The organism is Methanothermobacter sp. EMTCatA1, assembly GCF_002356395.1.
GTDB classification, from domain to species: Archaea; Methanobacteriota; Methanobacteria; order Methanobacteriales; family Methanothermobacteraceae; genus Methanothermobacter; species Methanothermobacter thermautotrophicus.
This window is the reverse complement of sequence record NZ_AP018336.1, coordinates 689,784-747,313: the sequence shown is the minus strand read 5'-3', so window position 1 is coordinate 747,313 and position 57,530 is coordinate 689,784. Positions and strand designations below refer to the sequence as shown.

61 protein-coding genes and 5 tRNA genes (2 of these 66 cut by a window edge) are annotated in these 57,530 nt (G+C 49.8%); 41 read left to right on the top strand and 25 right to left on the bottom strand.

The window, feature by feature from the left end; genetic code table 11:
• The 5 genes from tca_RS03955 to tca_RS03935 all read left to right on the top strand — a co-directional run.
• Positions 1–1,122: the 3' portion of a nucleotide sugar dehydrogenase gene (locus tca_RS03955; protein WP_286709171.1), read on the top strand. 174 nt of this gene lie to the left of the window's left edge; only the last 1,122 of its 1,296 coding nucleotides appear in the window; the start codon falls outside the window, past its left edge; its stop codon occupies positions 1,120–1,122.
• Entirely contained in the window at positions 1,119–1,481 is a 363-nt protein-coding gene (locus tag tca_RS03950; protein WP_286709170.1) for a hypothetical protein, read from the top strand. The genes tca_RS03955 and tca_RS03950 overlap by 4 nt, the downstream gene beginning before the upstream one ends.
• A gap of 24 nt (positions 1,482–1,505) precedes the next feature.
• The gene (locus tca_RS03945) at positions 1,506–2,093 is read left to right on the top strand and encodes an ATP-grasp domain-containing protein (RefSeq protein WP_353681346.1); all 588 of its coding nucleotides are present in this window, start codon (positions 1,506–1,508) and stop codon (positions 2,091–2,093) included.
• Between the two features lie 73 nt (positions 2,094–2,166).
• Positions 2,167–3,195 (top strand): hydantoinase/oxoprolinase family protein, encoded by a 1,029-nt coding sequence (locus tca_RS03940; RefSeq protein ID WP_048175514.1) that lies wholly within the window; start codon positions 2,167–2,169, stop codon positions 3,193–3,195.
• 33 nt (positions 3,196–3,228) lie between these two features.
• On the top strand, positions 3,229–3,894 hold the full coding sequence (locus tca_RS03935) for a hypothetical protein (RefSeq protein ID WP_286709169.1): 666 nt from the start codon (positions 3,229–3,231) through the stop codon (positions 3,892–3,894).
• Positions 3,895–4,118: 224 nt separating this feature from the next.
• Here the strand turns inward: tca_RS03935 and tca_RS03930 are convergent, their stop codons facing one another.
• Positions 4,119–4,634 (bottom strand): CDP-2,3-bis-(O-geranylgeranyl)-sn-glycerol synthase, encoded by a 516-nt coding sequence (locus tca_RS03930; protein WP_286709168.1) that lies wholly within the window; start codon positions 4,632–4,634, stop codon positions 4,119–4,121.
• 148 nt (positions 4,635–4,782) lie between these two features.
• Here tca_RS03930 and tes point away from each other — a divergent pair, with 148 nt between their 5' ends.
• The 6 genes from tes (at position 4,783) to tca_RS03900 (ending at position 10,440) form a co-directional block, all read left to right on the top strand.
• Positions 4,783–6,243, top strand: a complete 1,461-nt coding sequence (gene tes, locus tca_RS03925) for a tetraether lipid synthase Tes (RefSeq protein WP_286709167.1) — start codon at positions 4,783–4,785, stop codon at positions 6,241–6,243.
• A gap of 3 nt (positions 6,244–6,246) precedes the next feature.
• Entirely contained in the window at positions 6,247–7,236 is a 990-nt protein-coding gene (locus tca_RS03920; RefSeq protein ID WP_286709166.1) for a beta-ribofuranosylaminobenzene 5'-phosphate synthase, read from the top strand.
• A 63-nt stretch (positions 7,237–7,299) separates the two neighbouring features.
• Complete coding sequence (hacB, locus tag tca_RS03915; protein WP_048176587.1) at positions 7,300–7,812, top strand: homoaconitase small subunit; 513 nt, start codon at positions 7,300–7,302, stop codon at positions 7,810–7,812.
• Positions 7,813–7,814: 2 nt separating this feature from the next.
• Positions 7,815–8,423 carry an HVO_0476 family zinc finger protein gene (locus tca_RS03910; protein WP_048175510.1) on the top strand — a complete coding sequence of 203 codons (609 nt, stop codon included), beginning with the start codon at positions 7,815–7,817 and terminating at the stop codon, positions 8,421–8,423.
• A gap of 35 nt (positions 8,424–8,458) precedes the next feature.
• The gene (locus tca_RS03905) at positions 8,459–9,112 is read left to right on the top strand and encodes a protein-L-isoaspartate O-methyltransferase (RefSeq protein ID WP_286709165.1); all 654 of its coding nucleotides are present in this window, start codon (positions 8,459–8,461) and stop codon (positions 9,110–9,112) included.
• A gap of 53 nt (positions 9,113–9,165) precedes the next feature.
• Positions 9,166–10,440: a tRNA (N(6)-L-threonylcarbamoyladenosine(37)-C(2))-methylthiotransferase gene (locus tca_RS03900; protein WP_010876459.1), complete on the top strand. Its 1,275-nt coding sequence runs from the start codon at positions 9,166–9,168 to the stop codon at positions 10,438–10,440.
• A 255-nt stretch (positions 10,441–10,695) separates the two neighbouring features.
• Here tca_RS03900 and tca_RS03895 read toward each other — a convergent pair.
• Positions 10,696–10,768 (bottom strand) — tRNA-Phe (locus tag tca_RS03895).
• Between the two features lie 4 nt (positions 10,769–10,772).
• Positions 10,773–10,844 (bottom strand) — tRNA-Val (locus tag tca_RS03890).
• A gap of 349 nt (positions 10,845–11,193) precedes the next feature.
• On the opposite strand from tca_RS03890, the gene tca_RS03885 reads away from it, so the two are divergent.
• Positions 11,194–13,323, top strand: a complete 2,130-nt coding sequence (locus tca_RS03885) for a PAS domain S-box protein (RefSeq protein ID WP_286709164.1) — start codon at positions 11,194–11,196, stop codon at positions 13,321–13,323.
• A gap of 59 nt (positions 13,324–13,382) precedes the next feature.
• On the opposite strand, the gene tca_RS03880 is transcribed toward tca_RS03885, so the two are convergent.
• Entirely contained in the window at positions 13,383–13,874 is a 492-nt protein-coding gene (locus tag tca_RS03880) for a rubrerythrin family protein (protein WP_010876457.1), read from the bottom strand.
• 169 nt (positions 13,875–14,043) lie between these two features.
• Positions 14,044–14,250: a histone HmtA1 gene (hmtA1, locus tag tca_RS03875; RefSeq protein ID WP_010876456.1), complete on the bottom strand. Its 207-nt coding sequence runs from the start codon at positions 14,248–14,250 to the stop codon at positions 14,044–14,046.
• Positions 14,251–14,402: 152 nt separating this feature from the next.
• On the opposite strand from hmtA1, the gene cofH reads away from it, so the two are divergent.
• Positions 14,403–15,518: a 5-amino-6-(D-ribitylamino)uracil--L-tyrosine 4-hydroxyphenyl transferase CofH gene (gene cofH, locus tca_RS03870; RefSeq protein WP_286709163.1), complete on the top strand. Its 1,116-nt coding sequence runs from the start codon at positions 14,403–14,405 to the stop codon at positions 15,516–15,518.
• A gap of 109 nt (positions 15,519–15,627) precedes the next feature.
• On the opposite strand, the gene tca_RS03865 is transcribed toward cofH, so the two are convergent.
• From tca_RS03865 to tca_RS03850, 4 genes are all read right to left on the bottom strand, one after another.
• Entirely contained in the window at positions 15,628–15,981 is a 354-nt protein-coding gene (locus tca_RS03865) for a cyclophilin-like fold protein (protein ID WP_048061251.1), read from the bottom strand.
• 15 nt (positions 15,982–15,996) lie between these two features.
• Entirely contained in the window at positions 15,997–16,662 is a 666-nt protein-coding gene (gene deoC, locus tca_RS03860; RefSeq protein WP_048060904.1) for a deoxyribose-phosphate aldolase, read from the bottom strand.
• A 9-nt stretch (positions 16,663–16,671) separates the two neighbouring features.
• Positions 16,672–18,279 (bottom strand): tRNA uridine(34) 5-carboxymethylaminomethyl modification radical SAM/GNAT enzyme Elp3, encoded by a 1,608-nt coding sequence (locus tca_RS03855; RefSeq protein ID WP_286709162.1) that lies wholly within the window; start codon positions 18,277–18,279, stop codon positions 16,672–16,674.
• 86 nt (positions 18,280–18,365) lie between these two features.
• The gene (locus tca_RS03850) at positions 18,366–19,391 is read right to left on the bottom strand and encodes a CBS domain-containing protein (protein ID WP_010876451.1); all 1,026 of its coding nucleotides are present in this window, start codon (positions 19,389–19,391) and stop codon (positions 18,366–18,368) included.
• A gap of 73 nt (positions 19,392–19,464) precedes the next feature.
• Between tca_RS03850 and tca_RS03845 the strand changes: the two genes are divergently transcribed.
• From tca_RS03845 to tca_RS03835, 3 genes are all read left to right on the top strand, one after another.
• Positions 19,465–19,734: a PRC-barrel domain-containing protein gene (locus tag tca_RS03845; RefSeq protein ID WP_048060903.1), complete on the top strand. Its 270-nt coding sequence runs from the start codon at positions 19,465–19,467 to the stop codon at positions 19,732–19,734.
• Positions 19,735–19,746: 12 nt separating this feature from the next.
• Entirely contained in the window at positions 19,747–20,046 is a 300-nt protein-coding gene (locus tag tca_RS03840) for a DUF2098 domain-containing protein (protein ID WP_048060902.1), read from the top strand.
• Positions 20,047–20,153: 107 nt separating this feature from the next.
• Positions 20,154–20,633, top strand: coding sequence for a DUF308 domain-containing protein (locus tca_RS03835; protein ID WP_143485761.1), 480 nt, complete (start codon positions 20,154–20,156; stop codon positions 20,631–20,633).
• Positions 20,634–20,690: 57 nt separating this feature from the next.
• On the opposite strand, the gene tca_RS03830 is transcribed toward tca_RS03835, so the two are convergent.
• The 7 genes from tca_RS03830 to sppA form a co-directional block, all read right to left on the bottom strand.
• Entirely contained in the window at positions 20,691–21,215 is a 525-nt protein-coding gene (locus tca_RS03830) for a DUF2115 domain-containing protein (protein WP_048175508.1), read from the bottom strand.
• Between the two features lie 100 nt (positions 21,216–21,315).
• Positions 21,316–21,783: a DUF2115 domain-containing protein gene (locus tca_RS03825; RefSeq protein WP_010876446.1), complete on the bottom strand. Its 468-nt coding sequence runs from the start codon at positions 21,781–21,783 to the stop codon at positions 21,316–21,318.
• Positions 21,770–23,842, bottom strand: a complete 2,073-nt coding sequence (gene hel308 / locus tca_RS03820; protein ID WP_286709161.1) for an ATP-dependent DNA helicase Hel308 — start codon at positions 23,840–23,842, stop codon at positions 21,770–21,772. The genes tca_RS03825 and hel308 overlap by 14 nt, the downstream gene beginning before the upstream one ends.
• Before the next feature lie 11 nt (positions 23,843–23,853).
• Entirely contained in the window at positions 23,854–24,327 is a 474-nt protein-coding gene (moaC, locus tag tca_RS03815) for a cyclic pyranopterin monophosphate synthase MoaC (protein ID WP_202943324.1), read from the bottom strand.
• Between the two features lie 86 nt (positions 24,328–24,413).
• The gene (gene cbiD / locus tca_RS03810) at positions 24,414–25,508 is read right to left on the bottom strand and encodes a cobalt-precorrin-5B (C(1))-methyltransferase CbiD (RefSeq protein ID WP_010876443.1); all 1,095 of its coding nucleotides are present in this window, start codon (positions 25,506–25,508) and stop codon (positions 24,414–24,416) included.
• A 34-nt stretch (positions 25,509–25,542) separates the two neighbouring features.
• A complete protein-coding gene (locus tag tca_RS03805; protein WP_010876442.1) occupies positions 25,543–25,800 on the bottom strand; it encodes an MJ0307 family thioredoxin in 258 nt (85 codons plus the stop codon).
• 75 nt (positions 25,801–25,875) lie between these two features.
• On the bottom strand, positions 25,876–26,739 hold the full coding sequence (gene sppA / locus tca_RS03800; protein WP_010876441.1) for a signal peptide peptidase SppA: 864 nt from the start codon (positions 26,737–26,739) through the stop codon (positions 25,876–25,878).
• A 248-nt stretch (positions 26,740–26,987) separates the two neighbouring features.
• Here sppA and tca_RS03795 point away from each other — a divergent pair, with 248 nt between their 5' ends.
• The 9 genes from tca_RS03795 to tca_RS03755 all read left to right on the top strand — a co-directional run bounded on the left by tca_RS03795 (position 26,988) and on the right by tca_RS03755 (position 33,740).
• Positions 26,988–27,848: a shikimate kinase gene (locus tag tca_RS03795; RefSeq protein WP_269899738.1), complete on the top strand. Its 861-nt coding sequence runs from the start codon at positions 26,988–26,990 to the stop codon at positions 27,846–27,848.
• A gap of 40 nt (positions 27,849–27,888) precedes the next feature.
• Entirely contained in the window at positions 27,889–28,185 is a 297-nt protein-coding gene (locus tca_RS03790) for a chorismate mutase (protein WP_010876439.1), read from the top strand.
• 1 nt (position 28,186) lies between these two features.
• On the top strand, positions 28,187–28,375 hold the full coding sequence (locus tag tca_RS03785; RefSeq protein ID WP_010876438.1) for a 30S ribosomal protein S17e: 189 nt from the start codon (positions 28,187–28,189) through the stop codon (positions 28,373–28,375).
• A 49-nt stretch (positions 28,376–28,424) separates the two neighbouring features.
• On the top strand, positions 28,425–29,645 hold the full coding sequence (locus tag tca_RS03780; protein ID WP_010876437.1) for an aspartate kinase: 1,221 nt from the start codon (positions 28,425–28,427) through the stop codon (positions 29,643–29,645).
• Positions 29,642–30,532 carry a 4-hydroxy-tetrahydrodipicolinate synthase gene (gene dapA, locus tca_RS03775; RefSeq protein ID WP_048175504.1) on the top strand — a complete coding sequence of 297 codons (891 nt, stop codon included), beginning with the start codon at positions 29,642–29,644 and terminating at the stop codon, positions 30,530–30,532. The genes tca_RS03780 and dapA overlap by 4 nt, the downstream gene beginning before the upstream one ends.
• Positions 30,533–30,544: 12 nt before the next feature.
• Entirely contained in the window at positions 30,545–31,366 is an 822-nt protein-coding gene (gene dapB, locus tca_RS03770) for a 4-hydroxy-tetrahydrodipicolinate reductase (protein ID WP_010876435.1), read from the top strand.
• Between the two features lie 12 nt (positions 31,367–31,378).
• The gene (asd, locus tag tca_RS03765) at positions 31,379–32,422 is read left to right on the top strand and encodes an aspartate-semialdehyde dehydrogenase (RefSeq protein ID WP_010876434.1); all 1,044 of its coding nucleotides are present in this window, start codon (positions 31,379–31,381) and stop codon (positions 32,420–32,422) included.
• A gap of 90 nt (positions 32,423–32,512) precedes the next feature.
• The gene (locus tca_RS03760; RefSeq protein WP_286709160.1) at positions 32,513–32,989 is read left to right on the top strand and encodes a phosphatase PAP2 family protein; all 477 of its coding nucleotides are present in this window, start codon (positions 32,513–32,515) and stop codon (positions 32,987–32,989) included.
• A 214-nt stretch (positions 32,990–33,203) separates the two neighbouring features.
• Complete coding sequence (locus tca_RS03755) at positions 33,204–33,740, top strand: hypothetical protein (RefSeq protein WP_010876432.1); 537 nt, start codon at positions 33,204–33,206, stop codon at positions 33,738–33,740.
• 3 nt (positions 33,741–33,743) lie between these two features.
• Here the strand turns inward: tca_RS03755 and tca_RS03750 are convergent, their stop codons facing one another.
• Together tca_RS03750 and tca_RS03745 are read right to left on the bottom strand one after the other, a co-directional pair.
• Entirely contained in the window at positions 33,744–34,358 is a 615-nt protein-coding gene (locus tag tca_RS03750; protein ID WP_010876431.1) for a cyclase family protein, read from the bottom strand.
• Between the two features lie 62 nt (positions 34,359–34,420).
• Complete coding sequence (locus tag tca_RS03745) at positions 34,421–35,629, bottom strand: transglutaminase domain-containing protein (RefSeq protein WP_238374278.1); 1,209 nt, start codon at positions 35,627–35,629, stop codon at positions 34,421–34,423.
• Between the two features lie 130 nt (positions 35,630–35,759).
• Between tca_RS03745 and thsA the strand changes: the two genes are divergently transcribed.
• Positions 35,760–37,376, top strand: coding sequence for a thermosome subunit alpha (gene thsA / locus tca_RS03740; RefSeq protein WP_010876429.1), 1,617 nt, complete (start codon positions 35,760–35,762; stop codon positions 37,374–37,376).
• A gap of 322 nt (positions 37,377–37,698) precedes the next feature.
• Here thsA and tca_RS03735 read toward each other — a convergent pair whose 3' ends face one another.
• From tca_RS03735 to tca_RS03720, 4 genes are all read right to left on the bottom strand, one after another.
• Positions 37,699–38,850: a thiolase domain-containing protein gene (locus tca_RS03735; RefSeq protein WP_010876428.1), complete on the bottom strand. Its 1,152-nt coding sequence runs from the start codon at positions 38,848–38,850 to the stop codon at positions 37,699–37,701.
• A 12-nt stretch (positions 38,851–38,862) separates the two neighbouring features.
• Complete coding sequence (locus tag tca_RS03730) at positions 38,863–39,903, bottom strand: hydroxymethylglutaryl-CoA synthase (RefSeq protein ID WP_048060900.1); 1,041 nt, start codon at positions 39,901–39,903, stop codon at positions 38,863–38,865.
• Positions 39,904–40,225: 322 nt separating this feature from the next.
• Positions 40,226–40,299, bottom strand: a tRNA-Gly gene (locus tca_RS03725).
• 2 nt (positions 40,300–40,301) lie between these two features.
• A tRNA-Gly gene (locus tag tca_RS03720) sits at positions 40,302–40,375 on the bottom strand.
• Between the two features lie 128 nt (positions 40,376–40,503).
• On the opposite strand from tca_RS03720, the gene tca_RS03715 reads away from it, so the two are divergent.
• Both tca_RS03715 and tca_RS03710 read left to right on the top strand, forming a co-directional pair.
• Entirely contained in the window at positions 40,504–41,229 is a 726-nt protein-coding gene (locus tag tca_RS03715) for a heparan-alpha-glucosaminide N-acetyltransferase (protein ID WP_286709159.1), read from the top strand.
• Between the two features lie 155 nt (positions 41,230–41,384).
• Positions 41,385–42,815, top strand: coding sequence for a DASS family sodium-coupled anion symporter (locus tca_RS03710; protein WP_394339337.1), 1,431 nt, complete (start codon positions 41,385–41,387; stop codon positions 42,813–42,815).
• Positions 42,816–43,060: 245 nt separating this feature from the next.
• Here the strand turns inward: tca_RS03710 and cobQ are convergent, their stop codons facing one another.
• Positions 43,061–44,575, bottom strand: a complete 1,515-nt coding sequence (gene cobQ / locus tca_RS03705) for a cobyric acid synthase CobQ (protein ID WP_286709158.1) — start codon at positions 44,573–44,575, stop codon at positions 43,061–43,063.
• Between the two features lie 169 nt (positions 44,576–44,744).
• On the opposite strand from cobQ, the gene tca_RS03700 reads away from it, so the two are divergent.
• Both tca_RS03700 and lonB read left to right on the top strand, forming a co-directional pair.
• Positions 44,745–45,986, top strand: a complete 1,242-nt coding sequence (locus tag tca_RS03700) for a PAS domain S-box protein (RefSeq protein WP_010876423.1) — start codon at positions 44,745–44,747, stop codon at positions 45,984–45,986.
• Between the two features lie 150 nt (positions 45,987–46,136).
• Complete coding sequence (gene lonB / locus tca_RS03695; protein WP_010876422.1) at positions 46,137–48,071, top strand: ATP-dependent protease LonB; 1,935 nt, start codon at positions 46,137–46,139, stop codon at positions 48,069–48,071.
• A 202-nt stretch (positions 48,072–48,273) separates the two neighbouring features.
• Here the strand turns inward: lonB and tca_RS03690 are convergent, their stop codons facing one another.
• Entirely contained in the window at positions 48,274–49,131 is an 858-nt protein-coding gene (locus tca_RS03690; RefSeq protein ID WP_010876421.1) for a ribose-phosphate diphosphokinase, read from the bottom strand.
• 92 nt (positions 49,132–49,223) lie between these two features.
• Between tca_RS03690 and hypA the strand changes: the two genes are divergently transcribed.
• The 3 genes from hypA to tca_RS03675 are packed head-to-tail and all read left to right on the top strand — an operon-like array spanning position 49,224 to position 51,309.
• Positions 49,224–49,592 carry a hydrogenase maturation nickel metallochaperone HypA gene (hypA, locus tag tca_RS03685; protein ID WP_048060898.1) on the top strand — a complete coding sequence of 123 codons (369 nt, stop codon included), beginning with the start codon at positions 49,224–49,226 and terminating at the stop codon, positions 49,590–49,592.
• A gap of 12 nt (positions 49,593–49,604) precedes the next feature.
• Positions 49,605–50,258 carry a hydrogenase nickel incorporation protein HypB gene (gene hypB / locus tca_RS03680; RefSeq protein ID WP_010876419.1) on the top strand — a complete coding sequence of 218 codons (654 nt, stop codon included), beginning with the start codon at positions 49,605–49,607 and terminating at the stop codon, positions 50,256–50,258.
• Between the two features lie 22 nt (positions 50,259–50,280).
• Entirely contained in the window at positions 50,281–51,309 is a 1,029-nt protein-coding gene (locus tca_RS03675; protein ID WP_143485760.1) for a DUF354 domain-containing protein, read from the top strand.
• 157 nt (positions 51,310–51,466) lie between these two features.
• Here tca_RS03675 and tca_RS03670 read toward each other — a convergent pair.
• Positions 51,467–51,540, bottom strand: a tRNA-Ala gene (locus tag tca_RS03670).
• Between the two features lie 69 nt (positions 51,541–51,609).
• Between tca_RS03670 and tca_RS03665 the strand changes: the two genes are divergently transcribed.
• The 8 genes from tca_RS03665 to tca_RS03630 all read left to right on the top strand — a co-directional run.
• Positions 51,610–52,116, top strand: a complete 507-nt coding sequence (locus tca_RS03665; protein WP_286709157.1) for a GNAT family N-acetyltransferase — start codon at positions 51,610–51,612, stop codon at positions 52,114–52,116.
• A gap of 115 nt (positions 52,117–52,231) precedes the next feature.
• Complete coding sequence (locus tca_RS03660; protein WP_048060897.1) at positions 52,232–53,308, top strand: hypothetical protein; 1,077 nt, start codon at positions 52,232–52,234, stop codon at positions 53,306–53,308.
• Positions 53,309–53,356: 48 nt separating this feature from the next.
• Complete coding sequence (locus tca_RS03655) at positions 53,357–53,830, top strand: DUF1890 domain-containing protein (RefSeq protein WP_010876415.1); 474 nt, start codon at positions 53,357–53,359, stop codon at positions 53,828–53,830.
• Positions 53,827–54,132 (top strand): DUF1894 domain-containing protein, encoded by a 306-nt coding sequence (locus tag tca_RS03650; protein ID WP_010876414.1) that lies wholly within the window; start codon positions 53,827–53,829, stop codon positions 54,130–54,132. The genes tca_RS03655 and tca_RS03650 overlap by 4 nt, the downstream gene beginning before the upstream one ends.
• Positions 54,133–54,142: 10 nt before the next feature.
• Positions 54,143–55,069, top strand: a complete 927-nt coding sequence (locus tca_RS03645; protein WP_010876413.1) for a methionine synthase — start codon at positions 54,143–54,145, stop codon at positions 55,067–55,069.
• A gap of 11 nt (positions 55,070–55,080) precedes the next feature.
• Entirely contained in the window at positions 55,081–55,749 is a 669-nt protein-coding gene (locus tca_RS03640; RefSeq protein WP_048061245.1) for a thymidylate synthase, read from the top strand.
• The gene (gene mch, locus tca_RS03635) at positions 55,743–56,705 is read left to right on the top strand and encodes a methenyltetrahydromethanopterin cyclohydrolase (protein ID WP_286709156.1); all 963 of its coding nucleotides are present in this window, start codon (positions 55,743–55,745) and stop codon (positions 56,703–56,705) included. Before tca_RS03640 ends, mch begins: the two co-directional genes overlap by 7 nt.
• Positions 56,706–56,746: 41 nt before the next feature.
• A protein-coding gene (locus tca_RS03630; RefSeq protein WP_010876410.1) for a DUF362 domain-containing protein crosses the window boundary here: on the top strand, positions 56,747–57,530 show its 5' portion. Its footprint extends 344 nt past the window's final position; only the first 784 of its 1,128 coding nucleotides appear in the window; its start codon is at positions 56,747–56,749; the stop codon falls past the right edge of the window.

The window sequence follows — 57,530 nt, the reverse complement described above, 5'->3', positions numbered from 1 at the left end:
GCCGAGGTCGTTGGGACAGGTAATCTGGGGGCCACCATGGACGGTGAGAGGGCTGCAGCGGAATCAGAGGTCATGATAATTGTTGTGCCAACACCGGTCAACAGTGACAACACATCAGATCTATCTGCAGTGATATCTGCAGCCGAAACAATCTCCAGGGGCCTTAAAAAGGGGGACCTTGTGATAGTGGAGAGCACAGTACCCCCGGGGGCCTGTCAGAACGTGGTGCTCCCCATACTGGAGAAAACAGGTCTTAAGGTCTCAGAGGACTTTGGACTCGCCTACACCCCTGAGAGGGCACTGCCCAACAACACCCTCCATGAAATGCAGAACAATGCAAGGGTAATAGGGGGTGCTGACCCTGAAAGCGCCCGGAGGGCCGCTGAACTCTACAGGAGGATGACATCCGGTGAGGTAATAGTCGTGGATGACCTCATGACAGCCGAGATGGTTAAACTGATGGAGAACACCTACAGGGACACCAACATAGCCCTTGCCAATGAGCTTGCGGTTATATGTGAGGCCCTTGGCATAGACGCCATAAACGCCATCGAGGCAGCAAACCACCATCCACGGGTGAACATACACACACCGGGTCCGGGTGTCGGCGGCCACTGCCTCTCAATAGACCCCTACTTCATAGTGGAGATGGCGGAGAGTAAGGGTGTGCCTGCAAGGCTAATAAGGACGGCCAGGGAGGTAAATGAGTCCATGCCCCTGCACGTCCTTGAAATCGTGAGGGAAACTCTTGAATCCAGGGGTAAGACCCTCGAGGGTTCAAATGTGGGGATTCTCGGGGTTGCCTACAAGGGTGATGTGGCTGATGCAAGGGAGACACCGACAAGGCCGCTGGTCGCAGCCCTTCTCTCTGAGGGAGCCAGGGTCCTGGTGAACGACCCCCATGTCAGTCCTGAAATCATAAGGGGGATGGGTGTTGAACCGGTCTCCCTTGAGGAGGCCCTTAACTCTGATTGCGTGGTCCTCATGACAGACCACACAGAGTACCTTGAGATAACACCCGAGATGATCCCTGGCGGGATATTCATATGCACCAGGCCCGTCATGGACCCTGAGAGGTTCAGGGCCAGGGGTATAACATTCAGGGGTGTGGGCCGTCCTTGAAGCTCCTTATCTTTGAATATGCCACCGCCTCAGGTATAGACGACCCTGAAATATTCCTTGAAGGACGATCAATGCTGGAGGCCCTCCTTGCAGATTTCAGAGACTTTGATGTTGAGTTCCTCCTCTCTGAGAGGTTTGCAGATATGGACATCGGGGCGGGCTTCAGACCATCCAGCATAGGTGATCTGGATGAATGGCTCCAGGAGAATCTTAAGGGATTTGATGCATGCATGTTCATCGCAGCAGAGGAGGGTATGGAGCTCTACAGGCTCACCCGCATCATTGAGAAATCAGGGGTGCTGCTCCTTGGTTCATCAGGGGATGCCGTGATGACATGTTCAGATAAGAGGCTGACATAGAGGGCCCTTGATGGAAAGGTCCCCATCATCGGGACCTATGAACCTGAAGAGATCGTTGATGTCCCTTCAAGGCTCATAGTGAAACCTGCCGACGGGGTCGCCTGTCAGGGTATAAGGATCCTTGAACCAGGGGATGTGCCTGATTTATCAGGAGACCTGATCATACAGGACTTCATTGAGGGTGAGAGTGTGAGTGTGAGCCTCCTATCCGACGGTGAGAGGGCACTCCCCCTGAGCCTCAACAGGCAGGACATCATCATGGCTGGCAGTGAACTGGAATACAGTGGTGGTAGCGCACCGGTGGATCATGAGATGAGGGAGGATGCATTCACCGTCGCCAGGAGGGCCGTGGAGTCCATTCCAGGTTTAAGGGGATATGTCGGCGTTGACCTAATACTTGCAGATGAGCCCTACGTTGTTGAGATAAACTCCAGGATCACAACGCCATACATAGGGCTCAGGAGGGTTGCGGAGGCGAACCTTGGCCACCTCATACTCGAATCTGTCCTTGGAAGACTCCCTTCTGGTGTTAAATTCAATGGCACAGCATCCTTCAGGAAGGGCACCGATGGGATGGTTGTGGAGGTCAATGAAGGTTTCAGGGGATACTGATCTGTACTGTTGATTCGCTGCATATAATTCTCTATTTACTCTACTTGATTCAGGATTATGGAGATGAAGTTTCATGAAGATTGCAGGATTTGATATTGGAGGAGCAAACACCGACATGGCCATAATAGACTTTGGCTCTGACGGAGACATGAAGGAGGTGAGGGTTGATTTCAGGTACCTCCCGATGTGGCTCAGAAAGGACGAACTTGCAGAGACACTCCTCGAGATGGTGGGCGATGACCTTCATGAACTTGAGGGTGTGGGTGTATGCATGACAGCTGAACTGGTGGACGCATACCCCAGCAAGGCTGCCGGTGTTGCCGATATAATTGACAGGGTGGAGGGGGCCTTCGATGTTCCAGTTGCATACGTGAGTCTCTCAGGGATGGTCGATGCATCAGAGGCCCTCGGAGACCCCATGAACATAGCGGCAGCCAACTGGGTTGCAACATCCCAGATAGCATCTGCAATGAGCAGTGACTGCATAATGGTTGATGTTGGAAGTACCACAACAGATATAATACCTGTAAAGGATGGCTTCGAGGCTGCAAGGGGTAGGAATGACCTTGAAAGGCTTTCAACAGGGGAACTGGTATACACAGGGACACTCCGGACCAACGTGGCCACCATAGTTGACAGGGTGCCCCTCCAGGATAAATGGTTCAGGGTTTCATCTGAACTCTTCGCAGTCACCGCAGACGTCCACAGGGTACTGGGAAACATCAGGGAATCAGATTACACATGCAGCACACCCGATGGGGCCGGGAAATCGGTGGAGGAGTGCATGCTGAGGATAGCCAGGGTTCTATGCGCTGACCTTGAACTCCTCAGTCCAGGTGATGTGCTTGACGTTGCAGAGTACATCTACCACCAGCAGATCCTCAAGATAGCCGAGGGCATAGCCGAGGTTTCAGAACGTGAGGGCCTCGAGGAGGTTGTTACAACGGGTCTCGGGATGAAGATACTGGCAAAGAGGGCTGCAGAGGTCCTTGAACTGGAGTGCAGGACCATGGATGAATTCTTAACTGAGGAAGAGTGTGTGGTGGCACCTGCAGTGGGCACAGCACTCCTCATGGAGGACTATCTCCAGGCCCAGGGATGATGAAGACTTAAAATATGAGACGAAGCTGGTTCCATGAGGTTAAGGATTGTTCTTGCAGCCATTGTGGCGGTCCTTGTTACCACAGTCGTGGTACTGAACCTCTCTGAGCATTCAACCATAGGCTCGGATTCAAGGGGGTACGTGACGAGGGACATCTACGCCCACTATGGTGAGCAGAGTGTAAAGATAGCCATTGTAACTGGCATACATCCAAGGGAAGAGGTATCGATAGCCCCTGTTCAGTGGGCTGGACGTGTATTTGCCCTGCTCCCGGTGGAGGTTATAATCTACAGCATCAACGTTGAGGACAGTCCACAGGATTATTCAAGGGGAAGAGCCAATGGTGAGGGTCTTGCAGCCACCTACATCCTCCCTGATATAAAGAGGTCAGACTATGACCTCGTTGTAATTGCACACGCCCATAAACCTGGCTACGGTGAGGGATTCTATGTAGCAACCCCCCAGATGGACAGGGCATCCGTGGAGATCGCTGAAAGGGTTAAGGAGGATGGATTCAACTATTACCCGGTCTCGGGCAGGGCTAAATACAGAAGCTCATCAGGGAGGCTCTTCTCAAGGCCCCTGGCAGCTGCAGGGTACCAAACGCTCGTCTATGAGGTCCCTGAGTGGTCATCACCCCTTGAGGTGTTTTTCATGACCATCAAGCTCCTAAGGAGTAGCAGTTCCCTTCTCTCCTGATGCATGGAGGACCGTGGAACCGTCAAGATAAATTAGTGAGATGGTTTTATGTGTATTGAAGAGGTGGGCTGAAAACATGGTCCTCTTTACCCTGCTTCTGTGTGCATGATTCAAGAAAGAAATAAATCCTGAAATGGGCATTTTTTCCTGTCCCTGAAAAGATCACAGGACGCCCCTTCAGCACCCTCTCAGGAAACCCATTATTTTATCGGTTATTCATTCCATCAGTACCAGACGTCCTTCATACCTAGGAGGTAGGCGATTATGTTGGCTGAGAGATGAAGAACCAGTGTAATAAGCATTATGAGGATTATGTAATCAATGGGTGGCACAACAATGGGGGATACCAGTATCAGGGCTCCGAAGACGAAATCGAGCTGGTCAAGAATTGGTGCGGGCCTGCCCCTATCTATCTTAAGCCTTCTTTTGATGAAACTGCCCGCAGCATCACCCATAAGTGCTCCGAATCCGAGAAAAAGCCCTGTGATGGCGCCAGTCATTATTGAACCTGAAAGGAGGCCCTGAATTACTCCCACCACCAAACCGACGAAGGTACCAGCGGCGGTACCCCTCCAGGTCACACCATCACCTATGAGGCGCCGCCCATCAGCGAAGGTTGTCCCCATATCAAGGGGCTTACCCCCACCAAAGACGAGACCACTTATATTTGCCATATATGCGGGTAACATAAAGTATATTACATAGAGAACATCTATAATATTGATAATATCGGTATTCAACTGTACACCTCGCAAAGATTTTAAGACCCCACGAGAGTGGGTTAGATTTAAAGAAGAGGATACATGGATAATTTCAAGGATCAGATATATAACATTTGCCGATGAATTGATCAATGCATTTTAACATCCAGATTAACAGGTGACTGTTGTGGTAATAAAAAAAACTAGGAGTCTCTGCCCTGAATGCCTCAGACCGGTTGATGCGGAGGTCTTTGAGGACGAGGGCAGGGTTCTAATAAGGAAGGAATGCCCGGAACATGGAAAATTTGAAAATGTTTACTGGAGCAATTCCAAGGTCTACCATAAGGCGGAAGATTTTGATGAGGAAGGTGAGGGCCTCCTGAATCCACAGACAGACCCCATGAAGGGATGTCCACTGGACTGTGGGCTCTGCCCTGAACATGAAAGCCACACTGTTCTTGGTCTTATTGATGTCACCAATCGATGCAATCTTAAATGTCCCATCTGTTTTGCCAATGCAGCAGTGTCCAACTACCTCTATGAACCAACCTATGAAGAGATAAGGGAGATGCTGCGAAATCTCCGCAGAAACAGGCCGGTTCCAACACCTGCGATTCAGTATGCAGGGGGTGAGCCCACCGTCAGGAAGGACATAGTTGACCTGGTGAAACTTGCAAGGGAGGAGGGCTTCACCCATGTGCAGATAGCCACCAACGGTGTCAGACTGGCGCGTAAACCTGAACTTGCAGCTGAACTCAGGGAGGCAGGTCTCAACACGGTTTACCTCCAGTTCGATGGTGTCACAGAGGAACCATATATTACATCCAGAGGTAAAAACCTCCTCCCCATAAAACTGCAGGCAATAGAGAACTGTAGAAAGGTTGGTCTTGGCATTGTCCTTGTGCCAACACTGGTGAGGGGGCTGAACGACAACCAGGTTGGGGACATCATAAGGTTCGCAATTGACAACATTGACATAATAAGGGGCGTTAACTTCCAGCCAGTCTCCTTCGCAGGAAGAACCCCCGCCGACAGGGTCGAGGAACAGCGCATAACGATACCAGACTTCCAGAAACTGGTGGAGGAACAGACAGGCTCAGAGATATCCATGGATGACTTCTACCCTGCATCATCTGTCCGCCCGATATCTGACTTCGTGGCTGCCATTGAGGGAGAACCCCAGTGCGGGACAGCAACCTACATATTCATAGAGGACGGTAAGATAATTCCAATAACAAGGTTCATCGATGTCGACAGGTTCTTTGAGGTCCTCGAGAAGGGTAAGGATGAAATCGAGGAGGGAGGAATAGCTGCAAAGGCAAAGGTGATTGCAAGATCAGCAATAGAACTCCCGAAAACCCTGGATAAATCAGAGGCCCCGGAATCAGTGGATATAAAGAGAATAATCACATCCATATTCAAGGAGAGGTCCTACACCGCCCTCGGTGAGTTCCACTACAACACCCTACTTATATCATGCATGCACTTCATGGACCCATGGAACTTTGACATCGACAGGGTCAGGAGGTGCGTCATACACTACGCCCTCCCAGACGGTCGTATAGTCCCCTTCTGCACAATGAATTCGATACACCGGGCAGATGTTGAAAGGCACTTTGCAAAGCCCCTTAATGAATCAAAGGATTAAGGAGTGGTAATTGAATTGATCATAAACACACCATCCAGACTCCACCTGACCCTCATAGACCTTAACGGTGAGAGGGGCCGCCTTGACGGTGGAGTCGGGATCACACTCAATGAACCCGAACTTGTAGTGGGCCTTGAGGCCTCAGATGATATGGGAGTTGAATTCACCTCTCATGCTGAAGGGAAGCTAAGGGAGGAATACAGGTCAAAGATAATGGAGGCTGCAACGAGAACCCTCAAGCACATAGGGAGTGATGAAAAGTTTCATTTCACCGTAAGAAGCATGTTCCCTGCCCACTCTGGTCTGGGTTCAGGGACCCAGTTGTCCCTTGCAACGGCAAGACTCGTAGCAGAGTACCATGGAATGAAGTTCACTGCAAGGGAACTCGCACACATTGTGGGAAGGGGAGGAACCTCGGGTATAGGGGTGGCGTCCTTTGAGGATGGAGGATTCATAGTGGATGCAGGCCACAGCAGCAGGGAGAAGTCAGACTTCCTGCCATCATCTGCCTCAAGTGCCTCACCACCGCCAGTCATTGCAAGGTATGATTTTCCTGAGGAGTGGAACATCATAATAGCCATCCCTGAAATCGACAGATCCGTTTCAGGGAGAAGGGAGGTTAACATATTCCAGGAGTACTGCCCCATCCCTCTGCGTGACGTTGAGAGGCTCTCCCACATAATACTCATGAAGATGATGCCCGCTATCCTTGAGGGGGACATAGAGGCCTTCGGAGAGTCGGTCAACGAGATACAGGGCACCGGATTCAAGAGAATCGAAAGGGAACTCCAGGACCCACTCATCGACAGGATAATAGATTCGATGATATCTGCAGGGGCTCCAGGTGCAGGTATGAGTTCCTTTGGACCTGCGGTCTACTCGGTCACCGATGAAAAACCGGGAAATGTGGCTGGAGCCGTGGCCGAGACCATGGGTCCCGGCAGGATAATAGTAACAGGGGGCCGCAACAGGGGAGCTTTCATGATAAAATGAAGCCCCGAGCTGACTGATGATGTTTTCATGGACCAGATAGAACACGAGGTTAAGGGAGATACAATGGAAGGAATCATAAGAGGAAGAGTATGGAGATTCGGTGACAACGTGGATACAGATATGATTATACCGGGCCGTTACCTGAGGACCTTCAGTCTGGATGAACTGGCCTCCCATGTGATGGAGGGTGCAAGACCCGAATTTGCCTCTCAGGTCAGGAAGGGAGACATTATCGTCGCCGGACGCAACTTCGGCTGCGGATCATCAAGGGAACAGGCCCCTGTCGCCCTGAAACATGCAGGTGTGGTTGCAATAATAGCCGAATCCTTTGCAAGGATATTCTACAGAAACGCCATAAACATAGGGTTACCTGTTATAATGGCGAAGGTGGAGGCTGATGACGGGGATGAAGTATCCGTCGATCTGAGAAGCGGCCAGATCAGGAACCTCACAGCAGGCAGTGAATACCGGATGAAACCCTTCAATGAGTACATGCTATCAATCCTCGAGGACGGTGGACTCGTGAATCACTACCTCAAAACAATCAATACTGGCATATCAGGAGATGAGGGGTAGAGATGCAGTGCCCTATCTGTGGATCAGGATCATTCAGGGTCCTGAAGAGCAGAACCGATGAGTCAAGGGCGAGGAAGATAAAGCACCTTGTACTTGAATGCGAGGAATGTGGAACGGTTTTCAGGGACAGCATCGTCATTGAAAAGCCCCGGAGCCACAGGATAGTGGTCAGTGAGCACGGGAAATCCTACCGGGATGAGGTGAAACTGTACCCTGGTGAGGAGCTATCTGCAGGTGACGCCATCACCGTTTCAGGCAAACTGGTTGAGGTGACCTCCCTTGAACTCAAAGGTGGTAAGAGGGTTGATAGGGCCACTGCAGACGATATCGAGACGGTATGGGCAGTTTCACTTGAGGCACCTGCACGTGTCGGTGTCTCGGTTGACCTCCATGGTGAGGTCTACTCAAGGAAGGTTGAGATCGACAGGGATTTCATCTTCAGGGTTGGTGACGTCCTGAAAATCGGTGAACACGTCTTCAGGATAAAGAGCATGAAGACAGGGGACAGGATGATAAGGAGGGGCTCAGCACCCGCACACAACATTAAGAGGATCTACGGAGTCCCGGTTAATATGAGGTTCACCCATGACCTGACAGACAGGGTGGTGTGATCCCGGGCTTTCGGGGACTGATCTGCTGTGGTCACATGATGGATGAGAGAAGGAGAATGGTTCAGGACCTCATGGAGAGGGGATACATAAAATCTGAGGCCGTCAGGAGGGCCATGGAGAGGGTGCCCAGGGAGGAGTTTGTCCCTGAGGATGAGAGGCACAGGGCCTACATGGACATGCCACTCCCCATAGGTGAGGGTCAGACAATATCGGCACCCCACATGGTTGCCATGATAGCTGAGATCCTTGACCTTGAACCCGGGATGAAGGTCCTTGAGATAGGCACCGGCTGTGGCTACAATGCAGCTGTTATAGCTGAAATCATAGGACCCGAGGGACACCTCTACACCATTGAAAGGATAGGGAGCCTCTATGAAAGGGCCCGCAGAAAACTCAGAAGCCTTGGATACGATAACATAACGGTCATACACGGTGATGGCAGCCAGGGATTCGCTGATGAGGCACCGTACAGCAGGATATACGTGACTGCAGCGGCACCATACATCCCGGATCCCCTCATGAAGCAGCTGGAGATAGGGGGAAAACTTTTAATACCCGTGGGTTCTGATAAATTCTATCAGGAACTGGTTCTGGTTGAGAGGACCTCCGCCGACGATTACAGGTCCAGAAATCTCGGCGGGGTCGCCTTCGTCCCGCTGATAGGGAAGCATGGATGGAAATTCCACTGAACTGGAGACCACAAATCCATTTTTTCAGGTTAACATTTAAAGAGTGATTTCCAATGGATGGTATCAGGGTTTATATAGAGACATTTGGATGCACATTCAACCAGGCAGACTCTGAGATCATGGCAGGCGTCCTCAGGGAGGAGGGTGCTGTGCTCACAGGAATCGATGATGCTGACGTCATAATTATCAACACATGCTATGTTAAGCATCCCACGGAGCACAAGGTTATAAACAGGATAAAGAAGATACAGGAGACCTACCCTGAGAAGGGTCTCGTTGTGGCTGGCTGCATGGTCGAAATAGACCCCTCTAAACTTGAAGCCATCTCGGGAGATGCATCATGGCTTGGGCCACACCAGCTGAGAAGGGCGCCGCAGGCTGTCAGGGCCGCCAGTAATGGTCTGGTTGAGCGCATAACCGGATTCACGTCAGATGTGAAGGTGAAGGTCCCAAGGGTCAGGTCAAATCCCCTTATACACATCATACCGATATGTGAGGGGTGCAATGGTAGCTGCAGTTACTGCTGCACCCGGTTTGCCAGGGGAAGAATCCAGAGTTATCCATCGGACCTCATCATCAGTGAGGCAAGGGAGGCAGTGGCCAGTGGCTGCAGGGAGATACAGCTCACAGCACAGGACACAGCCGCCTATGGGGTGGATACCGGCGAAAAGCTATCAGACATCATAAAGGGGATATCAGGGATCCCCGGGAATTTCAGGATACGTGTGGGTATGATGCACCCTGCAAGCGTCCTCAGGGATCTTGATGGACTTGTTGAGGCATTCAAATCAGAGAAGGTCTACAGCTTCCTTCATCTCCCGGTGCAGAGTGGCAGTGATAGTGTACTCGCAGATATGGAGAGGGGACACACAGTGGATGAGTTCCGGATGATTGTTGAAAGGTTCAGGTCAGAGATCCCCGACATATCCATCGCAACGGACATAATCGTTGGCTACCCCACAGAGGAGCGGGAGGACTTCATGGATACATGCAGCCTCCTGGAGGAGGTTAAACCCAGCTTCATACACCTCTCAAAGTACCGGCACCGCCCACGTGCCAGGTCATCTTCACTCGATGAGATAGACTTCAGGGAACTCCGCAGACGTTCCAGGGCCCTTGAGGAACTCAAGATGAGGATAACTGAGGAGGAAAACAGACGGCTGGTGGGTTCATTCCAGGAGATACTCGTTGTTGAGAGGGGAAGGAAGGGGGGTTTCATTGGAAGGACGGGTTCGTACATCCCGGTTGTTACAGAAACCGGTGAGCCAGGGTCCTTCAGGAGGGTCAGGATAAGGGATGCCACAGGGACATACCTCCTGGCTGATTAGAATCCCTCATTCAATGGATTCTGCGGCCCTCTCCTGACTGATTTTTTTTTAAATGATAGTTTTTCAGTGATTAAGCATATGCTTTGGATCTTCTCACGAGACCATCGCAAAAATAGAAGATGAACTCGATCTCCGATAAACACAGATAAGCTGGTCACAGAACCTGGTTTTTAAGAGTCAGTTGATAAGTAGATTGATATAAATTAATTTTTTAGGGCCTCAAAAAATTACTCAAAATATAGAGGTGGTTATAAGTGCCGTGGGCCGGACTTGAACCAGCGACATCCAGATCTTCAGTCTGGCGTTCTCCCAACTGAACTACCACGGCATGATGGGCCGGACGAGATTCGAACTCGTGATCACCTCCGTGTCAGGGAGGTATCATACCCCTAGACCACCGGCCCGTGTTCCTTCTAAAATATGGAAGTGGTCATATATAACCTTTTCCCTTCATGGGGAGTGATCCGATGATAAAGACACCCTTTATGCCTGTAAAGGGTGGGGTGGACACATTAGCTCAACTGGAGTTCCTGCAGCAATACGATTTTGAATTGGAGCGTTGAAGATTCATTTATTCCATCAGATTCTGTTAGATATTCAATGGTAATGTCTGTTCATGGAACAATTTAAGCTAATGTTAACTTTGATGGTTTAACTTTAAGTACAACCTTGTGAATAATGTAGCTTAAAAACCATAAACACATCTAACATCATCATCTGATTAAGCTGGTACACTTTGATGGGGGATGTTTCTTGACCTACAAGAGTCTTCCTGTTGCAGAAAAGATACAATCATACTGGAATAGAAGAGCCCGGCTGGTAATTGTCACATCATTCACCATACTCTGCGCAGCAGCCACCATCTACTTTCACATGATCCTCGGCGTTGAGATAGTATTCACCCACCTATTTTACATACCCATGGTATTCGCTGCGGTATGGTTCGGGAGAAGGTCCTTCATAGTGACGGCCTTTCTTGGCACCGTGCTCCTTGTGACTCATGCCCTCGCATCCCTCGGTGGATTCCAGGATGATGTCATGCGTCTGTCTGTGATGTTCTTTGTGAATGCCATCACCGTGATCCTATCAGAGTCCATTGGGGAATCAGAGGAGGCACTGGCAGAGAGTGAGGAGAAATACAGGACAATAGTCGAATCTGCAAGGGACGCCATAATAACCGTTGATGGGAATGGGAGTATTGTATCATGGAACAGTGCAGCGGAGAAGATATTTGGTTACAGAGCAGCTGAAATGATGGGTAGGCACATCGACACCATAATCACGGAGGAAAACCTTGAAAAACACGATTTCAACAGGATTATTGACAGAGAAATTTCCATCATGGTAACAGATGTTGAGGGTGTACGGAAGGATGGAACAAGGGTGCCGCTGGAGATATCTGTCTTCAGCTGGAATTATATGGATGAAAAATTTATAACAGCCGTCATAAGGGATGTAACGGAAAGAAAAATGGCAGAAAATGCCTTGATTGAAAGTGAAAGGAAATTCAGAGCGGTTTTCGATGGAGTTGAGGACATAATAACCATCGTGGAGATCAGGGAAAATGGTCTTCCCGGTAAATATATTGAGGTTAACAGGGCGGCAGTTGAAAAGCTGGGCTATTCCAGGGATGAACTCCTCAGGATGACACCTGCTGATATGGGGGTGAGCAGGGAACAGTCATATGATATCATAAAAAACCTCCTCAGAAGTGGGAAGGTGACATTCAACAGAACCTATATCTCCAGGGATGGCAGGAGGATACCTGTTGAGGTTAACTCAAGGCTACTTGAACTTGGAGAGATGAAGGTGGCTGTATCGGTTGCAAGGGATATAACCCAGAGACTGGAGAACGAAAGGAGACTGCGGGAGAGTGAGGAGAAATACAGATCCCTATTTGACCTTTCACCAGAATACATACTCCTCCTGGATCCTGAGGATGGGAGGATACTTGATGTGAACTCAACCCTCGCCGGGACCCTTGGAATTCCATCAGAGGAACTGAGGGGAAGATCCATCTATGAACTGGAATTCCTTTCTGATGATGTTAAGACGGAATTCAGGTCCAAAATTGAAGTGATAGAGAGGGATGGCACTCTGGAACCCTATGAGATGGTCCTTACAGATCCATATGGAAGGGAATACACCGTGAGGATATACAACAAGCTCATACACGCAGAGGGAAGGGAATGCCTCCTGATTGTATTAAATGACATCTCTGACCTCAAGAGGACCCAGAGCATGCTTGAGAAGTCCCTTGCTGAGAAGGAACTTCTCCTCAAGGAGATCCACCACAGAGTCAAGAACAACCTCATGATAATATCAAGCCTCCTCAGCCTCCAGTCCCGACAGGCCAAGGACAGGGAGACCATGGATCTTTTCAGGGAGAGCGAAAACAGGACCCGGTCCATGGTCCTGATCCATGAGCGACTTTACCGTTCAGAGGATCTGAAGAACATTGACCTTGCAGAATACCTGGGCAGACTCGCATCAGAGATATTCAGGAGTTACTCTGCAGATTCACGTATCCGGCTGAAGCTGGAGATAGATGAATTAAAGGTTGATGTGGAGACTGCTGTCCCCCTGGGCCTCATAGTCAATGAACTTTTAACAAATGCTGTGAAGCATGCATTCCCGGATGGGGAGGGCACGGTAACGGTTTCCCTCAGGAAGAGGAACGGCACGGTTACCCTTGAGGTCAGTGATGATGGCGCAGGTTTTCCAGAGGATATTGACTGGGAGAGCAGCCCATCACTCGGACTGCAGCTTGTAAGAAGCCTCACTGAACAGATCGATGGGAAGGTCGAGATGATTTCAGATGGGGGGACAACATTCAGGATAACATTTACAGAGAAGGGTCTGGTCCTCAATAATTCTGGTTAGGGCATTAATACAAAGTTTCTGTGCCTTTAATCTGCTGCGGCATAAAAGAAAGGTTTAGGTTAATCTATCTTTTTGAACTCGTCCTTTGGAGCTCCACAGATAGGGCACCTTGAAGGAGCCTCGCCCTCAACGGTGTTACCGCACCAGTTGCAGACGTAGTAGTCCACCTCAACGTTACTTCCAAGGTTCTCCAGGGCTTTCTTGTACAGCTCTGCATGGATCTTTTCAACCCTGTTTGCAACGTCGAAGCTCCAGCGGGCCTGTTCATGACCTTCGGCTTCGGCCTCCTCAATGAAACCAGGGTACATATCCTCGAATTCAGCTGTTTCTCCCTCTATTGCCTCCCTGAGGTTCTCCTCGGTACTCCTGACAGCATCCATGGCATCAAGGTGGTTCATCGCATGGACGGTCTCTGCCGCCGCGGCTGCACGGAAGAGCTTTGCGACCTGGTGGTATCCCTCTTCATCTGCCTTCTTTGCAAAGGCAAGATACTTTCTGTTTGCCTGGGACTCCCCTGCAAAGGCTTCCTTCAGGTTATCCATTGTTGACATAAAAAATCACCTCACTGCTTATACCAGTAATAATATATTATCATCAGTTATATATCTTTATTGCAGATACAGAAGGGACTGGAGATACAATCAGGAAGCAGAGGCCCTAAAATTAGATTAAAATTTGCAGTGTCCCTAAAAATAAATAAATAGTAGTAATAAGACCTAATTATAACTGTTTAGCGGCCATTTCTATGTCTGTGGCTTTAACAGTTTTTCTGCCGGCGTGTTTTGCAAGTTCAACGGCTTTGCGTGAGATTTCTTCACCCATTTCTTCAAGGGCCTTTGCTAAAGCCTCTTTTGCATCATCACTTATTCTCTGGGCACCGGCATTTTTTATTATTCTACCTACTGGTGCAATTGGTAATTCAGCCATAATTTCACCTCCAAATTAAGCTGGTACGCTCTAATATTTAAATTTATTGGTTACGGGTGATTAATGGACCACATGGACCATATGGGGTTGAATGGGTGTGGATCTCACCAAAACCAAAAATTTTAAACTTGCATAACCAGATACTAAATCGCATGTTTGGCACCATGAACATCAAAACCCGCACAAAAAAAATACTTCAGAAGGCGATGGATGAGCCAATCACAAAGGAAGAAGCCCTTTATTTGATGGGAGTAACCGGCAGGGATCTCCAGGCCCTTATGATAGCTGCAGATATGGTTAGGGAGGCTGAAGCCGGTGACAGGATAACCTACATCGAGAACTGGAATATAAACTTCACCAACATATGCTCGGGGCAGTGCGGGTTCTGTGCATTCAAAAGGGATGCTGCGGATGGTGACTCCTACTACCTTGAAACAGAAAGGATCCTTGAAATCGCAGCAGAGGCCATTGAGAAGGGGGCCAGGGAGCTGTGCATACAGGGAGGTCTCTACCCAGGCCTCGACACCTACTTCTACGAGGACCTCATAAGGGCCATAAAATCCGAGTTTCCGGATGTCCACCTCCACTCCTTTTCCCCAATGGAGGTCTATTATGGGGCTCAGAATGCTGAATTAACGGTTGAAGAGGCTCTGAAAATACTTAAGAGGGCTGGCCTTGGTTCAATGCCAGGAACAGCTGCAGAGATACTGGATGATGATGTCAGGGCAGTCATATGCCCCACCAAGCTGAGTACCGCTGAATGGGTTGAGGTCATAGAGACAGCCCACCGTGTGGGGATACCCACCACCTGCACAATGATGTACGGTCACATAGACGGGCCTGAACACCGTGTTGAGCACATGGATATACTGAGGAGGATCCAGGAGAAGACCGGGGGCTTTACAGAGTTCGTACCCCTCCCCTTCATGCACCCACACGCACCCATCTACCGTGAGGGGCTGGCAATGCCCGGAGCAACGGGTGCAGACGACCTCAAGGTCTATGCAATATCCAGGCTCATGTTCAGGGGTCTCATTGAGAACATACAGGCCTCATGGGTTAAACTGGGATTCAAATTTGCCCAGGTGGCCCTCCTTTCAGGTGCCAATGACATAGGGGGCACGCTTGGTGAGGAGAACATTTCAAGGTCCGCCGGGGCATCACATGGTGTGAGGACAGAGCCTGAAGAAATAATAAGGGTTGTGAGGGACATAGGAAGGATCCCTGCAAGAAGGGACACCCTTTACCGTGAGATAGAGGATGTCTAGCACATCCGTAATGTAATTCTCCAGAATAAACCCTTCCTTTTCTATTGTAATAGATCTACTTCCCTTCCTATTGGGATGAATTCAGGGAGGCTCACCCCCTTTCAGCAGGTTACTCTTCCCTTTCTATTATTATCCTGTCACCCTCATCCACACTGAAGAAGAGCTCAAGGTTTTTGGTTATCCTGCCTATGTGGTTCACAGGTGAATAGGGCTGTGTTGATCCAAAGAAGATGCACAGGGCATAACCGGGCGGCCAGTAGGAGATGTCACCAGGGGAGGCACTATCAGAGGGGTTCTCATAGTCAAGGTCGAGGGGTATGTCAAAGTAGACCTCTTCCATCCAGAGGAGGGCCCTCCCCTCAATAGGAAGGCTATCATAGATTCTCCTTGCAGATTCGGGGTTTCTATCATCAAGTTCACCGGTGGCATGGCCCTTACCCTCAACGGTTATCCTTATCCTCATGGTCCTCACCAGCCACTACCTCCATCCCTCGATTATCTGTACACCGGTTGATGTCCCGATCCTGTCTGCCCCAGCATCTATCATCGCAAGGGCTGTTTCAAGATCCCTTATTCCCCCAGATGCCTTGACTCCCATCTCATCACCCACCGTTTTCCGCATGAGCATCACATCCTCAACTGTGGCGCCGGCTAGTCCACCATAGGCTGTTGATGTTTTAACAAATGCCGCACCGGCCTCTTTACTTATAAGGCAGGCTTCAACCTTCTCCTTGTCTGTGAGATAGGCTGTTTCAAGTATAACCTTGACGGGGACGCCGGCGGCATCAACAACGCCGCTGATATCCCTGTATACGAGCTCCCTATTGCCTGACTTCATGGCCCCGATATTCATGACCATGTCCACCTCACCGGCCCCGTTCTCAACGGCCTCAGAGGCTTCAAGGGCCTTAACGCGGGGTGTACTGACGCCTGCCGGGAAACCAACAACTGAGCAGACCGTCACATCGGTCCCCTCAAGGAGTTCAGCCGCCAGCCTGACATTGGTGGGTGTGACCACCGCGCACCTGAAGCCGTAGCTGACCGCCTCCCTGCATAGCCTCTCAATATCATTTTCTGTTGCATCAGCCCTCACATTGGTGTGGTCTATAAGTGATGCAAGTTCCTCCCTTGTTTCCACATTCATTTTAACCACCTAAAGTTTCTTTGCCATGTAGGGGCCCTCCCTCCGGTATCCAAATTTGCTGTAGTATTCACGGGCACCTATCCCACTTGTTACAAGTATCTTCTCCATTCCATTATCAGCCGCCAGGGACTCTGCCCTTGCAAGTAGCTCCTCACCGTAGCCCCTGTGCTGACCAACTGCATCCCCCCTTTCTCCTATGGGGAGCATTGAACCGTATACATGCAGTTCCCTTACAAGGGCTGTTTTATCATCGACCTCGGGGCGGTGGGCCTCCTCTGATGGGAACCTCAGCCTCAGGAAACCCACAAGGACGTCATTTTCAGGGTCCTCCTGGGAGAGGAAGAACTCCCGCCCCCCGGTGGCTGCGTACTCCTCCACCATGAGGGTAACAGCATCCTCGTCGACCCTCACACCCCTCCTTGACATGTGTCCAACCTCACGGCACCTTATACACCTGCACCTCACCCCCTCCTCCTCCAGGCGCCTGTAGACCATTTCACCGAGATTGGACTTCCTGACACCGTCCACTATGAGCTGTGAGGGAATATCCCTCTGTATCCTCATGGTCCTCACCCACTTCGGCATCATCTTCTTTATCTCCACGATAAGTTCAACCGCCTCCTCAGTGGAGTAGGGCTTATAGAGGCCCCTCTCCCATAGGCTGTAGAGTTCGCTGCCACGGGTCACAAGGCAGGGATATATCTTGATCATATCCGGTCTGAAGGAGGGGTCCCTGAATATCCTCCTGAATATGCGCAGGTCCCTTTCAAAGTCTGAGAACAGGCCAGGCATCAGGTGCATGGCAACCTTCACCCCGGAGTCCCTGAGGATCCTGTTGGATTCCACCACATCCCTTATGCTGTGGCCTCTCTTGATCCGCTGGTAGATGTAGTTGTATATGGTCTGAACTCCCAGCTCGACCCTGGTAACTCCCAGGCCCAGCATCCTGTCCACGTCCTCCTCCCTGCAGTAGTCTGGTCTTGTCTCGAAGGTCATGCCAACGCATCTCACCGGCGAGGACTCGTTTAGTCTCTGGGCGTCCTCAACCTTCACGTATCCATGGTGTTCTGGCACATCCACCCTGATGCCCCTGAGTTCCGCCCCGAAGTCCACCATGGCCTTGAGGCACATGGAGATGAACCACTCCTGGTAGCAGAGGCTGTGGGAGGGGAAGGTCCCCCCCATAACTATGAGTTCAACCTTATCCACGGGGTGACCTATGCTGTGGAGCTGCTCCAGGCGGTTGTAAACCTGCCTGTAGGGGTGGAAATCGTACATCCTAGCCCTCAGGGCTGCAGGTTCCTCTCCAGTGTAACTGGGAGGTGCCTTTTCACTCTCCGGACAGTACAGGCACCTCCCATGGGGGCATTCCCGGGGCTGGCACATTACAGCGACGACAGCAACCCCTGAGATAGTCCTTGTGGGTTTTTTTCTCAAGAGGCCCTCTATAACCTTTTTCTCCTTAGGAGTCGCATGTTCAAGGATTTCAGAGTTGCTCATGAATCTCTCAAGTCCCATTTCACGGCAGACCCTGTGCTTGAACCTCTCAAGGTCCTTCCTTGTCCTTATTTCACCTGAAATTATTCCATTGATTATGAGGCGTGACGCGTCCTTCATGATCCTGATCCCCTGTTTATCGGTGTTCATCCATTCTGTACATCATATCCATTCGGTTTTTCATCGCTCGAGTTTTTTGATCCTGGTTATTCTGTTTTTTTGTTCATCAGGTTGAGTGTTCTGACTATATCTGTTCTTGAAATTATACCTGTGAGTTTACCGTCCCTCATCACAGGGAGCCTTCCAAGCTGCAGCCGGTTCATCTTCTCAAGGGCTCCTGTAACCTCCTCATCATCTCGCACTGTGACAACGTCCCCTGTCATGACATCCTCCACCCTGAGGTCCCTGCTGGCATCAGATATATCATGGAAGGTAACAATACCCCTCAGTTCACCGGCCTCGGTCACAGGATAACCCATGTGCTTTTCACGGAACATCACATCGAGGGCCTCCTTAACCGTCATATGAGGGTGAAGAGTCACAGGGTTCTCTGTCATAACATCTGCCACCCTGACACCCTCCAGGAGTGATGAGATGAGGGTTGCCTGGTACTCCTGCTCTGCTCCGATGTAGATGAAGAAGCCGATGAGTATCAGGAAGAAGTTGTAGAAGAGACCGGTTACGGCCATCAGGACCGCTATGATTTTTCCGAGGTTCGAAGCTATCCGGGTGGCCCTGATGTAATTCAGTCTCGCAGCCAGGATGGCCCTCAGTATACGGCCACCATCCATCGGGAAGGCAGGTATGAGGTTGAAGATTGCAAGAAGCAGGTTCACAGCAAGGAAGTCACCTGCGAAACTTGCAGCAGCTCCTTTCAGACCAAACAGGAGCGGGACCGCTGTGATGAGGGCCATGAGTATATTTGTGAGGGGCCCGGCGATTGATATCATGAACTCCTGGCGTGGGATGCGGGGTATCTCCTCCATCCTTGAAACCCCACCGATGGGGAGCAGAAGTATGCTCTTTATCTTCACACCGAACCTCAGGGCAACGTAGGAGTGGGCCAGTTCATGTATCACCACGGTTACAAATACAAGGGTTATTAGAACTGCAAGGTTCACTGAGAGGAATCCAAGGTAGGCGAGGATGTATATGAACAGCATCAGCAGTAGAAATGAGAAATCGAGTTCAATGGGTATCCCTGAGACACTGAATATTTTAACTGAAGTCATGTTCTATTATATGGGGTGCTATGAATAAATCATTTTTTATAGCATGACTGACATAACATTTCATGGTGTTCAAATGAAGGTGACGGAGTTCCTCGGTCTTAAGGTGCTGGATAAAAATGCAATGGAGATAGGTAAGGTCTCTGACCTGGAGGTGGATCCTGAGGAGGGCCTCATAAAGTCCCTCATAATATCCAAGGGTGAACTGTCCCTCAAGCAGAGGACCTTCATCGTTGATATGGAGAGTGTCAGCCGGGTCGGCGATTACGTCGTCCTTGCAATAGCTGCAGATGAGGCAGAGGAGGCCCCCGAAGAGGAGGAGTCCATGGAGATATCCCCTGAATGAGGGGTGAATGGCATGGAGGTAAAGGACATAAACGGAAATGTTCTGACGGTGGGAATGGCTGTACGTTACACTGGAACAGGGACCACCGGTGAGATCTCAGCCATCAAGGTTGAGGATGGCGAGGGATGGGTCCGCCTTGAGGACTCAGACCTCTGGTACAATACAGGATACCTGGAGGTTGTGGATAAATCCGAACTCCGGAGGGCGGTCAGGAAGGGGGGTCGCGGTGACACCATTGACCGCATCAGGAAGATGAAGGAAGACTTTGAGGATGTGGATATGGGTTCAGAGGTATGTGATGGTGGTGGTTGATCTGCATCACCTTTTCTTTTCTTGCTGAACCATCTACTGATTTTTCTGTCTGGATTTGACCTCTTATTAAATTCATATTAGTATATACAATGAAGGGGGGTGAAAGTGTGTCTGATACAAAGATTCCAGGCCTCATATCTCTGATCCTGGGGATCCTTGTGATTCTTTTTCCTGTGTTCTCAGTATTTACCCTGAGTGTCCTCACTGGTGTGGCAGTGCTCTTTGTTGCTATCTGGCTCTTCCTGCTTGGTTCTGGAACATGGAAGGTTAACAGGGGAGCAGGGGTGCTCTACATTCTGCTGGGGGTGCTTGGTGTAATCGTTGCAGCGACCATTGCAGGTAATGTGGCTCTCTTCAGTTTCCTAGCGGCGTTCTGGATATACATAACGGGTATAATCCTTATAATTGCAGGTATAACAGCTCTTTTCTCAAGGGAACACAGGGCTGGAAGGGCTGCAGCCATATCTGTTGTGGTTCTGGGATTCATCTATATAATCCTGGGGATATTCGTAAGCAACCCGGTATTCCTGGCCTTCCTGATAGGCCTATCACTGGTAATTGATGGAATCGGTCTCCTGATGTATTAGGAAATAAGAAGAGAGAATAACCTGCTTTCAGGCTTCTGGTACGGGTCTCCTGACATATCAGGAGATATCAGGGTCCTGGATGCTGACACAGAAACGGCAGAGGGCACCGGGAGTGTTTATCTGTCTGTCCTTGACAGGACAGTAGAAGACATTTCCCTCCCTTCTAACCGTGAAACCACCGGGAAAGCGGGTCCCCACTGGATGAACGGGTTCCTTCCTTACGAATGTGACGTAGATTGTTATTATACGGGCGATCTTCTGAAAGCACCTTTCATTTTCTGTTTTTGCCTGGCTTAACTGCTGGTCAAGGAAGTCTATGAATTCCTTTAACCCTGCGGTGTCAACATGACCCTGGTAGATGTTTTTATCATTCTTTATATCCCGTATCCTGTTAAAGAAGGCCCTGGTGAACCTTTCGATGAACTCCTTCTGCTCCCTGGGCGGCAGGTACCTGGCGTCCTCCCTCAGGTAGACCGATGCACTCATTATATCCTTTATATGGACAGAGGAGGCCTCCTTTTTAAGCATTTCAAGGAGCTGCATCTCTGTCATCTTTTCTGGAATATCACTGCTTCTTATCATCTGCTCACGACCTGCACTCCGGACGATTTCGGGGTATTTCTGATGTGCTGGAGGTATCCCTATTTATCACAGTAGACAAGGGCTGAATCCTCCTGGAAGATCAGGGAAGGGGGCTCTGTCTGGCGATACAGATATCACATAGGGCTTCCGGGTTATCACTCTGTTTATCCTTAACTGGACAGTAGTGGACACCATCCTTTTTTTCAACCTCAAAACCTCCGGGAAATGGTGTTCCGGGAGGGTGCAGCGGTTCCCCCTTAACATAGGTTCTGTATAAAACAGTTAAACCAACAATGGTGGGAGCGTTGATTTCATCCAGCCTTTTAAGGGCATCCCTGAGGCTGTAACGTGCATCATCCATTTCAGGCGTCCCTGAGAACCCTGCCTTAAGGTCAAGCACGGAGTCGACGACCATGGACATATATGCATCCACATATATTGCCCTGTATCTCTCCTGAACAAATCTGCAACTCCTTTCTAGGAAGACACGCACCTCCATCAGATCATACACACCTAGAGTGGCTGCCATGTTCCTCAGAGCCATTATGAGGGCATCAGAACCTTTCACAGTACCTTCTAATAGCCCCTGCCATTTTTGGTCCGATTCCATCAATACGTTTAAGTTCATCTTCCCGCACATGTCGCAGATCCTCACCAAAGGTTTTGATGATCCTACGGGCCCGGACTCTTCCAAGCCCTCTCACACCAACCACAAGGGGTATGGCATCCTCTTTCACACCATAATAGAGCCTTGCAGAAAGGATTTCGAGTTGACTGGAGTGCCTGTATACTCCCATTATCTCGCAGATCTTACCAAAAAATTTAACGATTTTTGAGGCTTCGTAGGCCGAGCGCCTCGTTGAAGCAGCGTAAACATGAAACGCATTCTCTATTTCATATTCTGTTCTCTCATTGATCCACTCAATCAGAGCAGCTGCCGTCGCCTCTTCGTTCCCGACGTCCATTAGGAAGAGCCCATGTTCCATCAGCTTATCACGGACAGGGTCCCGGCTCTTCCTCCCCTTGAATGATATCAGGGGCATATCAGGTGTCCTTGTTATCTCATAGATGAGGCGGTATATGTCCATCTCATCCATCTCTGATGCAAACTGGTGGAGCTTGATGGCCGTCTCCACACTGTAATTGGATTTTGCTATGAGGAGACCGAACTCTGTTGCGGAGAATCCTTCAGGGCCAGGATAGAGGATCCTGTTCCTCATAAGGTACTCTGTGGCGTTCTCGACCTCATACTGAATACTGTCCATCCCGAATGAATCACTGAAGGGACCCTCAACCATCTGGTACCCATAGAATGTGTTTCTGAAGAAATCTGCCAGCTCCTCCGTGGTTCCTGAGAGACCGGAGGCGACCTGTGCAATTATCTGTCTGTACAGGGCGTCCCTGTTCTCTATGATACGTGAGGTCGTCCTCTCGACTTCACCCCTGATGTAGTACTCCTCCAGATCCATGGCCTCATCATGGCTCCTGGCTATGAGGTAGGAGTAGCCGGCATCATCATACTGGGGCCGCCCGGCCCTACCAGACATCTGCTCATAATCAAATACAGGGATCCTCCTGGGGCCCTGACTCGTCCACCTGGTGTAGTCCCTTATCACAACTGTCCTTGATGGGAGGTTGACTCCGTACATGAGACTGGGAGTGGCGGTTATCATCAGTATATTCCCGTCCCTGAACTCGTCCTCTATTATCTCCCGCTGCCTGTTGAAGAGTCCTGCATGGTGGAATGCGATCCCTGCCTCCAGGCATTCTGCAAGTTTCAGGCAGGTGGAGGTTGGAGGGGATCCCCTGGACTTTGGAACCTCAAGAACCTTCCCGGCCACCTCCCTGAAGCTCTCCACCATGTCATCAGGTATCTTCCCTGATATCTTATCTGCAAGGTGGGATGCGAGGGACTCTGTGAACCTCCTGGTGGATACGAAGGCGAGGGTCTGGCTCCCATCCTCAAGGGACCTCTCAAGAACCTTGAGGACAACATCGTTCTTTTCCCTGACCCCGAACATCTCAGTGTCAAGGACCTCCCGATGAAGGGGAACAGGCCGGTAGTCGTGCTCCACAACCCTTGCGTCGAGCCATCCGGCTATTTCATCCATATTTGAGAGGGTTGCAGAGAGTGCAACTATACGTACTGATGGATTCAGGGTCCTTGCCCTTGTAATTGCAGACTCGATTACCGGGCCCCTCGTGTACTCCCCTATCATGTGGAATTCATCAACGATGAGGAGGTCAACCTCCCGGAGGATATTCCATGAGAACCTGGTGAGGCTGTCGAAGGATTCAAAGACCATGACCGCGATGTCAGAGGTCCGCGGGTCCTTACCGACCCTTATACCGTGTTCTTCAAGTTTGCGGAATTCCTTTATCTTTTCGTTCTGGATTGATAGAAGGGGCACTGTGTAGATCACGCGCCCACCTTCCATGACCGTTTTCAGGGCTGCAATGATACCAAGGAGGGTCTTTCCGCTGGCTGTGGGTATGGCTATTATGTAGTTGTCCTCTGATTCAAGGTAACCCGCTTCAATGGCACTCCTCTGGGCAGGGTTCAGCTCCCTTATATGGGGGTAGCAGTCCCCGAGGATCTGTCTCATTTCAGGTGGGAGGGACTTCATATGAACACGCCTCAGAGTTCCAGCTTTTCCTTTTTAATGACTCTTATGTTGCTGATGGCCGTTTCAGGGTACTGGCCATCATCGTCCTTCTCAACACTTTTAACCATGTCCCATATTGTGAGCAGGGCAACGGATACACCGGTTACGGCCTCCATCTCAACACCAGTCTTCCCATCGCATCTCACAGTAACCCTGGCGGTGATCCGGTCATCATCCAGGTCAAATTCAACATCAACACCTGTGAGGGGGAGGGGATGGCAGAGGGGTATTATCTCCCAGGTCCTCTTAACGGCCACTATGGCTGCTATCTGGGCCGTTGCAAGCACGTTCCCCTTTTCAATCTTCTTTTCACGGATTAAGTTTATGGTGTCTTCACGCAGGAGTATATGGCCCTCGGCTGTCGCGGTTCTCCTAACAACTGGCTTTGAGCCCACATCAACCATGCGGACCCCCTTTTCATCTGTATGGGTGAATTCTTTCATTATCATCACTCATGAATTTCTTTGATGGATTCTAAAATACATGGGTGAATTCTTTCATTATCATCACTCATGAATTTCTTTGATGGATTCTAAAATACTTCAGTAAATCTGTGGTTCCTTTTAGTCTTGAAGTTTGAGTTGAGGATCCGGCCATCCAGGCTGAAAATCAGGACATCGGTATCAAAGGAGAACCTCTCATTGAACCTCTCCCTTATGGCATCTGCTATGCTGTTGAAGACCCTACCTGTCAACCCTTCACCCTCGAGTTCAGATATCATCTCCTCCACGGTCCCATCGTTGAATATTCTGGTCACCGTATCTCTGGAGGCACCCATGAGGGCTGCATGGGCAGCCATTATCTCGCGGCGGGCATCTGCATCTGAACTCCGGGTCTGGAATATCCCGGCAGACAGCTTGATCAGTTTACCTGCATGGCCCATGAGTATTATCCGCTCAACCCCCCTGCCATCGGCCTCCTCCAGCATGTAGCCTGGGAAGTTGGCCATCTGGATTATCCTCTCATCCTCGATGGATTCAAAGTACTCCCGGGCGAATCTCTCCCCTATGTTACCCGGTACAAATACGAGTTCCCTGAAACCCCTGGCAGTGGCGATATCGATCTGACAGGCAAGGGATTCCCGGTATGCCTCGGTGGACATGGGCCTGGCTATGCCTGTTGTCCCAAGGATGGAGATACCTCCGATGATCCCGAGACGGGGGTTCATGGTCCTGGAGGCTATCCTCTCCCCCCCGGGCACAGACACTGTGACCACAGCGCCCTCATCATCCCTGAGGTGTTCCCTGAGGTTCTCCTCTATCATCCTCCTGGGGACAGGGTTTATGGCTGCTTCTCCGGGGGGGACCTGGAGACCGGGCTTTGTGACGATTCCAACACCCTCACCACCCCTTATCATGATTTCAGGTGTCCCTGTGATCTGAACAGTGGAAATGATCTCAAGATTCACGGTGACATCAGGGTCAGGGTAGGGTCTCTTGATGACACAGGCCCTGGCGGTGTCACCTGAGATGCGCTCAACATATTCAACGTCAACCTCCAGGATCCCGGATGGGGTCCTGACCCTGACCTTACTGGCTTCACAGCCCTTCAGACACAGGAGTGAGGCGAGGGCTGCTGCGGTGGCAGCTGTTCCAGTTGTAATCCCGAATACCCTCTCATCATTCATCAGAAAAATCCTTAAAAATTAATTGAAAAAGAAGTTATTCCATCTCATCATTTATGGCTTCAAAGAGTTCTTCCCTGCTTGGGGCCCCAACGAACCTGACAACACCGTTGATTGCTATGGCAGGGACAGCCATCAGCCCATACTCTATGGCCTTTTCCCGGTCAACCATTATGTCGATCTTTTCGACATCAATTTTGTCTCCGAATTCCTTTTTGGCCTCATCAACGACCTCGATTGCCATTGGACAGTAAGGGCAGGTTGGGGATGTGAAAACCTCTATATTAACAACCATTTCTTAACCTCCGTGAGAGTAATATAATTATCTTCTTCCCCTTTTTAGATAAATACTTATCCTTTTCCACCTTCATCAATGGAGCTGCAGCTCTTCCGTTGTGTTCCCTGAGGCAAATCCCAGCCTTGAGAACATGCTGGAGAGGACCCTTAGGAAGCCAGAAGGAGGCTCGAGGGTTATCGTGTTATAGTTCTTCACACCTGCGAGCTTCGCAGCCACCTCAACTGCATAGTCCTTCCCTCCAGTGAAATCCACCAGCCGGTTGCGTACAGCCTGTCTGCCTGTGAATATCCGGCCCTCTGCCAGGCTCTTCACGTAGGAGACGCTAAGGTTTCTGTTGGCAGCCACGGTCTTTATGAAGTAGTCGTACTCCTCATTGACCATTGACTGCAGCATCTGTCTCTCCTCATCGGTTATCATGCGGTAATCGGCACCCATGTCCTTGTACTCACCGGCCTTTATGGCGTACTTGTTTATCCCCATCTGCCTGTACATCTGGGAGAGATCCGTAAGGTCGAGTATGACACCTATGCTTCCAACCCATGCTGAGGGACTCGCAACTATCCTGTCAGAGGCTGATGCTGCAAGGTATGCCCCCGAGGTCCCTGAATCACTTATCCAGCTCACCACTGGTTTTTCTGATTTATTTATGGCATCCATGAGTTCCTCACTTGCAACAGGTGTCCCTCCCGGGCTGTTTATGTCGAGGACAATGGCCTTAACTGAGGGATCGCTGTTGGCTTCAGCGATGAGCTCCTTTATGTCATCAGGGTCCACTCCATCAGAGAACCCTGCCGTGTCATAGGCTATGGCTCCGTGGACAGGTATTATTGCTATCGTACCCTCGCCGCCCTCCAGCAGACCGGCTAATGAAAGCACCAAACCTGCGATTGAGAGGACCGCGACGAGACCGACTACTATCTTGCTGTTTCTATCCATGGTATCAGACCTTTTTACCTCCAGTCATGTTTTCAGGAGTTTTTGTTATATCAGACATCCATGTACCATCCTAAATTTTTAACCATTTTTATTAATAGAATGTCCACCACTATATAAATATTGCACTTAGATACTATTTAATTGATGAATACACTTTGCAGTGTTTGAGAGCTTGAGGTGCTCTCTGGAGTGCTTTGCAGCTTAATAATCTATTCAGTGAACGATCATAGAATCCTGGAGTGATGGTTGTGAAGAAAACTGTAAGGTCCCCTGGATCCGCAACCGTGATTAATGCGATTGCGACTGGCAGGGGCTCAGCATTCGGCATAGGACTGAGGGTGGAGGCAGAGGCAGAGCTGATTGACTCCGGGGTGGAGTGCATCTCCCGTGAGGGTGCTGACACATCCCTCATGGAGCTCTGCACCCGGCTGGTGATTGAGCATTATGGGGTGGATGCAGGTGTGAGGGTGGTAACATCATCAGACCTTCCTGTTGCCAGCGGACTCTCAAGCAGCAGTGCGGCATCCAACGCCACCGTGATGGCAGTTTCATCCCTCTTATCAGACGAATTTGGCCTCCAACCCATGGAGGATTCTGAGATGCTCAACATGGCAGTTGACGCCTCCCTGCAGGCGGGTGTGAGTGTCACCGGGGCCTATGATGATGCGAGTGCATCATTCTACGGCGGCTTAACCGTGACAGATAACATGGAGAGGCGCATAATCCTCAGGGAGCCGATGGAAAATCAAAAGGTATTAATATATATGCCGGACAGAAAATCACTGACTGCACAATCAGATGTCCCGCGGATGAAACTGCTGGCCCCCTGGGTTGATATGGCCTTCCGGGAGGTCCTTGATGGAAGGGTCCACAGTGCCCTGACACTCAACGGGATACTCTATTGTGCATCCCTGGGATTCGATCCGGGAATAGCCCTTGACGCCCTTGAGGCGGGTGCCCTTGCAGCGGGTCTCTCAGGAACCGGGCCATCCTTTGTGGCCCTAACACATGAGGACTCTGAAGCTGATATCATCGATGCCTGGGAGAACCTTGAGGGAGATGTGCTTGTAACATCAGTGGACAACGAGGGTACACGTGTCCTTGAATAACTCCAGTGACCCTTGAATGGAAGAAAGGGGAATGTAATTTATGGATGAGTACAGAGCACGGGAGGTCCTCAGAAGATCCAGGCAGAAGATAGATGGAATAGACAGGGACATACTTGACCTCATAACCTCAAGGATAGCCCTTGCACGGGAGATAGCAGAGGCCAAGGAGGTCCTTGGAATGGAGATCCTGGATCCTGAAAGGGAACTCCAGATTATAGAGAGGACCCGGAAAATCGCCAGGGAAAATGGTATCGATGAGAATAAACTTACAGAACTGATGAAGATTCTGATGGATCTCAGTAAAACTGAACAGAAAGAAATGTTAAGGAGGCAATGAAATGGGAAACATAAGGACATCCTTTGTAAAAAGAATAGCTAAAGAGATGATAGAAACTCATCCAGGGAAATTTACAGACGACTTTGACACTAACAAGAAACTTGTGGAGGAGTTCTCAACAGTAAGCACCAAACACCTAAGAAACAAGATAGCAGGTTACATTACAAGGATCATCAGCCAGCAGAAATAAGACAGAATTTTTTTCATTTTTTCCAACATTTAAAAGGTTGTGAAGGTTAATGGAGTTAATAGTTGCTAAATTTGGCGGTACATCAATAGGAAATGGTAGGCGAATTAAGAAGGCGGCCCGTTCAGTTGTGAAGGAGTACATGAAGGGCAGGAAGGTCGTTGTCGTTGTATCTGCCATAAATAAGACAACCGATGAACTCCTCCAGATAGTGGACGAGGCAATGGAAGACGCTGTCACAGAGAAGCAGCTGGCTGAAATAGTATCCATGGGTGAAATGACCAGTGTCAGGATATTCTCATCCGCGATAGAGGCACTCGGAGTTAAATCAGAATATATAGACCCATTCATGGATGAATGGCCAATAATAACCGACAGCAACCTTTTAAATGCTAAGGTGGATTTTGAGGCAACTGAGGAGAAATCAAGGGAACTGCTTAAACTCCTTGATCAGGGAATAATACCTGTGGTTTGCGGCTTCCTTGGAAGGGACCCCAACGGCTACATAACCACCCTGGGGAGGGGTGGAAGTGACATAACAGCATTCCTCCTTGGTCACTGCCTGAAGGCAGATGAGGTTATAATCGTAACAGACGTTGGAGGTGTCATGTCCACGGACCCCAACAAACTTCAGGGTGCCAAGAAACTTGATAAAATATCCGTTGAGGAGATGAGGGACCTTGCAACCCATGGGGCCCAGGTACTCCACCCCCACGCCCTAAAATACAAGGACCCTGATATAAAGGCAAAGATAATAGGATTTGAGCACGGGGACCTATCTGCACCAGGAACCGAGATAATCGGACCATCAAAGAATAAGATGGTTAAGACAACAACCCTCAACCCGGATCCAATATCCGTGGTTGCTGTTGTGGGTGAAAAGATACTGAACAAGCCAGGTATACTGGCCCGGTTAACATCAAGGCTTGCAGAGAACTCCATAAATATCATAGGAATTTCAACCGGCCAGAACTCGGTCACAATCTTCGTGGATAAGAAGGACGCCGATGAGGCCCACAGGCTCCTCCACGATGTGGTCATTGCAGACGATGACCTCAGTTCACTCTCCCTTGGGAGGGACATCGCAATGATAACAATATCCAGCCCGGATTTCATAGATACACCCGGCATAATATCTGAAATCACCAAGCCCCTGAGGGATAATGACCTTAACATAGTTGAAATTTCATCCTCACAGACATCTGTGGTTATTTTTGTTGACTGGAATGATGGTAAAAAGGCATATGAACTTGTAAGGGGTGTTCTTGAATGAAGATTGAAGGCACAGTTGTGGCCATGGTTACTCCATTCACAGAGGACGATGTGGTGGATGAGGCCGGGCTGCGGGAGAACATAAACTACCTTATAGAGAACGGGGTTGATGGCCTGCTGGTTGCCGGAACAACCGGTGAATCAGCGACAATAACCCACGAAGAGCAGAGGAGAATGATCGATATACTGGTGGATGAGGTCAACGGTCGCGTCAGGACAGTTGCAGGGGCAGGTAGCAATTCATCCAGGGAGGCCATGGGACTTGTGGAGTACGCAGAGGACGCCGGTGCAGACGCGGCCCTCGTCATAACCCCCTACTACAACAAGCCCCAGCCCCATGGACTCATTGAACACTACACCATGCTGGAGGAAGCCGCTGACATACCACTCATAATATACAATGTCCCCTCAAGGACAGGCACAGATATAGACGTTGACACGGTCGCCGAACTAGCAAAGCTCGACGGGATAATTGGGATAAAGGAGGCCAGCCCCGACCTGGACAAGGTATCCATGCTCAGGTCAAGGCTCATGGACCTGGGCCTTGATGACTTCACAGTCCTCTCAGGTAACGATAACCTGACTCTCCCCATGATCTCCATGGGTGCCGAGGGTGTGATATCGGTGGTTGCAAATGTCGACCCGGCTCGTATGAGCCGACTTGTTAACGAGGCCCTCTCAGGGGACTTCGAGTCTGCAATGAAAACACACTATGAACTCTACAGTCTCATGAAGGTCCTTTTCATTGAGAGCAACCCCGTACCTGTCAAGGAGGCCCTTAACATGATGGGCAGGCCCGCGGGTCATGTGAGGATGCCCCTGGCACCCCTGCAGGATGCAAACCGTGAGAGGCTCATGATGGTCCTGGAGGAACTGGCACTGATCTAGGGGGTGTGATGCTTGATAAGGGTTGCAGTTACAGGCGCATGCGGGCGCATGGGATCAGGGATAATAAGGAGGGTCCTTGAAGAGGAGGACATGGAACTGGTGGCAGCAATTGAGGCTCCCGGCACACCCCTCAGGGGCAGGGACATAGGAGAGTTCACAGGAAGAGGCAGTGTTGGAGTTGAGGTAACTGATGCATCAAATCTTGCAGATACCCTTGCAGAGACAGAACCCGACGTCCTTGTTGACTTCACAGTCGCATCTGCAGCAGTCGAAACAATAAAGACTTCAACCGAGGCCGGTGTTAACCTTGTGGTTGGCACAACAGGTTTTTCAGAGGAGGAGATGCAGACAGTAAGGGACTGCATAGAAAGGTCAGGTGTGAGGGCCGTAATCGCACCGAACATGGCAGTGGGGGTCAACGTGTTCTTCAAGGTCCTCAGGGATCTTGCACCGATCCTCTCTGACTATGACGTTGAGATCATTGAGGCACACCACAGACACAAGAAGGACGCACCATCAGGTACAGCTGTACGTGCACTGGAGGTCATCTCAGAGGCCACAGGCAGAAGGGCCAGTGAGGTCGCAGTCCATGGCCGATCCGGACTCACAGGCGAGAGGAGCAGGGATGAGATAGGTGTCCATGCAGTTAGGGGTGGTGACATCGTCGGGGACCACATTGTCCTATTTGCAGGTGACGGTGAGCGCCTTGAGATAGTTCACAGGGCTCACAGCAGGGATGCCTTCATAGGTGGAGTCATAAGGGCTATAAGATTCATTGAGGATGCAGAACCCGGAAGGATAATGGATATGGGGGATGTTCTGGGAATAAACTGATAAGGTGATATTATGGTTAATGTGGGTGTTCTGGGAGCAACAGGAATGGTTGGACAGCGGTTCATTCAGATGCTTGATAAACATCCTGAATTTGAGCTTACAACCCTGGCGGCTTCTTCACGATCCGCCGGGAAACCCTACGGGGAGGTGGCAAACTGGTACCTTGACTGTGAGATGCCAGAATCTGTGAGGGACATGGAGGTCGTTGAAACGGATCCCTCAGCTGTTGGGGACGTTGATATACTCTTCTCAGCCCTCCCTGCAGACGTGGCGAGGAAGGTTGAACCAAAATTTGCAGAGAAATACATAGTGGCATCAAATGCCAGTGCAATGAGGATGGAACCGGATGTCCCCCTCGTGATACCTGAGGTCAACCCTGAGTTCCTTGACCTCATAGAGGTGCAGCAGAGGAGGAGGGGGTGGGACGGGTTCATTGTCACCAACCCCAACTGCTCAACAATAGCCCTGACCCTCACACTCAAGCCCATCTACGACGCCTACACAATAAAAAGGGTCTATGTATCAACCATGCAGGCGGTTTCCGGTGCCGGTTACAATGGAGTCCCCTCAATGGCCATACTTGATAACCTGGTGCCCTTCATCGGCGGTGAGGAGGAAAAGATTGAAACAGAGACCCTCCACCTGCTGGGAGAACTCGATGAAGGCGTTGTGAAACCAGCCAGCTTTGGCGTGAGTGCATCATGTCACCGCGTACCCGTCGTTGACGGTCATACCGAGGCGGTCTTCATTGAACTGGATGATGAATTTGATATTGATGATGTCAGGGAGGCAATGGATAAATTCAGGGGACTCCCACAGAAGCTGGGTCTCCACTCCGCCCCTGAAAAACCTGTGGTGGTGAGGGATGAGGAAAACAGACCCCAGCCAAGGATGGACAGGGACATGGACGGTGGAATGGCTGTTACCGTCGGAAGGCTCAGAGAGGACGCTGCATTCAAAAACAGTTTAAGGTACGTCCTTGTGGGTCATAACACCGTGAGGGGTGCGGCGGGGGCATCGATTCTGAATGCAGAACTCATAAATGAGATACTCTAGGATACCATGCACCCCACCCTTCTGGGCCCTGATCTATCTGTCCTATATTTTTTTAATTCGGTCCTGGCATCACCATTTCTTGACTTTTTAATGCCACTTTTAACCTTCGGCGGGACCCAGGCCTTCTGGGTGATACTCTGCCTCCTCCTCTACCTCCTTGGTGGTGAGGATGAGAGGGAGGCTGCATTCATGGCCCTCACGGCACTTGTCCTGGGATTCTTCCTGAGCGAAGCCCTTAAGATGGTTATCGCAAGACCACGACCCTATGAGGTGATTGGGTGGGTGAGGCACGCCACAGTTGCCGGGGGCTATTCTATGCCATCGGGCCATGCTGTGGCCGCATTTGCCGGCTTCATCTCCCTCTACTTCAGGTTAGGGAGACCATGGTTTTTCATCATCCTCGCATCACTTGTGGGGATCTCAAGGATCTACCTTGGTCTCCATTACCCAAGTGACGTCCTCGCAGGGGCCGTTCTCGGAGTTTTATGTGCATTCACCGCCCTGAAGATAGATGAGAGGGTTAAATGTTTTGGTCTCTGCCGTTTTGACAGGCTGCAGCAAAATTAGGCGCATTTTAAAAACCAGACAAACTTCTTCTGTTTCAGTGTTCTGTTCTGATGGAATCGTCATCCTTTTCAGGGCCCCTCGGGTGTCATGGGAATCAGATGCTTATCGGCAGGGACTCATCTATGCTTTGGGAGGTTTTCCTTGTTAATGCAGCTGCAGTGATCCGCGGGCTTCATTTGGGAAGGTTTTTAAGTTTTAATGTGATATCTATTAAATGGAAAGGGATACCATGAGGTTCATGAGGGATTCAGAAAAGGAACAGCTCAAGCTTCTTGTAAAGGCGTGCATGCTGGAGATAAGCAAGCTCAAGATGGATCTCCGGAAATGCCGTGAGAATTCAGATAACTGTGAGAGGGTTAAGGAACTTGAGGATGCACTTAAAATCAGGGATAGGCGTATAGATGAACTTGAAAGAATCATGGCTGAAAAGGACAGGGTGATACAGGAACTCAAGGGCATCATAGCAGATAAGGAATCCCGGATAACTGACCTCAAAAGGTACAGGGAATACTTCCAGGCCCTTACACAGAAACCTGAAAAGGATTTAACATCCTTCCAGTCACAGATCTACCGTCTGCTGCCCGATGAGAGGGCCACCACAGAGGAGATGCTTGACTTCATAAATGAGATAGGGTTTAAGGACCTGAAACTTGAGAACATGGTCCAGATACTCAGGAACCTTGAGAGGAAGGGCTACTTCAGGTCGGTGAGTGAGGGCAGGAGAACCCTCTGGGAGAAGGTTAAGAGGTGAGTTTTACCGCTGGAATGAGCTTCTATCTTTACTTGACCCACTTCCAGAGCCTGTAACTGCAAATACCCTTGCAGGGGATGCTTCAGCCCTCACAGAGAGCGGAACAACGAATAATCTGAATTTAGGCGGTAGCAGGTCAGTGTTTGTTATGTTCTCCACAATCCATATCCCATTTTTGAGGAGGAGTTTGTGGATATCAGTTTCTCCGGGCCTGTCCACACTGGGGCCATCGACGCAGACCCCCAGAACTTCATGTTCCACCAGTTCCTCTGCAAGACGTCTCTTTATACCCGGGTAGTCCCTGAAGTACCCCTCTGAGCCCCACCTTGAGCTCCAGCCAGTTCTGATGACGGCTATATCACCCCCATTTAAAATCTCTCCCCCGGATACAAGGAAACCCTCACCTGTGAGTTCCTCCAGTCCTATTCCATCAACGGTGAGGGCACTGCAGTGTGCATGGAGGGGGGCGTCTATATGGGTCCCTGTGTGCATACCCAGGGACAGTGAGGATGTAATGTAATCAGCATCTGAACTTTCAATTCTCAGTTTAACGGGTGGATCACCAGGGAAAACAGGCATGGAGTCCTCTATTTTATGGGTCAGGTCGATTATTTTCATAATGTGATTGTTTCATCTGTGAAAATATTAACTGTTTTCTAACTGCAGGGACGAAGGATCCTTTAAAGCCTGTATTCACGGAGTACCTCGCTGACCCTTGAGACAGTTGTGTTCCAGTTACTTACATGTCCCAGTCTGTTGAGGGAGTGGGTTGTGTCTGCAGTAACCCATCCACGACCCCTTATCCATACCTGGGCCCATACATGGGAGTACCAGTTCCCGCTTATGAATCTGCAGTAACCACGGACGTAGCGTGCAGGTATACCACTGGTCCTTGCAAGGGCTACCATGAGGTGTGCCTGGTCAACGCAGTTGCCCTTCCTTAACCGGAGTGTACCCGAGGCACCGTAACGTGTCCTGTAGTAGAAGGAGTAGTCAACGTTGTCACGTACCCAGGTGAAGAGGTTCTGTGCAGTGGAGTAGCTGGTGTTTCCTGAGAGTTCACGGGCAAGGTATACCACATTGGGATCCGTGATGCTGCAGTAGGCTGTTGAACTCAGATACGTTCTGAGGGATGGAGGGACATACCAGGGGCTGTTCTTAAGGCCCTCATAGTATCTGAGTTGCCCCTTAAGATAGGTGTATCTGTTCTCAAGTGTCCTGAGTCTGTTCTGAAGCATGATCCTGGTCCTGGTGTTTCCTGTGGTTCTTATTCTGATCCTGATCCTCTTGATGAGGGAAGACGTCTTCCTGATTTCAGAGTTTATGCTCCTTATCCTGGAGTCAACGGTCTGGGAGTTGATCCTGTATGCATTGAGGGGTACCGGAGTCCTTATATACACGTATGTGGGCATCCTCCCCTTCTGGTACCTGTAACGCCCAATCTTTGAGAGGAGGTAGACTGTATTGTAGAAATCGATTTTACCTCCACTGTAGGACACCGTTGACGGGCATCTACTGTATTTATCTGTAAAGTCCCTGAACCTTACTGTTATCTCAGTGTACTGTGTTCTGCTCAGTTTCAGGGATATGCGGCGAATATCGAGGGCGGGTGAATTTACAGTTCTGTATTCAACGGTCCTTGAGCCTCTCAGTACTCTGCTAAGGGCATATGTGTAGGATGCACAATCAAGACTTCTGTTTCCAGCACTTATGTTTTCAGGGAGCCTCTGATACTTTTCCATGAAATTGGCTACCCTGACACTTGCCTGCAGGACTTCAGAGCTGTTCAGGGTTTCTGAATCATTCTCAAGGGCATGGGAACTTTCCATGGCCACGATCAAAATCAGGGTCATGGTAAGGTATACTGAGGCTTTCTGGAGCTGCCTCATTTTTATCACAGATTACTTTAAGTTCCATCTTCGTTAAATATTCTTCTGGAGAAGCAGCGAAAACTATTTATAGAACCTCTAACCCATTGATAACTGCATACTGATTTATAATTAAAACTGAGGTGATTGAATGGCACAGGGACAGCAGCCAATTCTTGTACTGCCCGAAGGTACAAGCAGGTATCTTGGAAGAGACGCACAGAGGATGAACATCCTTGCGGGTAAAATACTCGCAGAGACCGTGAGAACAACCCTTGGACCTAAGGGTATGGACAAGATGCTTGTTGACTCCCTTGGAGACATTGTTGTAACCAACGACGGTGTCACAATACTCAAGGAAATGGACATAGAGCACCCAGCAGCAAAAATGCTCGTCGAGGTTGCAAAGACCCAGGAAGACGAGGTAGGGGACGGTACAACCACAGCAGTCATAATAGCAGGGGAACTACTCAAAAAGGCTGAAAATCTCCTTGAAATGGAGATCCACCCAACAATAATAGCAATGGGTTACAGGCAGGCCGCTGAAAAGGCCCAGGAAATACTCGACGACATTGCAATCGACGCCAGCGACAGGGACACCCTCATGAAGGTTGCAATGACCGCAATGACAGGAAAAGGAACAGAAAAGGCAAGGGAACCACTGGCAGAGCTCATAGTGGATGCGGTCAAGCAGGTTGAAGAGGATGGCGAAGTCGAGAAGGACCACATAAAGATAGAGAAGAAGGAAGGCGCAGCAGTGGATGACTCAACACTCGTGCAGGGTGTTATAATCGACAAGGAAAGGGTCCACCCAGGAATGCCAAAGAAGGTTGAAAACGCCAAAATAGCACTTCTCAACTGCCCGATCGAAGTTAAAGAGACAGAGGTTGACGCAGAGATCAGGATAACAGACCCATCACAGATGCAGGCCTTCATCGAACAGGAAGAGCAGATGATCCGCGACATGGTCAACTCAATAGTTGATACAGGCGCAAACGTCCTCTTCTGTCAGAAGGGCATCGATGACCTCGCACAGCACTACCTGGCCAAGGCAGGAGTCCTTGCAGTGAGAAGGGTCAAGAAGTCAGACATGGAGAAACTCTCCAAGGCCACAGGAGCAAACATAGTCACAAACATCGAGGACCTCAGCCCAGAGGACCTGGGTGAAGCAGGAGTCGTATCAGAGAAGAAGATCTCAGGCGAAGAAATGATCTTCGTTGAAGAGTGCAAGGAACCAAAGGCAGTGACAATACTCGTCAGGGGATCAACCGAACACGTTGTAAGCGAAGTTGAAAGGGCAATCGAAGACGCAATAGGCGTAGTCGCTGCAACAGTTGAGGATGGTAAGGTCGTTGCAGGAGGCGGAGCACCTGAAATAGAAATCGCAAAGAGGCTCAAGGACTATGCTGACTCAATAAGCGGCAGGGAGCAGCTGGCAGTATCAGCCTTCGCAGAGGCCCTTGAAATCGTGCCAAAGACCCTTGCAGAGAACGCAGGTCTTGACAGCATCGACGTCCTAGTTGACCTCAGGGCAGCCCATGAGGAATCAACATACATGGGAATCGACGTCTTCGATGGTAAAATCGTCGACATGAAGGAAGCAGGAGTAATTGAACCCCACAGGGTCAAGAAACAGGCCATCCAGTCTGCAGCTGAAGCAGCTGAGATGATACTGCGCATAGACGACGTCATAGCCGCATCATCATCCGGTTCCAGCGAGGAAGGAATGGAGGAAATGGGCGGCATGGGCGGAATGCCTCCAATGTAAGGCATCCCCCAACTTTTTCTATTGGAATCACCCCAATTCACTTCCACATAACTCTTTTTCTCATTATGGAGAGATTTAACCGGCATAGATCCTTTCTTTTAAGAAAGCGTTCTGTAGATCTGGGATCATTTATTCTGTCCGGCAGAGACGGGACTCATCCTGCAATAAAATGTAAGTTAAGAACTGTACTCTTTCTAACTCTGGTTTCTTAGGTGACTTCCTCAGTTCAAAAAAAAGTTTGGTTCCCCTCGCATGGAATAAGAAAAGATCAACAAACAGATCTGAGCCATTCTTAAATTAATAAAAAAGGTTGAAGGATTATTCACCTTGAAAATATGTGGACCGCCGCTGTTCCACCGGTTCCACCGATGTTGTGGGTCATGCCGATTTCAGCACCTTCCACCTGTCTCTTACCGGCTTCACCACGCAGCTGCCATACCACCTCAGCTGCCTGGGCTATACCGGTGGCTCCAAGGGGATGGCCACGTGCCTTGAGCCCACCTGATGGGTTAACCGGTATGTCACCATCAATCCTTGTCATACCATCCTCAAAGGCCCTTCCACCTTCACCCTTCTCGACGAATCCAAGGTCCTCAACAGCCAGTATACCGTTTATACTGAAACAGTCATGGACCTCAACAAGGTCTATGTCCCCTGGAGTCAGCTTGGCCATCTTGAAGGCATTTCTGGCTGCATTGACGGTTGCATCAATCCTTGTTATGTCCCTCCTGTCATGAAGTGCAATGGTACCTGAGGCCTGTGCAGACGCCTTCACATAGACAGGTGTGTCTGTGTACTCCCTCGCCATGTCTGCAGGGCATAGTATAACCGCTGCGGCCCCATCAGATATCGGTGAACAGTCGAGGAGCCTGAGGGGATCCGCTACCATGGTGGAGTTCATGACCTGTTCAACCGTGACCTTCATCGGAAACTGGGCCCGGGGGTTGTTTGAGGCGTTCTCATGGTTTATCACTGAGACCATGGCGAGCTGCTCCCTGGTTGTACCGTACTCATACATGTGCCTCCTGGCCATCATGGCATACAGTGATGGGAATGTGACACCCTGCTGGGCCTCCCACTCCTGGTCGGATGCTGTTGCAATTGCCGGTGTTGGGTCAACAACGTCGGTCATCTTCTCAACACCTGCAGCTATCACGATGTCATGGTATCCTGATGCCACCGCCATTATGCCGCTCCTGAGGGCGAGCCCCCCTGATGCACAGGCGGCCTCAACCCTTGTGGAGGGTATGGGTGTCAGGCCAGCATGGTCCGCGATGAGCGAGGATATATGCTCCTGTTTTATGAAGAGACCGGCTGACATGTTACCAACGTACATCGCATCAAGGTCTGCGCCCTCCACTCCTGCGTCCTCTATGGCCCCAAGTCCGGCCTCGGTTATCATGTCCCTGAAGGAGACATCCCAGAGTTCTCCAAATTTTGTCTGTGAAACTCCAATAACTGCTACATCCCTCATATTATCACCCTCTTAAGCCATCCTGAGTTTGCCCTTGAATTTGGCGTATAAGGCATAGTCGACGTACCTCTTATTTTTGATGATCTCGGCCACGGATGGTGCAAGGTCACGCCTCTCCTCTATGAGATCATTCACCTCTATTATGAAGGCGTCGCTCCCGGCACCTGAACCATAGGACACTGCCAGTATCCTTGCGCCTGGTTCTGCAACGTCAAGGGTTGCTGCAAGGCCTACTGGTGTTGCACCTGAGTAGGTGTTCCCTATCACAGGCGTCAAAAGTCCCGGTTTAACCTGTTCGCTTTCAAATCCCAGTTTGCGAGCGGCCTTCAGGTAGAACTTCCCGTTTGGCTGGTGGAAGACCGCGTAGTCGAAGTCATCTGCGCTGAGACCGGTCTTCTCCATCATACCCCTCGCGGCTCCCAGGACATGCTTGAAGTAGGCGGGTTCACCGGTGAATCTTCCCCCGTGCCGGGGGTAGGGCATTCCCTCCCTCCTGTAGAAGTCGGGGGTGTCTGTTGTGAAGCTGTAGGTTTCCTTTATATCTGCAAGGCAGTTCTTTCCACCTATAACATAGGCTGCCCCTCCTGCTGATGCAGTGTACTCAAGGGCGTCACCGGGGGCTCCCTGGGCTGTGTCAGCACCGACTGCAAGGCCGTACTTGATTATGCCTGAGTCAACAAGTCCCATGCAGGCCTGTATACCTGCGGTACCTGCCTTACATGCGAACTCAAGGTCAGCTGCTGTCATCTCGGGTGTTGCCTCAACAGCCTCTGCAACGATTGTTGCTGTTGGCTTAACAGCGTAGGGGTGGGATTCTGATCCCACATAGACAGCTCCTATCTCTGAGGGATCTATCTGGCTCCTTCTGAGGGCATTACGGGCAGCTTCAACTGAGATTGTTGCTGTGTCCTCATCAGGACCAGGGACCGATTTTTCCTCCACAACCAGCCCCCTTGATATGGCCTGGGGGTCGTCTCCCCAGACCCTCGCGATTTCTTCAACCTTTATTCTGTATGATGGAATGTAAACTCCATATCCGACTATTCCAGCCATGAGTATCACACCATAATATTAGTCTGGATCCTGTTATTATTCTAAAATTAAAGTATTTATTCCTTGCTCTACTATCATGGCTTCTGATATATATAGATGATATATGGCACCCGCGTTAGAGACTCTCAAAAAGCATGTAAGTCTGATAAATGGGACCTGTAATCTTTAACTGGATGCCATCCCCGAATCTGAAATTAGATGGGCATTGAATCAATAGAAAAAGGATCAGTGTACGTGGAAATCTAGAACAGGACTTATAGAAGCAGTTTGAATAGAAGCAGTGCATGAGAATCTAGAACAAGATTGACAGAAGCAGTTTATATGCGGTTGCCGGGATTTGAACCCGGGTCGCGGGCTTGGAAGGCCCGAGTCCTAACCAGACTAGACTACAACCGCTATGCGGCGTCCGGGATTTGAACCCGGGTCGCTGGCGTGGCAGGCCAGTGTCTTAACCAGGCTGGACTAACGCCGCAATTCGTAGGCATAAAAGAGATTTGAGGTCATCTTATATAAAGTTTTCTATTTTTCTTTTGATCCTGCCATGATCCGGGGCATCTTCTTTTATCCTCAGGGGGTTCATATATTAAACGGAGGTCCTGCATGGGTACAGTTCATGTAACTGAAAGGTTCGGGGAGGTCGATGCACTTAGGGGCGCCGCCGTCCTGATGATGATTGTATATCATACCCTCTTTGATCTTGACTTCCTGGGTGTGCTGGATCTTGACATGGGGTCGCCGGTGATCTGGTTCACAGGCAGGCTGACGGCGTTCCTTTTCATATTCCTGGTTGGGGTGTCCCTCAGCCTGAGCCATTCAAGAAGAGGGGTTACCTCCAGGCGGCATTACATCATAAGAGGTCTGAAGATATTCCTCTGGGGGATGGTCATCACCGCCGCAACATGGATCTACCCCCACAATGGTTTCATTGTCTTCGGGGTCCTCCACTTCATAGGCCTTGCAGTGATACTCACACACCCCCTTGCTGGAAGGAGAACCGTTGCACTTGCATTATCGGCTGTTGCAATCACGGTGGGGGTCCTGATGTCAGGGCTGCGGGTTGAAACTCCCCTCCTGATGTGGCTTGGAATCAGGCCCCATAATTTTTACACCCTTGACTACTTCCCGCTTTTCCCGTGGCTGGGTGTTGTGCTCCTCGGAATCTTCACCGGAGACACCCTCTACCCGGGATACCGTAGAAGATTTGGATTAAGGGCATGGAGTCCCTCTCTACTTCAGCTGATCGGAAGAAACTCACTGAAGGTTTACCTGGTCCACCAGCCTGTGATAGTGGGGATAATATGGGCAGCCATGTATCTAACCTCTTAAAGGACTGAAAAGAAAGATTCATGACCTAAATAACCTCCCGTAAATGGCCTGGACGATACTTATCAAAGTTTTGTTAACCAGTAAAAATCAAAAGCTTATTAATTAGTAAAAAAGAAAGTTGAGTTTCAGGTTTACATCCGGTTAATTGTTATCAAATAAAAGGCAAATCCGGATTTAAATCTCTTGATGCATCTTTATTAAATTGTGGAGGTAATATTACGGATGCCAGAAAAGGATTTATTCTGAGCCTTTTATTGGCCCTTACAGTATACCTGGTACCACTACCGGGTCTAAGGGCTTCAGGACACACAGCACTTGCTTTACTCGTTTTTGCAGTTACAATGTGGGCAACGGAGGTCGTGCCCCTGGCTGTGACATCACTCATAATACTCTTCGCACAGCCACTCATGGGTGTTGAGAGCTTTGAAAACGCGGTTATAGGTTTTGCAAATCCCATACTCTTCCTCATGATTGGGGGATTTATAATGGCAGAGGCCATAAGGAGGAGTGGTCTCGCCCAGAGATTCACCTACTACCTCCTGGGGAGGCTTGGAACCTCACCGGAGAGGGGACTGTTTGTAAGCATATTCTCGACGGGTCTTCTTTCTGCATGGATTGAGAATGTTGTCGCCTTTGCAATGCTCCTACCCATCATAAAGGAAATAGTGGATATAATGGGCTGCTCTGAACCTGAGAAGGGAAAGAGTAACTATGCAAAGGCCATGATACTCGGGGCATCATTCGGGTCCCTTGCCGGTGGATTCGGTACAGAGATAGGAACTGCCCCCAACCTCATGGCAGCGGCCTACACCAGCATACCCTTCCTTAACTGGATGATATTCGGTCTTCCACTTTCGATTGCAATGCTCCTGGTCACATGGTTCCTCCTCATGAGGATTTTTCCAAGCGAGGTCAGGGCCCTCGAAAATGGAGATGCCCTGATAGGTGAAAGGATAAGGATGATGGGCTCAATGAGCAGGGATGAGAAGCTCAGCGCAGGGATACTCCTCTTCGCCATCCTGCTGTGGGTTACAGCTGGCTTCACAGGTATCAACAGCTACTCTGTGTCACTTATAGCTGCTGTGATGTTCATATTCGCGGGTGTAATAACATGGAAAGACGCACAGAAAAACATTGACTGGGGTCTGGTGGTGTTCTTTGGAGGGGCACTCTCCCTTGGAAGCGCACTCCTCAAGACAGGGGCGGCAGCATGGATAATTGATAAACTTGTGGGTATGCTTGGTTCAGACCCATCGACTGTAATCGTCATGCTCGTGCTCATGGCTGTGGCGGTGATCATCACCCAGGTGATGTCCAATATAGCCCTCTCAGCCATCCTTGTCCCCCTCTCTGTGACCCTTGCATCTGCGCAGCACCAGCCCATCGGGGTATACGCTGTACCCGTTGCAATCGCATGTTCACTGTCATTCATGCTCCCAATGGCAGACCCAACAGTTGCAATGGCCTACGGTTCCGGCTACGTTAAGCTGAGGGACATACCGAGGGCCGGGATTCCCATCATAGCTGTGGGTATCATCCTGACGGTCCTTGTGATCACAACCCTGGCAGTGCCCTTCATATCATGACCGTGGTCTGCAGATACATCCCCCCATTTTTTAACTGATGATAGTCCTCTCTAAATGCTGAACTTCAAAGGAATTCTGTTAGGAGATGGGGAGTCCAGAATTTAATCCTGACAGAATGTCTGTTCTGGTTAATGCATGGAACAGTCTCTTTTAAAATGCTGGCGTCTTTTAATCGTCTAAAGAATTGAAATAAGATTGAAACTGAAGACCGGGTAAGATTGAAAATGAAGACCGGGTCCTTAAAATTATCCTTCAAGGATCTCCTCGATGATGGAGAGATCCATGTTTTCCTCAACGATCTCTGCCAGCCTGTCGATTGAGAACCTTCTTGATGCACTGAAGTTATCGTCCACGTACTCCAGTGGTTCAAGGCCCTTCCTCTCCCTGAGGAGATTTGTGAAGTACCTCCTGAATCTGAAGTTGTGGAATATTCCATGGAAGTAGGTTCCGGCCACGTTTCCATCGACCGCCCCATCGAATCCGCCGCTCCTGGTGTTCCCGAAGCCCCTGTCAACCCTCAGAAGGGGTTTCACATCACCGAGGACTGTGGTCCCCTCATGGAGTTCATATCCCTCCACGGTCTCTCCCCTCATACCACTGAAGATTCCGTTACCAAGGACCCTTCCCTGACTCTGGGAGATTATCTTACCCTCACCTGTAAAGTGGGTCTCACAGTCAAGAAGACCGAGACCATCAACACTGCCTTCACTGGACTCCTGCCGGGCATCATCAAGGATCCTCTTTCCCAGCATCTGAAAGCCACCGCATATGCCAAAGACAGGTATCTCACGGCTTAAGTCCCGGATCTCGTCAGCAAAGCCGTTCTCCTCAAGGTGGATGAGGTCGCTTATGGTGTTCCTGGTCCCGGGGATTATGATGGCGTCAAGGTCATCAAGGCTGTCACCTGTCTCTATGAGCCTCACAGCAACGTCCTCCTCGTACTCAAGGGGGTCTATGTCTGTGAAGTTTGATATCCTGGGCAGCCTCATAACTCCTACCCGTATATCCCCTCTTCCCCTGTACTTCCTCTGGGAGAGGGATGCTGAATCCTCCTCCGGGAGTTTCAGGCCTTCATCATAGGGCAGAACACCCAGCACCGGGACTCCTGTGATCTCCTCGATCCTCTCAATGCCGGGCATCAGTATGTCAATGTTACCACGAAACTTGTTTATGACAACACCCTTTATCCGGGACCTGTCACGTTCATCAAGGAGCATCAGGGTACCTGCAATTGATGCGAAGACACCTCCACGGTCTATGTCAGCCACCAGTATAACGTCGGCATCTGCAAGGTGGGCGATCTCCATGTTGGCAAGGTCCCTGTCCCTCATGTTTATCTCGGCGGGGGATCCTGCCCCCTCTATCACTATAAGCTCATACCTGCTCTTCAGGTACTCAAGGGATTCCCTTATAGCCTCAAGGGCAGTATCCCTGAATTCTGTCTGGTAGTCCTGGAAGTTCATGTTTCCTGCAGGTCTCCCATGGACTATTACCTGGGATGTGAAGTCCTCCTTGGGTTTGAGGAGGACGGGGTTCATGTGGTGTGATGGCTCTATCCCTGCGGCCTCTGCCTGGAGGACCTGGGCCACCGCTATCTCCCGGTTCTCAGCTGTTGTGAAGGAGTTCAGTGACATGTTCTGGGATTTGAAGGGCGCAACCCTGTATCCCCTCCGTGAGAATATACGGCAGAGAGCTGCGACCATCACGCTCTTACCTGCACTCGATGATGTGCCCTGAACCATTATACACTTTGCACTCATGGCCTCACCTGATCCAGTGGACAATGCCACCTCTTAACGGTTTTCTATTATAACTTGAGGCTGATCCTGACTGAACTGGAGTCTGGTCCTAACAATATTGAACACTAAAATCTTAAATACATTGCTGGTGAAAATATTACTCAAGATGTTCATTGTGGGAGATGGTTAAATGGCCCCTGTTCCTCTTGCAGTTCCTGACCTGTCAGAAGATGATCTTAAGTCAATTTTCGAGACCGTTATCAGTAAAAGTCCCGACGGCATTATCACGGTTAACATGGATGGCGTTATAGTCTTCTCAAACCCTGCAGCAGACAGGATGTACGGATACCCATCCCTGAAGGGTAAAAATCTGGATGATCTGGTCCCGGAACCCCTGAGGGAGGATCTCCACATTAAAATGGAGGAGTACCGTGCTGCGGGTAGACATGAGCTCAGCGGAAGGGTCCTTGAGACGGTTTCTCTCAGAGCCGATGGGACAGAATTCCCTGTTGAGATGACCATCAACCCTGCAGAAACCCCTGCCGGGAGGTACATAACCTCAATAATAAGGGATATCTCCAGTAGAAAGGAAATGGAGGAGGAACTGAAGAGCCGTGAGGAACAGTTCAGGGACCTCTTTGAGAACGCCACTGACATGATACAGGCCGTTAACCCTGAAGGGAGATTCGTCTATGTTAACAGGGCCTGGAAGGAGACCCTCGGCTACACTGACAGGGACCTGGAGGAACTCACACTCTTCGATGTGATACACCCTGACAAACTTGATGAGTGCCGTGAACTCTTCAGGAGGGTGATGTCAGGTGAGAAGATACCCACCGTCGAGACGGCCTTCATAACCAGTGACGGAGAGAAGATATTTGTCGAGGGCAACGTCAATGTCCGGATGAAGAAAGGAGAGGTGGAGTACAGCAGGGCCATCTTCAGGGACGTTACAGAGCGGATGAAATTCCAGAGGGAACTTGAAAGACTGGCAGCCATAGTTGAATCATCAGGTGACGCCATCGTGAGTTACGACCTGGAGGGCAACATAATGGACTGGAACAGGGGAGCTGAGATGGTCTATGGCTACAGTGCAGAGGAGGTTAAGGGAAAGAACATATCCATCCTCATGAGTGAGGAGGAATTCGAGAAGCTGCGGGGCCTGATATCAGAGGTTAAATCCGGAGGTTTAGTTTCAAACTTTGAGGCGAAGCGCAGGAGGAAGGATGGGGAGGAGATCTGGGTTTCAATCTCCCTCTCACCAATACGTGACTTTAACGGCGAGATCATCGGGGTTTCAACCATTGCAAGGGACATCACCGAGATGAAGAGGACCCGGGAGGCACTGGAGGCGAGTGAGGAGAAGTACCGCAAGATTGTTGAGAAATTCATACAGAACGCCCTGGCCCTGATATCTGAGATAAACCGCTGAACCATGCAACATGGTGGAGATACCTTTATAAGGGGAACCCCCATATATTAAAATAAAAATTTGTAAGTAAAATATTTTAAGTAGGAGAAACAATTGATAACTGTGATTTTAATTTTAACCACTTCACTTAATGGAGGCATTTGAATAGAAATGAAAACCACCATTAAAAACTCCAGAACTCAGGAATCTGTTTCATATGAGGGTAACGAGACTAAAAAGGGAACCGGGGAGACCCTTTCATATGAAACATCAAAGGATATAGAAGTCCCCGAAAGACTCATAGATCAGATCATAGGGCAGGAAGAGGCCGTTGAGACAATAAAAAAGGCGGCTGAACAGAGACGTAACGTTTTACTGATAGGTGAACCCGGTGTGGGTAAATCCATGCTGGCAAAGGCGATGGCAGAGCTGCTGCCACGCGAACAGTTACAGGACATACTGGTCTACCCAAACATAGAGGACCCCAACAACCCCCTCATAGGGGCTGTACCTGCAGGAGAGGGTCGTAAGATCGTGATGAACCACAAGAACAAGGCAAGGTCACAGGATGAGAAGAAGAACCTTTTCATGATGCTCATAATATCCTTCATCCTTGTCCTTGGGTTCATGATGAACCAGTTCCTGGCAGCGATAATAGCTGCAGGTATAATATTCCTGGCACTGCAGCAGTTCAGGCCACGGACAACGGTCATGGTCCCGAAACTCCTTGTGAACAATGAGGGAAGGCAGGTCGCACCATTCGTCGATGCAACCGGAGCCCATGCAGGGGCCCTCCTCGGGGATGTAAGACATGACCCCTACCAGTCAGGTGGTCTTGGCACACCTGCACATGAGAGGGTGGAAGCCGGGATGATCCACAAGGCCAACAAGGGTGTGCTCTACATAGATGAGATAGGGACAATGAAGATGAAGACCCAGCAGGAACTCCTGACGGCCATGCAGGAGAAGAGGTACTCGATCACAGGCCAGAGCGAAACAAGCAGCGGAGCCATGGTACGCTCACAGGCGGTTCCCTGTGACTTCGTACTGGTGGCTTCAGGTAACCTGCAGGTGCTTGAGGGTATGCACCCTGCCCTCCGTTCAAGGATAAGGGGATACGGATACGAGGTCTTCATGAAGGACACGATGCCCGACACACCAGAAAACAGGGACAAACTCGTTCAGTTCGTTGCACAGGAAGTTGAAAAGGATGGAAGGATCCCCCACTTCAGCAGGGAGGCAGTTGAGGAGATAATAAGGGAGGCCCAGAGGAGGGCCGGTAAGAAGGACTCACTGACCCTAAAACTCCGTGAACTGGGGGGCCTTGTAAGGGCAGCCGGTGACATAGCCAAGAGCCGCGGAGCAGAACTTGTGGAAACAGAGGACGTTATAGAGGCAAAAAAACTTTCACGAACCCTTGAGCAGCAGATTGCAGATAGATACATTGTCCAGAAGAAGAAGTACAGTGTCTTCAAATCAGAGGGTGGAGAGGTCGGTCGAGTCAACGGCCTTGCGATAATCGGTGATAGGAGTGGGATCATACTCCCCATAGCCGCAGAGGCCGCCCCTGCCCAGAGCAAGGAGGAAGGCAGAATCATAGCAACAGGTAAACTGGGTGAAATCGCAAGGGAGGCTGTGCAGAACGTAAGCGCCCTCATAAAGAAATACACCGGTACAGACATATCCAACTATGACATCCACATACAGTTCCTCCAGGCCTATGATGGTGTGGAGGGGGACAGTGCAAGTGTCTCCGTTGCAACAGCAGTCATATCGGCCCTTGAGGAGATACCTGTGGATCAGTCAGTTGCCCTCACCGGCTCACTGAGCATACGCGGAGATGTTCTCCCTGTTGGAGGAGTCACAGGGAAGATAGAGGCAGCTGCAGAGGCGGGAATAAGGAAGGTCCTGATACCTGCATCCAACATGGGTGATGTGATGATTGAGAAGAAGTACGAGGACATGGTTGAGATAGTACCCGTTGAGACCCTCGGGGATGTCCTTGAACACGCACTCATCGGTAAGGGAAAGGAGAGCCTGATTCAAAGGATGCAGAAGATAAGTGATATTGTGCCTTCAATCATGAAAAAACCAGCCATGCACTGATCCTCTGCATTTACTTTTTCTTTTTGGAAGTTCCAGCCTGTTTTCAGGATTTATCTGTGTTCTGGCGAAATAGTTCTAATGGGTTATTTAGGATATACGTCTTTTTTATACTGAGCTCCCTTTTCATGTGCTCAGGTCCAGATGATTCTTAAAAAAAGTTAATAAGGGCCGGGAACTGAAAAAATATCTGAAATGGGTTAAATTAATCTTTCATGACATCTGCAATAAGCGGTGCAACTGAGATCTCGCTAACATCAGATTTAAGGGTGTCCGTTGCAATGACCCTCTCAACACCGGCTGAGAATATCTTCAGGAGGGCGTCCTCCACAAGGACCGGGTGGACACAGCAAACAGTTATGCTTGAGGCTCCACATTTCCCTAAAATCCCGGCGGCGTTTACTATGGTCCCACCGGTGCTTATGATGTCATCAACAACCACAGCATCCTTTCCTTCAACATCAAGGTCACTCACACGGGTCTCAACCACCTCAGGGGATATGCGGACCTTCTCCATGTAGTCACATTCACATCCAAGTATATCACTGACCTCCCGGGCATGACCCAGGGCACCCTTATCCGGGGCGATGATTACCGGGTCATCAAGGAATGAGATGTGTTCAGCGATGAGGGGCATTGCAGAGAGCTCCCTCACAGGTACACGGAAGAACTCACTCAGGCAGTTCTCATGGAGGTTCACGGTTACAATTTCATCTGCACCGGCGGCCTCAAGGAGGTGGGCGACTATTTTCGCCGATACAGCTTCACCGCTCTTGAAACGCCTCTCCTGCCTCCCGTATCCAAAGTAGGGTATGGCTGCACGCACATAATCCGCCCCCAGATCTTTAAGGTTCTCTATCATGAAAAGGAGTTCCATGAGGTTTTCATCCTGGGGGTAACCCGTTGACTGCACAACGGTCACCTCTCCCTCCACTTCCTCCTTAACCCTGATGTAACGTTCCCCATCAGGGAATTTACGGGTTTCAACGGGGCATAAAGGTTCATCTAGTAAATCTGCAACTGAGGCAGCAAGTTTCTGTGATGCTGAACAACCTATTATCATGAAAAATCACCTTCCGGTAATTAACAATTTTTATATAGATAACTCTATTAATTCTAATTATAAAATTTTGTCAGACTAAAGAGGTGAAATGGGTGCATGAACTATCCATGGCCGATGCAATTGTGAGGACGGTTATCGATGCTGCAGAGAAGAATGACGCCGTCGAGGTCCTTGAGGTCACGGTTGAGATCGGCCAGCTTACCCTGCTGAACCCGGAACAGATAGAATTTATGCTGGACGTCCTCAGCGAGGGCACAATACTTGAGGGCGCCAGGTTCAACCTTGAGGTTGTCCCCGTGGAAATAGAGTGTGAATGTGGATATGAGGGCGTGGTCGAGGCCGATGAACTTGACCACTTCGCTCCGGTCATAAAATGCCCCGCCTGCGGGGGCCATGAGTTCCATGTCAGGGCTGGCAGGGAATGCAATGTTAAAAATATAAAGATTGAGAAGAAGGACTAGAGGAGGAATTTCATGCATAAAGTAGCAGAGGTTGAAATTCAGAATGACATCCTGCTTGCAAACAGGAAACTCGCCAGAAAGAACCAGAGACGCCTTGACAGGGCAAATGTCTTTGCAGTTGACTTTCTGGGTGCAATAGGTTCAGGAAAAACAACACTCATAGAGAAACTCATTGAGAACATGGACAGGAAGGTTGCGGTTATCGCAGGGGACGTTATAAGCAAATTCGACGCTGGAAGGTTTGAGAAGTACGACGTACCTGTTGTCGGGCTCAACACAGGTAAGGAGTGCCACCTTGATGCCCACCTCGTTGAGCACGGACTTGAGGACCTCCCCCTTGATGATGTGGACCTGCTATTCATTGAGAACGTCGGCAACCTCATCTGTCCGGTGGACTTTGATCTTGGATCCCACATGAGGGTTGTTGTTGTAAGCTCCACAGAGGGCGACGACACAGTCGAGAAGCACCCCCTCATATTCCGGGAGGCGGACCTTGTTGTTATTAACAAGGCTGACCTTGCAGAGGCCGTTGGCGCGGACCTTGACAAGATGGTTGATGATGTTAAGAAGATCAACCCGGAAGTCAGGGTAATAAAGACCAGCCTCAAGACAGGTGATGGTGTTCAGGAGATCATAGAAGCCATTGAAGGGGCAATGGCAGATTAAAATATTTTTTTGGTGGTTTTCCTTGAAGATATGGATTGATATTACCAACGCCCCTCATGTCAGGTTTTTCAGGGATGTGATAACATACTTCCAGGAAGAGGGCGAGGATGTCATAATCACCGCCAGGAAGTTCGGTGATATACACAGGCTCATGAAGCTCTTCGGCTTTGAGTTCACATCAATAGGTAAACATGGCGTAACCCTCTCTGAGAAACTCATTGAGAGCACAAAGAGGGCATATAACCTCTCAAAATTTATAGCAGAACAGAGACCAGATGTTGGTCTTTCAAAACACTCCATAGAACTCCCAAGGGTAACCTTTGGTCTTGGAATCCCAAGTGTCTATGTACTTGACAATGAGCACGCACTGGCAGCAAACAAGCTAACACTCCCTCTCTGTGACAACATAATAATGCCTGAGGTCATTGACCTCTGGGACATAATGAAGACAGGTGCTGACCCAAACAGGATAAGGAGATACAGGGGGACCTCTGAGATAATCCACTTCCAGAACTTTGAATACAATGAGAACATCTTCGAGGACCTGAACCTGAAACTTGAAAGGGAGAAGACAATACTCATGAGGCCGGAGCCGTCACTGGCATCCTACCTTGATGCTGACTGTCATGAATCGGTCCTCACGCCGATAGTGGAGGTCCTGAAGGATTACGCCAATATACTCATAATACCCAGGTTCAGGGAACAGGCAGAGATCTTCGAGGGATATGATAATGTTACCATAATAAAGCCACCAGTTGACACCTTCAGCCTCATGAAGAGATGTGACCTTGTTATAGGCGCCGGCGGGACCATGAACAGGGAGGCGGCTCTCCTTGGCACACCAGTCATATCCTGTTATCCTGGAAAGCCCCTTTCAGTGGACAGGTTCTATATAGACAATGGCCTCATGTACCGATCCACCGATGTGGATGAAATCGTAAACACGGCCCTGAGACTCCTTGTATCAAAGAGGGAGCAAAAGAAACTCAGAACAGATGACCTCTTCCGGATAATAGTGGACATGGTCTACGAGGCCGCTGAATCCAGTTAGGGCCCCAGTGACTCCCTTTAAACTTAAAAAAATCATTGGGCACTTCCCTGTGTCCTGGAATGATTTTTTTTATTTTAATAAGGAAACCTGAATAAACTTCATTTAATCAGTAAAAATAAATGAAGGACAATAAAAACAGTTTAAAAACAGTTTTGAGTGGACTGGCCGGGATTTGAACCCGGGGCCTCCGCCATGCCAAGGCGACGCTCTACCAACCTGAGCTACCAGCCCCAACAAAGTATACATTAAGCCTTTTAATATTTAAAGTTAACCTTATTAAATCTTCGACGGATAATTAATATGGTGATTGGTGTGATGGTGAGGAACGCAAGGGAGGAGGACTTCCTGGCCATAGCTGAACTGGCACATGAATGCCCACCTATGGTTACAGAGAGAAACTCCATCTACCATATATTCACGAGGTTCTTCAGCACAACCTCATTTATTGCTGAGGATGGGGATGAAATCGTGGGGTTCCTGCTGGGGTTCATATCACAGGATAACCCCTCCGAGGCATACATCCACCTCCTCTGTGTTTCACCGTCCCTCAGGGGAACTGGAATTGCCGGAAGGCTCCTTGAAAGGTTCGCAGGGACCGTGAAGGGTATGGGTGCGAGGGAGATCTACCTCATCACAAAGCCATCAAACGACCGTGCAATAAGGTTTTACCTTAAAAACGGTTTCAAACCAGTTGAAAAGGGCAAAACAGTTGAATACGGTCCTGTAATGGCTGTGGCAGACTACAATGGTCCCGGTGAGGATATGGTTGTCTTTCGAAAATCCATACCTGGCGGAAAAACTTTTTAAGATAACCCTCAATATATGATCTAGTTGCAACCCCATATCTCTGGTTTCAGGGTCCGGATTTTTGCCCTGAAACATGTTTGCAGTCCCCTATCATCAACATCTCTGGAGGATTAAATTGGCCCTTATAGCACAGAATCACCTTCAGCTCATAATTGAGGTTGGCATAATACTCTACGCAGCAATGGTTTTCATACTCAACCTTGCACCAATGTCCCTCAGCATGGTTCTATTCATCTGCATAGTCCTTGGAATAGGATTCAACATAATCTTCGGACTTGACGTTGTTGCACTCTTCATGTCATTCGGTCAGAGTGAGTTCACCCACCCATTTGGCCCAATAGCCCTGCTTGTGACAGTATCATCCCTTGCAGCCCTTGCAATCATGGAGGAATCAGGGGTTGATGTGAGGGGCCTTAGAGGTTTTGTTTACCTGCTCATGGCGGGCATAACCCTCTTTGGGGGTCTTATGCACAGATCGTTCCTCCTTCTATGGCTTCTGGGCCTTTTTATGGGACTTTTCATAATATCAAAGTCCATGAGGCAGAGGTCCCTCATCACGGTTAAGCGGGTCGCCGGCTTTGCATTAATAGCAGTGGCTGGATTCGGGGGCCTTGAGTTAATCTCAAGGGTACTGGGGATGACTGTTCTAAGCCCTCTTCTACGTATAGAGAGACTCGAAACATTTTCACTCCCGAGCATGAAACTTGTCATCAAGAACACCACCCTCCTGGGCCATAATCCAATGTCTTCCTACTGGGGTGAACTCTCAAGTGGATTTGCCGATGGATACATTTCACTTCCACTTCAGCTCATACTCTTCTTTGGTCTGCCCTTCCCGGTTTTCTATGGCATACTCGTCAACAAGAAGGACGTGATAGATTACATGGTGCCTGGAGTATTTGGGTGGGCCTATGACTTTGGATACATTACCATGTTCTTCCTTCTAATCTGGTGTGTGGGTATCATTATAATGGGATTGAGGATGCTCAGCATATACCGTGAAAGGCGTGAAAATGGCTCAAGAAGCTACCTTGGAAGGGAGGTTCTGCTGACAGGGGCCCTCGCAGCCTTCATGTCGCAGGCCATAATAGGACTCTTCGTGATAAACAGGACAATAAACGGGACAGCCCTCCTGACCTTCATCTTCCTCAGCTCACTCATATTTGCAAACTCTGTCGGGCTGAAGGAGTAGGCGGTCCCAGCTGGTGAATGATCAAGAACCCATAATGGGGAGATAATCATGAAAACGGAATCAACAGGGAAGGCTTTAATGGTACTGGGATGCCCGGAATCACCGGTTCAGATCCCCCTGGCAATATACACATCACATAAACTCAAAAAGAAGGGTTTCAGGGTTACTGTAACAGCCAATCCAGCCGCACTCAGGCTTGTCCAGGTTGCTGACCCTGAGGGTATCTACACGGATGAAATGGTGGACCTTGAATCATGCATCAACGAATTAGCTGAGGGTGACTACGAATTCCTCGCAGGCTTTGTACCCAACGATGCTGCAGCAGCATACCTTGTGACCTTTGCAGGGATACTGAATACAGAGACCCTGGCAATAATCTTTGATAGGGACGCAGATGTCCTTGAAGAACTCGTTAATGAAATAATGGAGACCCTTGACGCGGAGATCATTGCTGCAAGGGCACACCACAACCCTGCACCCCTGCGGGTGAGGATAGACAGGTTCATGGAGGAGAAACCATGACGTTCTGCCTGGAGACCTATCTGCAGCAGTCAGGGGAATATGAGATCCACATGAAGAGGGCCGGTTTCAGGGAATGTGCAGCAATGATAGAAAAGAAGGCACGGAGGGTCGTCCACATAAAGCCCGGTGAGAAGATCCTCGGCGCAAGGATAATCGGCATACCACCCGTACCCATCGGTATAGATGAGGAAAGATCAACCGTCATGATACCATACACCAAGCCATGCTACGGTACAGCCGTGGTTGAGCTCCCGGTTGATCCAGAGGAGATAGAGAGGATCCTTGAGGTGGCAGAACCCTGAGGGTGATGGTGTGATCACAACAGTTGTTGGAAGCTACCCCACAGAACCCAGGGGTCCTGAGACACTGGGTGAACGTCTGCTGAATTTTTTTGGCTCCTACGATAGATACAGACCGGCCATAGAGGCTGCTGTGAGGGACCAGTTCAGGGCGGGAGTTGATATAATCTCGGATGGACAGGTCCGTGGCGACATGGTGGGACACTTCGCAGCGGCAATTGGAGGCATGAAGATCGAGGACGGCACATCAATCATATACTCAAGGATAACACCGCCTGCAGGTTCCATAGGAGCAGCTGACCTCAGATATGCATACCGGATTTTAAGGGGCCTCACAGATGATGAATCAAGGGGTGTTAAGGGCATAATAACCGGACCATCCACCATGATCTACGCATCCAGGATAGAGGGGTTCTACGACCCCCAGAAGAGGGATCGGGCTGTCATGGACATGGCAGGAGTTCTTAAAATAGAGGCAAAGCACCTCCAGGATGCAGGGGCTGCAATGATACAGATAGATGAACCCTTCCTCTCAACGGGAATTGTTGACATGAAAACAGCAGGGAGGGCCATAGATCACATTGCAGCCGGCCTGGACATTGAGGTCTCACTGCATGTGTGTGGAGACATAAGGAATGTGCTCTCTGATCTGCTCAGATTTAAGGTTGATGTCCTGGACCTTGAATTCGCGGGAAGACCATCCAACCTGGAGGTCCTTGAGGAGAAATGGAGGGGTGATAAGGGGGTAGGATTTGGATGTGTGGATACCACAACCGAGAGGGTTGAATCCATGGAGGAGATAAGAAACCTTATTAAAAGGGGTGCTGATATAGTTGGAGAGGAGAACCTCTACATCGACCCTGACTGCGGAATGAGGAAACTCCCGAGGAAGGCGGCCTTCAGCAAACTCCGCAACATGGTGATGGCAGCAGGTAATTGAGGGTGTTCATGATGGCCTACAGTATAGAAGTCAATGAAATTGCAGATGGCTGGAAGAAACTCGTTGAGAAGATAATGCATGATGGGCGGGAGATAAGGGATGAAAGGGGATCCCTTACAAGGGAGGTCATGAACACCGTTGTGACCATAAAGAAGCCCCTCGGCAAATCAGATGACTTTTACCATATCAGGAGGGGTTCGCTGCTCAACATAAAGGTCCCTGAGGGCTACTTCTGGAGCGGTGAAAAACTTGAGAAGTACTCTGAACAGTTCCTCTCAGGGGACAGGAAGGGATTTGTCTACACCTACGGAAACCGCCTGAGGGCACACTTCGGAGTGGACCAGCTGGATGAGGCCATAAGGAGACTTAAAAACTGCACAGAATCAAGAAGGGCCACCATGGTAACCTGGGATCCTCCTGAAGACACTGCGAGTGATGAGGTCCCCTGCATGATCCTCGTTGACTTCAAGATAAGGGATGGGAGGCTCTTCACAACGGCCCTCTGGCGCAGCCATGACATCTACGGGGCATGGTTCCCAAATGCTGTGGGCCTTGCCTATCTTGCTGATCACGTCGCAGCAGAGGTGGGTGTTGAGGTGGGTCACATAACCATCCACTCAATTAGCGCTCATATATATGAGGTTAACTTCAAAGAAGCAGAAGAGGTGATCAAATGGTAAGTGTAAACCTTGAGGCAAAGAAGATAGTTGACAGAATGATTGAAAAGGCAGACGACCTTAAAATAAAGGTCGATAAACTTGAAAATGGTTCAACAGTCATCGACTGCGGAGTTAACGTTGACGGCAGCATCAAGGCAGGTGAACTCTACACAGGTGTCTGCCTGGGAGGACTTGCAGATGTTGGGATCTCCATACCCGGCGACCTTTCAGAGAGGTTCGCACTTCCATCCGTTAAGATAAAGACAGACTTCCCTGCCATATCAACACTGGGAGCCCAGAAGGCTGGATGGTCAGTCAGTGTGGGCGACTTCTTTGCACTGGGTTCCGGACCTGCAAGGGCCCTCTCCCTGAAACCTGCAGAGACCTATGATGAGATAGGATACCAGGATGATGCAGATGTTGCAATACTCACCCTTGAGGCAGATAAACTCCCTGGTGAGGATGTCACAGACATGATTGCAGAGGAGTGTGACGTGGCAGCAGAGAACGTATACGTCCTGGTGGCCCCAACATCATCCCTGGTTGGTTCAATACAGATCTCAGGCCGTGTGGTTGAAAACGGTACCTACAAGATGCTTGAGGCACTCCACTTCGATGTTAACAAGGTCAAATATGCTGCCGGTATAGCACCAATAGCCCCGGTTGACCCTGACAGTCTTAAGGCCATGGGTAAAACCAATGATGCAGTCCTCTTCGGCGGAAGGACCTACTATTACATAGAATCCGAGGAAGGAGATGACATAAAATCCCTGGCAGAGAACCTCCCATCATCTGCATCTGAGGGTTATGGTAAACCCTTCTATGATGTCTTCAGGGAGGCCGACTACGACTTCTACAAGATAGATAAGGGAATGTTTGCACCTGCAGAGGTCGTTATAAATGACCTCAGGACAGGAGATGTCTTCAGGGCAGGATTTGTCAATGAAGAGCTCCTCATGAAATCCTTCGGACTTTAAACATCCCTGACCACTTCTATTTTTTCTGGAGCATCTGAAAGATGAAGGGGATAGCGGTATCAGAGTGCCATTCCTATGACCCTGAGGAGGTAAGGGAGTCGGTCACTGAGTGTATTGAACTTCTGGGAGGAGCCAGGAGGTTCGCATCCAGTGGGGACAGGGTTCTCCTTAAACCGAACATGCTCATGGCAGCATCACCGGAGAGGCACGTCACAACCCACCCATCAGTCATCGAGGCTGTGGCAGAGGTATTTCTGGACCTTGGGGCTGAGGTATCCATAGGTGACAGCCCCGGTGGTTCATTCAGGAATATAGAAAGATTCTGGAGGGCCACAGGCATACTTGATGTGTGCAGGAGACTGGATATTGAACCAGTGAATTTTGAGGCCTCTGGATCATACATTATGGGTTCAGGATATCCCATTTCAAGGCCGGTGGTGGACAGTGACCTTGTCGTCAACCTCCCCAAGCTGAAAACCCACAGCATGACCATATTCACATGTGCCGTTAAGAACATGTACGGTGCAGTGCCTGGATTCGGGAAGGCGGATTATCACAGGGAGCACCCCAGACCATCCGAGTTCGCAAGGAGGCTCCTTGAAATTTACCTCCTTACAGAACCAGCCCTCACCCTGGTTGATGGGGTTGTCGGGATGGAGGGAAACGGTCCATCGGGGGGAGACCCCAGGGACCTTGGAATCATCCTGGCATCAGAGGATGCCATTGCACTTGACGTATACATCCCCTGGCTACTGGGCATGGACCCCTTCAGGGTCCCTGTTAATGAGGCCGCCAGGAGAGAGGGACTCGCCCCGGATCCTGCCG

Coding starts and splice junctions, on each gene's coding strand:
- tca_RS03940 (WP_048175514.1), top strand. CDS start 2,167: ATGAAGATTGCAGGATTTGATATTGGAGGAGCAAACACCGACATGGCC.
- tca_RS03935 (WP_286709169.1), top strand. CDS start 3,229: ATGAGGTTAAGGATTGTTCTTGCAGCCATTGTGGCGGTCCTTGTTACC.
- hacB (WP_048176587.1), top strand. CDS start 7,300: ATGGAAGGAATCATAAGAGGAAGAGTATGGAGATTCGGTGACAACGTG.
- tca_RS03910 (WP_048175510.1), top strand. CDS start 7,815: ATGCAGTGCCCTATCTGTGGATCAGGATCATTCAGGGTCCTGAAGAGC.
- tca_RS03905 (WP_286709165.1), top strand. CDS start 8,459: ATGATGGATGAGAGAAGGAGAATGGTTCAGGACCTCATGGAGAGGGGA.
- tca_RS03900 (WP_010876459.1), top strand. CDS start 9,166: ATGGATGGTATCAGGGTTTATATAGAGACATTTGGATGCACATTCAAC.
- tca_RS03880 (WP_010876457.1), bottom strand. CDS start 13,874: ATGTCAACAATGGATAACCTGAAGGAAGCCTTTGCAGGGGAGTCCCAG.
- hmtA1 (WP_010876456.1), bottom strand. CDS start 14,250: ATGGCTGAATTACCAATTGCACCAGTAGGTAGAATAATAAAAAATGCC.
- cofH (WP_286709163.1), top strand. CDS start 14,403: ATGTTTGGCACCATGAACATCAAAACCCGCACAAAAAAAATACTTCAG.
- tca_RS03865 (WP_048061251.1), bottom strand. CDS start 15,981: ATGAGGATAAGGATAACCGTTGAGGGTAAGGGCCATGCCACCGGTGAA.
- deoC (WP_048060904.1), bottom strand. CDS start 16,662: ATGAATGTGGAAACAAGGGAGGAACTTGCATCACTTATAGACCACACC.
- tca_RS03855 (WP_286709162.1), bottom strand. CDS start 18,279: ATGAAGGACGCGTCACGCCTCATAATCAATGGAATAATTTCAGGTGAA.
- tca_RS03850 (WP_010876451.1), bottom strand. CDS start 19,391: ATGACTTCAGTTAAAATATTCAGTGTCTCAGGGATACCCATTGAACTC.
- tca_RS03845 (WP_048060903.1), top strand. CDS start 19,465: ATGAAGGTGACGGAGTTCCTCGGTCTTAAGGTGCTGGATAAAAATGCA.
- tca_RS03840 (WP_048060902.1), top strand. CDS start 19,747: ATGGAGGTAAAGGACATAAACGGAAATGTTCTGACGGTGGGAATGGCT.
- tca_RS03830 (WP_048175508.1), bottom strand. CDS start 21,215: ATGATAAGAAGCAGTGATATTCCAGAAAAGATGACAGAGATGCAGCTC.
- hel308 (WP_286709161.1), bottom strand. CDS start 23,842: ATGAAGTCCCTCCCACCTGAAATGAGACAGATCCTCGGGGACTGCTAC.
- cbiD (WP_010876443.1), bottom strand. CDS start 25,508: ATGAATGATGAGAGGGTATTCGGGATTACAACTGGAACAGCTGCCACC.
- tca_RS03805 (WP_010876442.1), bottom strand. CDS start 25,800: ATGGTTGTTAATATAGAGGTTTTCACATCCCCAACCTGCCCTTACTGT.
- sppA (WP_010876441.1), bottom strand. CDS start 26,739: ATGGATAGAAACAGCAAGATAGTAGTCGGTCTCGTCGCGGTCCTCTCA.
- tca_RS03790 (WP_010876439.1), top strand. CDS start 27,889: ATGGATGAGTACAGAGCACGGGAGGTCCTCAGAAGATCCAGGCAGAAG.
- tca_RS03785 (WP_010876438.1), top strand. CDS start 28,187: ATGGGAAACATAAGGACATCCTTTGTAAAAAGAATAGCTAAAGAGATG.
- tca_RS03780 (WP_010876437.1), top strand. CDS start 28,425: ATGGAGTTAATAGTTGCTAAATTTGGCGGTACATCAATAGGAAATGGT.
- dapA (WP_048175504.1), top strand. CDS start 29,642: ATGAAGATTGAAGGCACAGTTGTGGCCATGGTTACTCCATTCACAGAG.
- asd (WP_010876434.1), top strand. CDS start 31,379: ATGGTTAATGTGGGTGTTCTGGGAGCAACAGGAATGGTTGGACAGCGG.
- tca_RS03760 (WP_286709160.1), top strand. CDS start 32,513: ATGCCACTTTTAACCTTCGGCGGGACCCAGGCCTTCTGGGTGATACTC.
- tca_RS03755 (WP_010876432.1), top strand. CDS start 33,204: ATGGAAAGGGATACCATGAGGTTCATGAGGGATTCAGAAAAGGAACAG.
- tca_RS03750 (WP_010876431.1), bottom strand. CDS start 34,358: ATGAAAATAATCGACCTGACCCATAAAATAGAGGACTCCATGCCTGTT.
- tca_RS03745 (WP_238374278.1), bottom strand. CDS start 35,629: ATGAGGCAGCTCCAGAAAGCCTCAGTATACCTTACCATGACCCTGATT.
- thsA (WP_010876429.1), top strand. CDS start 35,760: ATGGCACAGGGACAGCAGCCAATTCTTGTACTGCCCGAAGGTACAAGC.
- tca_RS03735 (WP_010876428.1), bottom strand. CDS start 38,850: ATGAGGGATGTAGCAGTTATTGGAGTTTCACAGACAAAATTTGGAGAA.
- tca_RS03730 (WP_048060900.1), bottom strand. CDS start 39,903: ATGGCTGGAATAGTCGGATATGGAGTTTACATTCCATCATACAGAATA.
- tca_RS03715 (WP_286709159.1), top strand. CDS start 40,504: ATGGGTACAGTTCATGTAACTGAAAGGTTCGGGGAGGTCGATGCACTT.
- cobQ (WP_286709158.1), bottom strand. CDS start 44,575: ATGAGTGCAAAGTGTATAATGGTTCAGGGCACATCATCGAGTGCAGGT.
- tca_RS03700 (WP_010876423.1), top strand. CDS start 44,745: ATGGCCCCTGTTCCTCTTGCAGTTCCTGACCTGTCAGAAGATGATCTT.
- lonB (WP_010876422.1), top strand. CDS start 46,137: ATGAAAACCACCATTAAAAACTCCAGAACTCAGGAATCTGTTTCATAT.
- tca_RS03690 (WP_010876421.1), bottom strand. CDS start 49,131: ATGATAATAGGTTGTTCAGCATCACAGAAACTTGCTGCCTCAGTTGCA.
- hypB (WP_010876419.1), top strand. CDS start 49,605: ATGCATAAAGTAGCAGAGGTTGAAATTCAGAATGACATCCTGCTTGCA.
- tca_RS03665 (WP_286709157.1), top strand. CDS start 51,610: ATGGTGATTGGTGTGATGGTGAGGAACGCAAGGGAGGAGGACTTCCTG.
- tca_RS03655 (WP_010876415.1), top strand. CDS start 53,357: ATGAAAACGGAATCAACAGGGAAGGCTTTAATGGTACTGGGATGCCCG.
- tca_RS03650 (WP_010876414.1), top strand. CDS start 53,827: ATGACGTTCTGCCTGGAGACCTATCTGCAGCAGTCAGGGGAATATGAG.
- tca_RS03640 (WP_048061245.1), top strand. CDS start 55,081: ATGGCCTACAGTATAGAAGTCAATGAAATTGCAGATGGCTGGAAGAAA.
- mch (WP_286709156.1), top strand. CDS start 55,743: ATGGTAAGTGTAAACCTTGAGGCAAAGAAGATAGTTGACAGAATGATT.